The organism is Modicisalibacter sp. 'Wilcox' (assembly GCF_010993675.1).
GTDB classification, from domain to species: domain Bacteria; phylum Pseudomonadota; class Gammaproteobacteria; order Pseudomonadales; family Halomonadaceae; genus Modicisalibacter; species Modicisalibacter tunisiensis.
Map to the genome: position 1 here is coordinate 1 of NZ_WNXF01000021.1, position 43,963 is coordinate 43,963.

At 64.8% G+C, this 43,963-nt stretch carries 37 protein-coding genes and 1 tRNA gene; 26 read left to right on the forward strand and 12 right to left on the reverse strand.

Going from position 1 to position 43,963, the window contains the following annotated elements; genetic code table 11:
• Positions 1-71: 71 nt before the first annotated feature.
• From G7A98_RS15450 to ispB, 8 genes are all read right to left on the reverse strand, one after another.
• Complete coding sequence (locus G7A98_RS15450; protein ID WP_205596293.1) at positions 72-1,841, reverse strand: DNA methyltransferase; 1,770 nt, start codon at positions 1,839-1,841, stop codon at positions 72-74.
• Positions 1,842-1,937: 96 nt separating this feature from the next.
• Positions 1,938-2,336 (reverse strand): hypothetical protein, encoded by a 399-nt coding sequence (locus tag G7A98_RS15455; RefSeq protein WP_205596294.1) that lies wholly within the window; start codon positions 2,334-2,336, stop codon positions 1,938-1,940.
• A 56-nt stretch (positions 2,337-2,392) separates the two neighbouring features.
• On the reverse strand, positions 2,393-3,706 hold the full coding sequence (locus tag G7A98_RS15460) for an AAA family ATPase (RefSeq protein ID WP_163650580.1): 1,314 nt from the start codon (positions 3,704-3,706) through the stop codon (positions 2,393-2,395).
• Positions 3,707-3,720: 14 nt separating this feature from the next.
• On the reverse strand, positions 3,721-7,155 hold the full coding sequence (brxC, locus tag G7A98_RS15465; protein WP_163650581.1) for a BREX system P-loop protein BrxC: 3,435 nt from the start codon (positions 7,153-7,155) through the stop codon (positions 3,721-3,723).
• A gap of 51 nt (positions 7,156-7,206) precedes the next feature.
• Positions 7,207-7,758, reverse strand: a complete 552-nt coding sequence (locus G7A98_RS15470) for a BREX protein BrxB domain-containing protein (protein ID WP_163650582.1) — start codon at positions 7,756-7,758, stop codon at positions 7,207-7,209.
• Positions 7,745-8,569, reverse strand: a complete 825-nt coding sequence (locus G7A98_RS15475; protein WP_205596295.1) for a hypothetical protein — start codon at positions 8,567-8,569, stop codon at positions 7,745-7,747. Before G7A98_RS15475 ends, G7A98_RS15470 begins: the two co-directional genes overlap by 14 nt.
• A 692-nt stretch (positions 8,570-9,261) precedes the next feature.
• Positions 9,262-9,338: transfer RNA gene (locus G7A98_RS15480), tRNA-Pro, on the reverse strand.
• 68 nt (positions 9,339-9,406) lie between these two features.
• A complete protein-coding gene (gene ispB / locus G7A98_RS15485; protein WP_163650583.1) occupies positions 9,407-10,381 on the reverse strand; it encodes an octaprenyl diphosphate synthase in 975 nt (324 codons plus the stop codon).
• Positions 10,382-10,721: 340 nt separating this feature from the next.
• On the opposite strand from ispB, the gene rplU reads away from it, so the two are divergent.
• The 17 genes from rplU (at position 10,722) to G7A98_RS16765 (ending at position 28,629) form a co-directional block, all read left to right on the forward strand.
• Positions 10,722-11,033 carry a 50S ribosomal protein L21 gene (gene rplU, locus G7A98_RS15490; RefSeq protein ID WP_163650584.1) on the forward strand — a complete coding sequence of 104 codons (312 nt, stop codon included), beginning with the start codon at positions 10,722-10,724 and terminating at the stop codon, positions 11,031-11,033.
• Positions 11,034-11,069: 36 nt separating this feature from the next.
• The gene (gene rpmA, locus G7A98_RS15495) at positions 11,070-11,327 is read left to right on the forward strand and encodes a 50S ribosomal protein L27 (RefSeq protein ID WP_163650585.1); all 258 of its coding nucleotides are present in this window, start codon (positions 11,070-11,072) and stop codon (positions 11,325-11,327) included.
• A gap of 98 nt (positions 11,328-11,425) precedes the next feature.
• The gene (gene cgtA, locus G7A98_RS15500; RefSeq protein ID WP_163650586.1) at positions 11,426-12,622 is read left to right on the forward strand and encodes an Obg family GTPase CgtA; all 1,197 of its coding nucleotides are present in this window, start codon (positions 11,426-11,428) and stop codon (positions 12,620-12,622) included.
• 57 nt (positions 12,623-12,679) lie between these two features.
• The gene (gene proB / locus G7A98_RS15505; protein WP_163650587.1) at positions 12,680-13,822 is read left to right on the forward strand and encodes a glutamate 5-kinase; all 1,143 of its coding nucleotides are present in this window, start codon (positions 12,680-12,682) and stop codon (positions 13,820-13,822) included.
• A gap of 397 nt (positions 13,823-14,219) precedes the next feature.
• Complete coding sequence (rpsT, locus tag G7A98_RS15510) at positions 14,220-14,486, forward strand: 30S ribosomal protein S20 (RefSeq protein WP_163650588.1); 267 nt, start codon at positions 14,220-14,222, stop codon at positions 14,484-14,486.
• A 151-nt stretch (positions 14,487-14,637) separates the two neighbouring features.
• Positions 14,638-16,290: a murein biosynthesis integral membrane protein MurJ gene (gene murJ, locus G7A98_RS15515; protein ID WP_163650589.1), complete on the forward strand. Its 1,653-nt coding sequence runs from the start codon at positions 14,638-14,640 to the stop codon at positions 16,288-16,290.
• Between the two features lie 63 nt (positions 16,291-16,353).
• A complete protein-coding gene (gene ribF / locus G7A98_RS15520) occupies positions 16,354-17,403 on the forward strand; it encodes a bifunctional riboflavin kinase/FAD synthetase (protein ID WP_163650590.1) in 1,050 nt (349 codons plus the stop codon).
• Between the two features lie 9 nt (positions 17,404-17,412).
• Positions 17,413-20,247, forward strand: coding sequence for an isoleucine--tRNA ligase (ileS, locus tag G7A98_RS15525; RefSeq protein WP_163650591.1), 2,835 nt, complete (start codon positions 17,413-17,415; stop codon positions 20,245-20,247).
• 51 nt (positions 20,248-20,298) lie between these two features.
• Positions 20,299-20,808: a signal peptidase II gene (gene lspA, locus G7A98_RS15530; protein ID WP_163650592.1), complete on the forward strand. Its 510-nt coding sequence runs from the start codon at positions 20,299-20,301 to the stop codon at positions 20,806-20,808.
• Between the two features lie 25 nt (positions 20,809-20,833).
• Entirely contained in the window at positions 20,834-21,283 is a 450-nt protein-coding gene (gene fkpB, locus G7A98_RS15535) for an FKBP-type peptidyl-prolyl cis-trans isomerase (RefSeq protein ID WP_163650593.1), read from the forward strand.
• Positions 21,284-21,338: 55 nt separating this feature from the next.
• Positions 21,339-22,292 (forward strand): 4-hydroxy-3-methylbut-2-enyl diphosphate reductase, encoded by a 954-nt coding sequence (gene ispH / locus G7A98_RS15540; RefSeq protein ID WP_163650594.1) that lies wholly within the window; start codon positions 21,339-21,341, stop codon positions 22,290-22,292.
• A gap of 98 nt (positions 22,293-22,390) precedes the next feature.
• Positions 22,391-22,885: a GspH/FimT family pseudopilin gene (locus G7A98_RS15545; RefSeq protein WP_129140913.1), complete on the forward strand. Its 495-nt coding sequence runs from the start codon at positions 22,391-22,393 to the stop codon at positions 22,883-22,885.
• Positions 22,882-23,298, forward strand: a complete 417-nt coding sequence (pilV, locus tag G7A98_RS15550; protein WP_129140914.1) for a type IV pilus modification protein PilV — start codon at positions 22,882-22,884, stop codon at positions 23,296-23,298. The genes G7A98_RS15545 and pilV overlap by 4 nt, the downstream gene beginning before the upstream one ends.
• Positions 23,295-24,287, forward strand: a complete 993-nt coding sequence (locus tag G7A98_RS15555; RefSeq protein WP_163650608.1) for a PilW family protein — start codon at positions 23,295-23,297, stop codon at positions 24,285-24,287. Before pilV ends, G7A98_RS15555 begins: the two co-directional genes overlap by 4 nt.
• Positions 24,287-24,751, forward strand: a complete 465-nt coding sequence (locus tag G7A98_RS15560) for a pilus assembly protein (RefSeq protein WP_129140915.1) — start codon at positions 24,287-24,289, stop codon at positions 24,749-24,751. Before G7A98_RS15555 ends, G7A98_RS15560 begins: the two co-directional genes overlap by 1 nt.
• Before the next feature lie 31 nt (positions 24,752-24,782).
• A complete protein-coding gene (locus G7A98_RS15565) occupies positions 24,783-28,169 on the forward strand; it encodes a PilC/PilY family type IV pilus protein (RefSeq protein WP_163650595.1) in 3,387 nt (1,128 codons plus the stop codon).
• A gap of 22 nt (positions 28,170-28,191) precedes the next feature.
• On the forward strand, positions 28,192-28,629 hold the full coding sequence (locus G7A98_RS16765; RefSeq protein ID WP_163650609.1) for a type IV pilin protein: 438 nt from the start codon (positions 28,192-28,194) through the stop codon (positions 28,627-28,629).
• On the opposite strand, the gene G7A98_RS15575 is transcribed toward G7A98_RS16765, so the two are convergent.
• Positions 28,626-29,135, reverse strand: a complete 510-nt coding sequence (locus G7A98_RS15575; protein ID WP_129140917.1) for a GspH/FimT family pseudopilin — start codon at positions 29,133-29,135, stop codon at positions 28,626-28,628. The two genes, G7A98_RS16765 and G7A98_RS15575, sit on opposite strands and share 4 nt — an antisense overlap.
• Before the next feature lie 90 nt (positions 29,136-29,225).
• Between G7A98_RS15575 and thiO the strand changes: the two genes are divergently transcribed.
• Complete coding sequence (gene thiO, locus G7A98_RS15580) at positions 29,226-30,308, forward strand: glycine oxidase ThiO (protein ID WP_163650596.1); 1,083 nt, start codon at positions 29,226-29,228, stop codon at positions 30,306-30,308.
• Between the two features lie 12 nt (positions 30,309-30,320).
• Here the strand turns inward: thiO and G7A98_RS15585 are convergent, their stop codons facing one another.
• Positions 30,321-30,581, reverse strand: coding sequence for a PP0621 family protein (locus G7A98_RS15585; protein WP_163650597.1), 261 nt, complete (start codon positions 30,579-30,581; stop codon positions 30,321-30,323).
• Positions 30,582-30,737: 156 nt separating this feature from the next.
• Here G7A98_RS15585 and G7A98_RS15590 point away from each other — a divergent pair, with 156 nt between their 5' ends.
• Positions 30,738-32,369, forward strand: a complete 1,632-nt coding sequence (locus G7A98_RS15590) for an NAD+ synthase (protein ID WP_163650598.1) — start codon at positions 30,738-30,740, stop codon at positions 32,367-32,369.
• 142 nt (positions 32,370-32,511) lie between these two features.
• Here G7A98_RS15590 and G7A98_RS15595 read toward each other — a convergent pair whose 3' ends face one another.
• Positions 32,512-33,303, reverse strand: coding sequence for an outer membrane protein assembly factor BamD (locus G7A98_RS15595; protein WP_163650599.1), 792 nt, complete (start codon positions 33,301-33,303; stop codon positions 32,512-32,514).
• A gap of 158 nt (positions 33,304-33,461) precedes the next feature.
• Here G7A98_RS15595 and rluD point away from each other — a divergent pair, with 158 nt between their 5' ends.
• From rluD to ilvN, 5 genes are all read left to right on the forward strand, one after another.
• A complete protein-coding gene (gene rluD, locus G7A98_RS15600) occupies positions 33,462-34,421 on the forward strand; it encodes a 23S rRNA pseudouridine(1911/1915/1917) synthase RluD (RefSeq protein WP_163650600.1) in 960 nt (319 codons plus the stop codon).
• A complete protein-coding gene (gene pgeF, locus G7A98_RS15605) occupies positions 34,418-35,173 on the forward strand; it encodes a peptidoglycan editing factor PgeF (RefSeq protein WP_163650601.1) in 756 nt (251 codons plus the stop codon). The genes rluD and pgeF overlap by 4 nt, the downstream gene beginning before the upstream one ends.
• A gap of 153 nt (positions 35,174-35,326) precedes the next feature.
• A complete protein-coding gene (clpB, locus tag G7A98_RS15610) occupies positions 35,327-37,912 on the forward strand; it encodes an ATP-dependent chaperone ClpB (RefSeq protein ID WP_163650602.1) in 2,586 nt (861 codons plus the stop codon).
• 439 nt (positions 37,913-38,351) lie between these two features.
• Positions 38,352-40,076: an acetolactate synthase 3 large subunit gene (locus G7A98_RS15615; protein WP_163650603.1), complete on the forward strand. Its 1,725-nt coding sequence runs from the start codon at positions 38,352-38,354 to the stop codon at positions 40,074-40,076.
• Entirely contained in the window at positions 40,076-40,567 is a 492-nt protein-coding gene (gene ilvN, locus G7A98_RS15620; RefSeq protein ID WP_163650604.1) for an acetolactate synthase small subunit, read from the forward strand. The genes G7A98_RS15615 and ilvN overlap by 1 nt, the downstream gene beginning before the upstream one ends.
• Here the strand turns inward: ilvN and ilvY are convergent.
• Complete coding sequence (gene ilvY / locus G7A98_RS15625; RefSeq protein ID WP_163650605.1) at positions 40,557-41,507, reverse strand: HTH-type transcriptional activator IlvY; 951 nt, start codon at positions 41,505-41,507, stop codon at positions 40,557-40,559. The two genes, ilvN and ilvY, sit on opposite strands and share 11 nt — an antisense overlap.
• Before the next feature lie 192 nt (positions 41,508-41,699).
• Here ilvY and ilvC point away from each other — a divergent pair, with 192 nt between their 5' ends.
• Entirely contained in the window at positions 41,700-42,716 is a 1,017-nt protein-coding gene (ilvC, locus tag G7A98_RS15630; RefSeq protein WP_163650606.1) for a ketol-acid reductoisomerase, read from the forward strand.
• 156 nt (positions 42,717-42,872) lie between these two features.
• On the forward strand, positions 42,873-43,736 hold the full coding sequence (pssA, locus tag G7A98_RS15635; protein WP_163650607.1) for a CDP-diacylglycerol--serine O-phosphatidyltransferase: 864 nt from the start codon (positions 42,873-42,875) through the stop codon (positions 43,734-43,736).
• Positions 43,737-43,963: the final 227 nt, after the last annotated feature.

The window sequence follows — 43,963 nt, forward strand, 5'->3', positions numbered from 1 at the left end:
GAGACGGAATCGGAGGTCAAAAAATGCTCGCTGACGGCGATAGGGAAAGTGTCGACGCCGGCATCACGGATTCAGGTATTTGTAAAAGTGTAGAGTGCTACGAATGCTCCTGCAGCAGATGCGCTATCAAAACCTCCCTCTCCAAGTCGTGCAGTGAGGTTCCATTTCCATTTTCTCAATAAGCCAATTCTATGGTTTTGATAACGCTTTAGATAAAGCCAGTTTTGAGGCATTACTACTTGAGCAACACCGTTGTCTCTTAAAAGATCATGCATCCGCTCAAGGAAAACATTTGCCAAGTCGTGGCGAGCGTCGTAGAAGCTGTTTTTGCAGAAACTGGATAATATAGGCGATTGTTTTCCTTGCGACAAATAAGGGACGTTGGTTGGTAAGAAATGGTATTGATTGAATAAGATGGAAGCAGCTTTAGCAATACCTTTTGCAATAACCCTTACTTCTGTGGTCTCGGTTTCTTCTTCTGCGAGAGCTCTTGATAAGAGCGGTTCAATATCTTTCCATTTTATTTCAAACAACGATTCACTACTCAAGCTTTTTTCAGGCTGGATCAGACTACCTAGAACAGGAGCCTCTTTAAATTGTGAATAGAGATCGTCTAGTGCTATACGTAAATTAGTATTATCCTCAGCTAGTGCTAGCCATTCGCTTTTTTTCGCATTTATTGGAAGGCCGGAGCAAGCTAGGTGCAGCTCCGGCAACTTGCGATAGCCACCAGTGCCGGGGTACCGCCAAGCGGTGAGGGCCAGGGCGAAAGCAGCCAGCTCCACGCAGCGCTGGTCGATCTCCAGGCCGTGCAGATTGTCGCGCAGCACCGCATCCACGGCGTCGCTGGCGTTCAAGCCCTCCAGCTCCATGCGCATAGGCACCAGCATCAGCAGGGCGGCGACCAGGAAGTGGCCGCTGCCGCAGCAGGGGTCCAGGGTCTTGAGTTCGGCAAGGCTTTCCGGCCAGGCATCGAAGGTGCCGGCGGCAGGCGTCCATTGGCCGGTCTCCTCGTCCTTGACGAAGCGCAGGTACTCCAGCGGCACGCCGGGCAGGCTGGCCTTGTCACGCAGCGCCTGCTCGCTCTCGGCGCTGGCCAGATCGGCTTCCGACAGGCGACGAGCGGCCCACCAGGCGCCCAGGCTGTTATCCAGTAGGAAGCTGACCATGTAGGGCTCGGTGAACAGCTGGGTGACGGCGGGCAGCTCGTCGGCGCCGATTTTCACCTCGGAGCGGTTGATGCGCTCCTTGTTGTCGGTCTGCCAGAACTGGTACACCCAGCCCAGGCTGTCGCTGGCGTGGAAGACCTGCACCGGCAGGCCGGCCAGCAGTTCTTCCAGTTCGCGCTGATACTCGGCGGCCAGGGTGAGCTCGAACACCGGGCTGTCGACGCGGAACACCTGGGGCAGCATGGTGCTGGCCAGCCGAGCGGCCAGGGCCCAGCCGCTGGTGCGCTCGCCTTGTTCAGCTTCCTCTTCCGCCAGCTCCTCGCACTCCTCCAGAGTGACGGCTACGCCGTCGTACATCAACAGCTCGTTCTCGGCCAGGAAGCGGGCGAACAGCATGCGGTGCCAGTGCTCGTAGGCGATCTCGCCGATCAGCCGGGTGACCGCCTGGGCGCCCTCCTTGAGGGGGTCGCCCAGGCTGCGGGCATGGGCGCGAAGCCGGCGGCGCAGGGCGCGCTGGTTGTCACTCAGGTAGCTGGGCGGGGTCTCCTCGCCGACGCCGAGCTGCTCCAGGGCAGCCTCGGCGGCCTGTTCGGCGACAGGTCGCGCCTTGCGCACGGTGCGGTCGAGTTGGTTGCGGAGTGTCTTGTCGAGTGGCTGCATGCTGCTATCCATGTTGCTTCCTTCCACGGTATCCCTGCGAATGCGTGTTCTATTGCATGTGAGCATTGCTGTGCGCATTGATCGGCGGTTAATGCTCAGCCGTGTGCATTACGGCGCCGGTCGGTCGTAGCCGGCAAGATGCTGATCCAACGACCAGATCGTGACGCGGCGCTGCGGGTTCTGCTCACAGAGCCGTTGCCAGTCGTGGATGATGGAGAGATCACCCAGTCCACTGCCCCGGCCGGCGTGGTCGGGAAACTCCGCCAGCCAGGCCTGCAGCTGCTCGGCTTCCAGGAAGTTGATGGGCTTGAAGGGGCTCTCTCCTTTCAATGCCACTCCGACCTGCTGCACGAAGCGTTGGGCACAGGCCCGGCGCTCACGGCCGTCGCCGTGCTGGCCGATATGGTTGCCGGTTTCCAGTATCGTCGCCATGGGCAGAAACAGGGACTCCTGGCGGGTGAGCCGGTCTTCCAGCTCCGCGACGACCTCAACGTATTGACTGTCCATCCCGGGGACCCTGAGGATCTCCACGAATACTGAGGTATCAACGAGACAGATGGCGCTCATCCCTGAGACTCCGTGTCCTGCTTGAGCTCCTCCAGCCAGGCCAGGGCCGCGTCGCGGCGCTGTTCCGGCGAGGTGTCGTCCTTGAGGAAGCGCTCCAGCACCTTGCGAGTCATCAGCTGGCCCAGCGGCCCCTGGGCCACCAGCTCGCTATAGCGCTCCATGTCGCCCAGCCTTACCAGTCGGCTGTCGCCCTGATGCGGGTCTCGGTAGCAGCACAGCACATGAGCCAGGGCCGCATCGGGCAAGGCATCCAGCAGGGCCGGGTTGTGGGAGGTCATCAGCACGCGCAGCTGCCGTTGGCTGGCCACATCGCGAATCTGCTTGACCAGCACATCGGCCCGGCTGGGATGCACGCCGTTGTCGACCTCCTCGATGATCAGCAGCGCACCCTCGGGCGCCGAGAGCAGTGCCGCGCCCACGGCCAGCACCCGCAGGGTCCCGTCGGAGAGGAGCGGAGCATCCATGAAGCGCTGCTGTTCGCCGAAGGTCTCTTCCAGGCTGACCATGACGTCCTGGCGGGGCGTCTCGATAAACTGGATATCGGTGATGTCCTGTTCCGGAAGCGAGCGGATAAAATCGAGCAGTGCCTGCTTACTGCTCGGGATCTGACAAAGTTGGTAGAGCACCGCGGAGAGATTGCTGCCATCCTCCTTGAGGTGCTTGTCGCCGGCGTACTCGTAGTCGCGCATCTGCGCCGGGCGCGGGTCGAGGAAGACGATATTCCGCAGCGTCTCGCGCAGCGCGCGGGTCACCTCGGGAATCAGCTCCTGGGCCTCGGTGTGGGATTGCTGAAAGCGGCCGGGCGTCTCCAGCTGATAGAACACTGCCTGACGGTTGGAACAGGGTATATGCGGCTTGGTGCGCCCACGCCGAAAGTTGTTATAGGCGATGCTGATCTCATCGCTGTGCTCGTTGGGCTCGCTGTCCACCCGGTAGAGGGGCACCTTCTGGTCAGGATGGGTGATCTGCTCGCCCGCCACCACCAGCTGGTCGCTGAGCTGGTCGATGGTGATGGAGAAGTCGCCCCAACCCTCGGGTGCATCGGCCAGGTGCGCCTCCAGCGTGAAGGGCTCGCCGTCCATTCGGAACAGATCACGGGCCTGACCACGCACCACGGTATCGCCGCCCTGGATATCGCGCTCGATATCGTCCAGGCGTTTCCCCTTGGCCAGCCAGTTGAGCAATCGAATGCCCTCCAGGGCGTTGCTCTTGCCCGAGGCGTTGGGGCCGATCAGGAAGGTCAGCGGTGCCAGGTCCAGCCTGGCCTGCCGGTAGCTCTTGAAATTGGTCAGCTGAATGGAGGTCAGCATGGCATGGCCCTCGGTTACTGGGTGATCACCGGCCCGTCCTGCAGGGCCTCGAGCAGCTCACGACGAACGTCCTCCAGCCAGGCATCGATATCGGCCTCACTCTTGAGGGTGCGGCGCGGCAGGTTGACGAACTGCACCTCGGGCTCCATCTCCTCGGCTGCCTTGACCAGCACCTCATCAAAGCGACTGGATAGCGCGGCGATGCGGTCGGCCAGGGCGTCGGGACGCACATGGTTCAGGGTTTCCAGGACCTGGTCGGTGCCGCCGAGGGTGATCTCGGGGGCGTCGTGAGCCGTCAGGCGCTTGGCGGCGAGCAGGTCGTGGCGTTGGTCCGGCGAGAGCTGCTGCCAGTTGTCATCCGCCTCCAGGCGCTGCATTCCGGCGGCATGCTCGTCCGCATAGCGCTGCTGCAGGTCGTTGAAGGTGTCACGGAACTGCTGGGTGAGGTTGGCCAGCAGGGGCTGGACGGGATCCGGGTCGTCCAGCAGCGAGCGGTGCTCGCGGATCTGGCTGACCTGGGCCAGCAACGGCTCGGCGTCGGGCAGGCTCCTGGCGTGGTCGGCCAGGCGCTTGAGTGTGCCCCAGGCGGGTCGGCGCTGCTGGATCTTCTCGGCGGTGGCCTTCCACTCATCGATGGCGGTAAGCAGCTCGCCCTGGTTGCTGACGATGGCCTTGAGCTGGTCGTTACCGCTGCTGGTACGCACGGCTTCCAGGGCATCCAGACGGGGAGCCTCCGGAGCCGGCGGTTCGCCACCTGCCTGTTCGGCCAGGGTTCGGAGCTTGTCGGCGAAATCCGGCGCCTTGGCGGACTCCTCGCCAGACTTGGCCTGCACGCCGAGCTTCTGCATCACCTTGCGGATCTTGATGCGCTCCCCCGCGGAGATGGTCGTGGCCTCCACGCGGAACTCGGTCTTGCCGATGGCGCGACGGTCCAACTCCTGGGGAGAGGTGCCATCGGTGGTGCGGATCTGTCCGGCGACCAGTAGCACCTGCACGGCGCCATCGATGGCGTCCTGGGACCAGCCGTAATCACCGTGCTCGAAATGGTCGCGTATCTCGCTACCCTTCTTGCCGCCGCCGAGGAAACTCAGAACAGCCTTGCATACCGGATGACTCTGGGGCTCGCCATCGTAGCCCACGGCCTTGAGGGCATCGGGAGCGCCCTGCTTGGCCTTGGAATAGACCTTCTCCCAACCGGCGTGGTCGGCCTGATGGAACTTGGGATGCAGGCGGGCCAGGGCGTTCTCGGCGCCTTCCTGAATGGCCTCACGCAGGGTGGCACCGACGATCTCGTTACCGCCGCCTTGGAATACCTGGGCGCCGTTGAAGGCCTCGTCGAGCAGTTCGCGAATGCGCCGCTGGGCGGCATCGCGGGTAGTCTGCATGGCGGCTCGCGCCTCTTCCCCTTCAGGGGTGCCGGGCGTACCGCGGGTCTCCAGGGTCGCGCTGGCGGCCTTGAACTCGATCAGCTGGTTGCGTAGCTCGTCAGCGGAGCGCTTGGGGATGAACACGAACAGGGTGGGGGATTCCGACCCCGCCTGGCGGGCATCGGCACGCACCTGGCTGATGTCATCCGACCAGCCGTTGCGCACCCAGACATAGAGCCTCTCGGCGGCATCCTTGGGCAGCGTCATGTCGAAGACCGGCGAGAGCGGGCGCGGCACCTTGGACTCGCCGTGGTTCACCGTGAGGTTACCGACCTGCTTGGCGAAGTGCTGGCGGATCAGGTCGTCGCGCTCGGTCTCGATCTGGTGGGTGGCGTTGCCCAGGGTGCTCTTGTGGGCGAGGAAGGCGTCGTTCCAGGCGGCGCTCTCCTCGGTCTGGATCCGATACTCGTCGCCCACCTTGATGATGAACTCGCACTCATCGAGAAGATCCGGCAGGCGACTGCGCAGCGAGCTGCTGCCGGCCTTGAGGTCATCGACCAGCAGGTCGGCGATGTTGGCCAGGGTAGGATGCAGGCCGAGCTCGGTGTTGGTGCTGGCGACCTTGTTGATCAGGAACACCACGGCACAGGCTCGCGCCATCAGCTGCTCGTCTTCACTGCCGTTACGCCACTGCTGGGTGGCGTCGTGGAGCTTGCGCGGCAGTGCACGGAACTGCAACAGCTTGTCGGTGGCGTCAAAGTAGAGGTAGTCGCCGGGGATGATGTTGCCCAGCGGGGCGTCCAGGTTGGTCTGGATCGCCTTGTGGATCATGCTGAGCTGGTTGCGCAGCTGGCTGTCGGTACCGGTCTGGTCGAGCACACGCAGGGCGGCGTCCCAGAAGCGACGACGCACCGGCAGGATGGGGTAGTCCTGAGCGAAGTGGCGGGTATCCTCCTGGCGGTGAGCAATGGAAGTCTCGGCCAGGTGGCGGGAGATCTCGCCGAGATTGCCCTCCATCACCTCGGCGACCGGCGCCTTGGCCTCGGGCTTCTTGGCCAGCACCACCTGGCGGAGCACGGCGTCGACGTCGGCATCGGAGAGTTCGATGCGGGTGGTGAAGCGCCCCTGCAGGCGCGCCAGGTTGCTGGTGCCGGTGATGGCGGTCTGGCCGGTGCCGATGAACATCAACCGGCTGCCAATCTCCTTGCAGCAGGCTTCCACCGCTTCCTGAACGTCGATGGAGCGCTGCCCGTCGGTGCCGATGTACTGCTGCACCTCGTCCAGCACCACCAGGGTGAGTGGCATCTTGCCGTCCTGGCTCAGCGCCTGGCGGATGGCCTTGAGCATCTCGTCGCTGCTGATGTCGTTGACGTGGGGGTAGAGGTGGCTAAGGGTCTCGGCGCAGGACTCGACGCTGCTGAAGATCCTCGGCTTGGCGTTGACCAGGGCCTCGTGCAGCGACTCGGCGACGTAGAAGTTGTCGAGCTCTTCCTGCCAGTCGTCGCCGCGGCCGACGACGTCGTCGTGCACCTGGTCGAGAATGCCCTCGTCGCGCAGCCACATCACGAAACGGGCGACCGGATACTGCTGGGGCAGGCCGGCGGCGCGGAAGATGACCGAGAGCAGCGCCAAGCGCACGCTCTTGTCGCGGGAGCTGGCGCCGAGGGTGCCGGAGGCAGCGAACAGACCGCCGTGTCGCTTGCCCTGGGTGGAGAGCTCCTTGAACAGGTCCTGGATCTCCTGGGGCAGGTGGACGAGCCCGCGGGCGGTGGCGCCGTCGTCGAGGGTGACGTCTTCCCACAGGTTGCGCAGCATCTTGGCCATGTGCGATTTGCCCGAGCCGAAGAAGCCGCTGATCCATACGCCGGGCTGCTGGGAGGCCCCCCCGCTCAGGTTGCGCAGGTAGGTGTCGAGGATATCCTGCATGCCCCTGGCGTACTGGCCGTCGCAGACGAAGGTCTCCAGCTCATAGCGCAGCACCGTCTGGGCGCGATCGCTTCTGTCGTCGTTGACGTAGGCGACGCCCTCGTTGACCAGGCGCTGCTGGGATGGGTCCTTTGCGTAGATATCGCGGTTGCGCATGCGTTCTTTTCCCCTGCGAAAGCAAAATTCGAATTCGTGCGTTACGGCGGCTCAGCGGGCGCCGTCGGCGGTGATGGGCGTGGCCAGGTAGTTCCAACCGTCGTAGCCGTCCAGCAGCCGATAGTTGTTGTTCTCGAAGCTGCCCGGGAACAGCACGGCCAGGCGTCCACCGACGTGCGGAGCCAGGCGGTCGACTACCTCCTTGACCTTCAGCAGGCCGAACAGGCTGCCCACCCCGTAGAGCGTTACGGCGTGGTTGTTGCCAACGCCCTGGGCAGACAGCTCGGCGATAAAGCGCGCTTCCAGCCAGTCCAAGTAGCGATGGATCACCGTAGCCAGCTTGGCCGGCGATCTGAAGTACCCTTTGGCATATTTCTGCTCGGCCATCCACAGGGCGAAGGTGTCGGTGAGATCGAAGGCCATCCATTCATGGCCGTTCTGGCGCGTCACCAGCTCGAACTCCCCCAGGTTGGCGCGCAGGCGCAGTTCCTCGGTTTCCGGATAGACGCAGAAGACCACCCGCTGGGCTGCCGCAGCATCGTCGCGCCAGGGCAGGGCGATGAAGCGGCCGTAGGAGTCGATCAGGCGCTTAACCTTGCTCATGGAGGTTCTCCTGCTGAGAGGCAGCCGTGGGTTCGGTGGGCGTCAGGGCCTGGGTGACCACCGGAGCCAGGGCAGGGAAGTCGATATCGATCACGTTGTCGACCCGGCGCATCACTATCCAGCCCTTGGCCGAGGCCTGTGCCGCCAGCTCCAGCAGGCGGTCTTGGCTGGCGTCGAGCAGCTTGCACCAGGGGCTCTGCAGCAGCAGCTCGCCTCGGCCGCCCTGCAACCACGCAAGGTAAAGGGCATAGGCGACAGTGCCTGTCGCAGGCTCCAGATGGGCGCGTACCTTCTTTATACGGCCAAGCAGGTAGCCGACCTGCACCAGGCTGCTGTTGATGTTCTGGGCGACGGACTTCCGTGTCGCCGGACTGAAGCGGCCCGGCCAACGCTGCTCGATGGCCTCCTCGACCGATTCGCGGGTGATCGAGGTGCCGAGCGGCTTGGCGAGAATGGCGGGGGCAAGCTCTCGAAGCAGGGAGTCGCGTGAAGCTGCCGCCAGTAGCGCGAGCTGAGCGCGTGCGGCCTCATCCCGTGACCAGAAGTAGCGCAGGCCGGCGTGAATCGGGTTGGCAGGGTCGAGGCCATAGAGATCGGCCAGATGGCTGGCCGTCAGCTGACGGGTGCGGCCGGAGCGCTTGGAGAGGCAGTTGGCATCGCGGATGGCGGCCAGGTACTCCTCCTTGCCGGCCTCTTCGGCGACATGGTCGAACAGGGTGCTGAGCTCGCTGAGCATGAGGGTGCGAGCCGTGTGAGTGCTGCCCTGCCGGGTCATGAATCCCAGGCGCTTGAGTGTCGCTTGATCACGCATCGGACTTGCTGCCCTCGCTGGTATTGCCGTTGCGGGCCCTGGGGCTCACCTTGCGGCTATTTCTGCCGAAGGAGGTACCGACTTCGTGGGCATGAAGCCACTTCTCCTTCATATGCAGTGCTCCGATGAGTCAGGTGAGGGATGATTGGAACCTTGCTCGTGCGATTGTAACGGAATAAAGCTGGCTGTAGATGTGCTGGCAGAGCCTGAGGTCTTACGAAAAGCTGCCCCAGCAACAAGGGGAAAGGATTCCTCCGTGATCTTCGGGAGGAGACGGTCAGGCTGCCGCCCGGCCACAAGGTGTCCAGTTTATCAGGGGCTTAGATGAGCTGGCGGCGGCCAAAGGGCGTGGTCAACCTGCTGCCCCACGCGGGCATGCAGCTGGAGCACCAAGTGGAGGCGTGCCTTTAACCGCCATAGCACCCCTTGGCGTGTAGGCTGGGACGATGGTGAACGGTGGGTCCATCACGCCGCCAAGGAAAGAGGGTGCGTCATTCCGAGCAGACGGACGACGCCCCGGTGCAGTGCCTGCTGCTTGAGCACTGGTAGTGAGGCTGCAGAATCGTGCGGTATGGGTTGGTCTGGTCAGAAGGCAGACTTCGCTGCTTGCTACCTATTTGCTACCCAAACGCGCAGCAACGAAAAACGGCCACCGCTCCAATGAGCTAAGTGGCCGTTTTTACTGATGTTCCTGGTCGGAGTAGCAGGATTCGAACCTACGACCTCTGCCTCCCGAAGGCAGCGCTCTACCAAGCTGAGCTATACTCCGTGTCGCTGGGCGTGTGCCTCAACGGGGCTGCATTATACGCATCGCGGCGCACTTGGCAACCCCCTGATTCAGGCTTTGCGTTCGACGGCCAGGTGCGCCAGGGTCGCGAGGGTGTCGCGATAGCGGCTGGCGGGCAGTGCCTCGAGCTGGGCCAGCGCCCTGGCGGCCATGTCCTCGGCGCGCTGGCGGGTGTAGTCCAGCGCGCCGGTCTCGTCGATGATCGCCAGCACCTCGTCGAGCGAATCGAGCCCGCCCTTGCGGATCGCCTTGCGGATCAGCGCGGCCTGTTCGGCGTTGCCCTCGCGCATGGCGTGGATCAGCGGCAGGGTCGGCTTGCCCTCGGCGAGATCGTCGCCGACGTTCTTGCCCATGGTGCCGGCGTCGCCCTGGTAGTCGAGCAGGTCGTCGATGAGCTGGAAGGCCAGGCCCAGATGGCGGCCGTAGAGGCGCAGGGCCTCCTCCTGCTCCGGCGTGGCGCCGGCGAGCACGGCGCCGCTGTGGGAGGCGGCCTCGAAGAGCATCGCCGTCTTGCCGGTGATGGTCTCGAAGTAGGCGGCCTCGTCGACGTCGGGATTGCCGACGTTGGTCAGCTGCAGGACTTCGCCTTCGGCGATGGTACAGGTGGCCGCGGAGAGGATCTGCATGACCCGCATCGAGCCGATCTCGACCATCATCTGGAACGAGCGCGAGTAGAGGAAGTCGCCGACCAGCACCGAGGGGGCGTTGCCCCAGTTCTCGTTGGCGGTGGTGCGGCCGCGTCGCAGGCTCGACTCGTCGACCACGTCGTCGTGGAGCAGCGTCGAGGTGTGCATGAACTCGATCAGCGTGGCCAGGCGGATGTGGGCGTCGCCGGCGTAGTCCAGCGCGCGTGCGGACAGGAGTACCAGCAGCGGGCGCAGGCGCTTGCCGCCGCTGTCGATGATGTACTGGCCGATGGTCTCGACGAGCGGTACCCGCGAGTGCAGCTGGTCGAGGACCGTGCGATCGACGGCGGCGAAATCCTCGGCCACCGCGGCATGAATGGGCGATGCGTTGGGTTGCATGTCGTGGGCTGTGGTCCTGGAGTTGGGGCCCGGCAAGCGCCGGGCGCTGGCCGAGGGCGTCGTCGTGAAACGGACGAGGCTCTGAGCGCCCGGCAAGCGTGCGGCAGTCGAACCCGGGGCCGGCCTAGGCTTGTCGCTATGCTATGAGGGGGGGTGGGGGGCGTCAAGGCGAGGCGCCGTGCGGCGTGGCGCCCGATCGAGCCTCTTGCCGCCGTGGTCGGCGACGGTTATAATCCGCGACCCTACTCATCATGCTCCCTGTCAGATGGCTGCCGGAAGGGGCGCCACTCGCCGCAGGTCGATGAAGAGCCCATCCCCCGATGAGTGTCTGGAGAGCAACATGTACGCTGTTATCAAGAGTGGCGGTAAGCAGTACCGCGTCCAGGAAGGCCAGACCCTGAAGCTCGAGAAGCTTGAAGTGGCCACCGGCGACAGCCTCGATTTCGACCAGGTGCTGCTGGTCGCCGACGGCGACGACGTCAAGGTCGGCGCGCCGCTGGTCGACGGTGCCAAGGTGACCGCCGAAGTCGTGTCCCACGGTCGTGGCGAGAAGGTCAACATCCTCAAGTTCCGTCGTCGCAAGCACTCCATGCGTCGTCAGGGCCACCGTCAGTGGTTCACGGAAGTCAAGATCACCGGGATCTCCGCGTAAGCGGCAGTACTCCCCCGAACGAGCGAGGTATTTGCAATGGCTCACAAGAAGGCAGCCGGTAGTACGCGCAACGGCCGCGACTCCGAATCCAAGCGTCTGGGTGTCAAGCTGTTCGGTGGCCAGGCCGTCGCGCCGGGCAACATCATCGTGCGTCAGCGCGGCACCCGGTTCCACGCCGGTACCGGCGTCGGCATCGGCAAGGACCACACCTTGTTCGCCCTGGACGAAGGCGTGGTCAAGTTCGAGACCAAGGGTCCGAAGAACCGCAAGTTCGTGAGCGTCGTCTCCGCCTGAGACCGTCGCGAATCGACGCAGGAAGGCCTCGCCATCCGGCCCCGCCATGGCGGGGCCTTCTTGTATCATGACGGCCTGTGCCGTCGGGAGAGTGTCCAATGCAATTCGTCGACGAAGCATCGATCATCGTGGAGGCCGGCAACGGCGGCAAGGGCTGCCTGAGCTTCCGCCGCGAGAAGTTCGTGCCCAAGGGCGGGCCGGACGGCGGCGACGGCGGCCACGGCGGCAGTGTCTACCTGATCGGCGACGACGCGCTGAACACCCTGATCGATTTCAAGTATCAGCGCTTCTACAAGGCCCCCAACGGTCAGCCGGGGCAGGGCCGCCAGATGAGCGGCAAGGCCGGCGACGACCTGCACGTCAAGGTGCCGGTGGGCACCACGGTGATCGACGAGGATACCCTCGAGGTGATCGCCGATGTCACCGAGTCCGGTCAGGTTGTGCTGGTCGCCCAGGGCGGGCGTCGCGGGCTGGGCAATATCCACTTCAAGTCCTCGACCAATCGCGCGCCGCGCAAGACCACGCCGGGCACGCCGGGCGAGCGGCGCAACCTGCGTCTGGAAATGAAGGTGATGGCCGATGTCGGCCTGCTGGGCATGCCCAATGCCGGCAAGTCGACGCTGATCCGCGCCGTGTCGGCCGCCAAGCCCAAGGTCGCCAACTACCCGTTCACCACGCTGGTGCCCAACCTCGGGGTGGTCAAGCTGGGCACCCATGAGCACTTCGTGATGGCCGACGTGCCGGGGCTGATCGAGGGTGCCTCCGACGGCGCCGGGCTGGGGCTGCGCTTTCTCAAGCACCTGACCCGCACGCGGCTGCTGCTGCACGTGGTCGATGTGGCGCCGTTCGACGAGTCCGACCCGGTCGAGTCGGCCCGGGCCATCGCTCGCGAGCTCGAGCAGTTCTCGCCGGCCCTGGCCGAGCGGCCGCGCTGGCTGGTGCTCAACAAGCTCGACCTGCTGCCCGAGGACGAGCGCGAGGCACGCGCCGAGGCGATCGTCGCGGCGCTGGCCTGGGAAGGACCGGTGTTCCGCATCTCGGCGATCGCCGCCGAGGGGACGCGGCCGCTGGTGGAGGCGGTGCACCGCTGGCTGACCGACCAGCGCATCCTCGAGACCGAGGACGAGGTGGTCGCTGAGCGCGAGCGCGAGATGCGCGCACGCATGGAGGCCGAGGCGGTGGCGCGCGCCGAGTCGCGGTTGAGCCGCAAGCGCAAGCCGGCCCGCGAGGACGTGGACGACGATGACGACTTCGACGACGACGATTACGATGTCGAGGTCGAGTACGCCCCCTGAGGCGACGGGTGCCTGTCGGGCGCCCCGGGCCGGGACAGCAGTGGAGTCGAGGAGAGGATGCAGAGCAACGACGAGCGGGCGCCGGGACGCGAGGCGCTGACCGGCGCGCGGCGCGTGGTGGTGAAGATCGGCAGCGCGCTGCTGACCGATGACGGTCGCGGCCTCGACGAGCCGGCCATCGGCGGCTGGGTCGACCAGATCGCCGCGCTGCATGCACGCGGCATCGAGGTGGTGCTGGTCTCCTCCGGCGCGGTGGCGGCGGGCATGGCGCAGCTCGGCTGGAGCGTGCGTCCCTCGGCGGTCCACGAGCTGCAGGCCGCCGCGGCGGTGGGCCAGACCGGCCTGGCGCAGTGCTATCAGGGCCACTTCGCCCGTCACGAGCTGCGCAGCGCCCAGGTGCTGCTGACCCACGACGACCTGTCCAACCGCAAGCGCTACCTCAACGCGCGCTCCGCGCTGCGCACCCTGGTCGACCTGCGGGTGATCCCGGTGGTCAACGAGAACGACACCGTGGTCACCGACGAGATCCGCTTCGGCGACAACGACACCCTGGGCGCACTGGTGGCCAACCTGCTCGAGGCCGATGCCCTGGTCATCCTCACCGACCAGGAAGGGCTCTACGACGCCGACCCGCGCCACAACCCGCAGGCCGCGCTGATTCCCGAGGGGCGCGCCGACGACCCGCGGCTGGCGGCGATGGCCGGCGGCGGCGGCGTGCTGGGGCGTGGCGGCATGACCACCAAGATCCGCGCGGCCCGGCTGGCGGCGCGCTCCGGGGCGGTGACGGCGATCGCCGGCGGCCGCCAGGCGGACGTGCTGACCCGGCTGATCGACGGCGAGCGGCTGGGCACGCTGCTGCGGCCCGAGCACGCGCCGCTGGCCGCGCGCAAGCGCTGGCTCGCCGGGCAGTTGAAGGTGCGCGGCACCCTGACTCTGGATGCCGGTGCGGTGAGCGTGCTGCGCGATCGCGGCTCGAGCCTGCTGCCGGTGGGCGTGCGGGCTGTCGAGGGGCATTTCGTGCGCGGCGACATGGTGGTCTGTGTCGACGAGCAGGGCGAGCGGGTGGCCAAGGGGCTGGTCAACTACGGCAGCGATGCGGCGGCGCGCCTGCTCGGCCAGCCGAGCCACCAGATCGAGGCGATCCTCGGCTACATGGAAGCCCCGGAGCTGATCCATCGCGACAACCTGGTGGTGCTGTAGCGGTATACCCCCCCCCATCAGGTGTTCACGGGCGCTCCCTCCGGCCAGTCGGAGCAAGCCAGGCTGGCCGGCCTGCCGGAGTAGTCTGTGGGAGGGGATTCATCCCCGACAACGGCGGCCCGGTGGCGGCTTCATCGCGACTGAAGTCGCTCCCACGGCCTGGCTGGCCCTCGCCCGCCGACTTTTCGGATAGCCCCGCCGGCCGGAAGTGTGCCGCGGGACTCGACTCAGGCACCGCGCGGGCTGTGGCAAGCCCCGGGGCGCCGTGCTAGAATGCCGCATCCTCTCAGACATGGCCCGTGGTTGTTGAGCGGCCAAACCGCTTCGGCGGATCCGAAGAGTCGAAGCCGGTCAAAGACTTATCTACCGAATTTAGCGATTCTCCAAGGAGATTACGGTGGCGAATACCAAGCAAGCCCAGAAGCGCGCGCGCCAGGCGGAACAGCGTCGCAAGCACAACGCCAGCCAGCGCAGCATGGTGCGGACCTACGTCAAGCGTGTGATCAAGGCGATCCAGACCGGCGATCACGCCCAGGCCATGGACGCGTTCAAGGCGGCGCAGCCGGTCATCGACCGCATCGCCGACAAGGACGCGCTGTCCAAGAAGAAGGCGGCCCGCATCAAGAGCCGTCTCAACAAGCGGATCAAGGCGCTGGCGGCCTGAGCCGGTGTCGCTGAGCCGATGACCGTCGGCGCGCCCGACGGTCACGGGTTCTCGAAAAACCGGCTACGGCCGGTTTTTTTGTGCGTGCCACCCGTGTGCGTGCCACCCGCGTGCGTGCCGCCGGTGGCGTGAGGGTCAGCAAGGAGGCGTGATGGCCGAGCAGCAAGCCCAGTCCGGTCGCCGCGTGACCGCCGATGACGTCACCGGCGTCTCGCCCGCCGCGGGTGACGGCGGCCCCGAGTCGGCCCCGGGCAGGGCGGCATCGCGTCGCGGGGGGCTGCTGCGCTCGGGGCTGGTGGTCAGCGTGATGACCATGATCTCGCGGGTGATGGGGCTGGTGCGCGACGTGACCATCGCCGCGCTGTTCGGGGCCGGCAGCGGCGCCGATGCCTTCTTCGTGGCGTTCAAGATCCCCAACTTCATGCGCCGGCTGTTCGCCGAGGGGGCCTTCAACCAGGCCTTCGTGCCGGTGCTCTCCGAGTACGCCACGCAGCGTACCCGCGAGGAGGTGCGCGAACTGCTCGATGCGGTCTCGGGGAGCCTGACGCTGGTCCTGGCCCTGCTCACCGCCCTGGCGATGCTGGCCGCGCCCTGGCTGGCCTGGCTGTTCGCGCCGGGCTTCGGCCGCGATCCCGAGAAGCTGGCGCTGACCGCCGACATGCTGCGGCTGACGTTTCCCTACCTGCTGCTGATCTCGCTGACGGCGTTTTCCGGCAGCGTGCTCAATACCTGGAATCGCTTCGCCGTACCGGCCTTCACCCCGGTGCTGCTCAACCTGGTGCTGATCGGCGCCGCGGTGTGGCTGACCCCGTGGATGGCGGTGCCGTCGATGGCCCTGGCCTGGGGGGTGCTGATCGCCGGGGCGGCCCAGCTGGCCTTTCAGGTGCCGTTCCTGGCGCGTCAGGGGCTGCTGCCGCGGCCCTGGCCGCGCTTTCGCCATCCCGGCGTGCGGCGCGTCCTGTGGCTGATGGCGCCGGCCCTGTTCGGGGTCTCGGTGTCGCAGGTCAATCTGCTGCTGGATACCGTGCTGGCCTCGCTGCTCGCCTCGGGGAGCGTGTCGTGGCTCTACTATTCGGATCGCCTGGTGGAGCTGCCGCTGGGGGTGTTCGGTGTGGCGATCGGCACGGTGATCCTGCCGGCGCTGTCCAAGCGCCATGCCGAGCAGTCCCGCGAGCATTTCGCGAAGATGCTCGACTGGTCGCTGCGCGCCGTGCTGCTGCTGGGCCTGCCGGCGGCGCTGGCGCTGGTGGTGCTCGCCGAGCCGCTGCTGGTCAGCCTGTTCCACTACGGGGCGATGACCGACCACGACATCGTCATGGCGTCGAGGAGCCTGCGCGCCTATGCGCTGGGGCTGGTGGCCTTCATGCTGATCAAGGTCCTGGCGCCGGGCTACTTCGCCCGCCAGGACACTGCCACGCCGGTGAAGATCGGCATCGTCGCCATGGTCGCCAACATGGCCTTCAACCTGGCGCTGATCCTGCCGCTGGCGCATGCCGGGCTGGCGCTGGCCACCTCGGCGTCGGCCTTCGTCAATGCCGGGTTGCTGGCCCGGGGGTTGCGCCGGCGCGGCGTGCTGGTCTTCCAGCCCGGCTGGGGGCGCTATGCCTTGCAGCTGACGGGCGGTTGCGCCCTGATGGTGGGCGGGCTGTGGTGGCTGTCGCCGGACTGGCATGTGTGGCTCGACTGGAGTGTCTGGCGCCGCGCGGCCTGGCTCGCGGCCCTGGTGGTCGGCGGGGCCGCGACCTACTTTGCCTGGCTGTGGGCGACCGGGGTGCGCCTGCGTGACTTTCGCCTGCAGGGGTGATGGCGGCTGTCAAGCCCCATCCCCTTCGTTATAATCGACGATTTGATGATGCCCGAGCGACGTATGCAACTGATCCGCGGTCTGCACAATCTGAAAGCGCATCACCGGGGATGCGTGGCGACCATCGGCAACTTCGATGGCGTGCATCGCGGTCATCAGGCGATCCTCGACCAGCTGCGCGACCGGGCGCGGGCGCTGGCGCTGCCGGTGACCGTGGTGATCTTCGAGCCGCAGCCACGCGAGTACTTCGCCGGCGACCAGGCGCCGCCGCGGCTGACCCGGCTGCGCGACAAGGTGCGCCTGCTCGCCGAGCACGGCGCCGAGCGCATCGTCTGCCTGCCCTTCAACGAGGCGCTGCGCAGCCTGACCGCCCGGGCCTTTGTCGATCGCGTGCTGCTCGAGGGGCTGGGCGTGCGCCATCTGGTGGTGGGCGACGACTTCCGCTTCGGCTGCGATCGGCGCGGGGACTTCGCCCTGCTGCGCGAGATCGGCGAGCAGGAAGGCTTCGGGGTCGAGCACACCCGGACCTTCCTGCTCGACGACGAGCGGGTCTCCAGCACCCGCATCCGCACGCTGCTGGCCAGCGGCAACTTCTACCAGGCCGCACGGCTGCTGGGGCGGCCCTATCGCTTCATCGGCCGGGTCGTCGCCGATCGCCAGCTGGGGCGCACCATCGGCGTGCCCACCGCCAACGTGCCGCTGCTGCCCGGGCCGCTGGCCCTGCGCGGGGTCTATGCGGTGCTGACCCGGCTCGCCGACGGGCGCTGCCTGCCGGGGGTGGCGAACGTCGGCTGGCGGCCCACGGTCGGGGCCTCGCGCCCGGTGCTGGAGGTGCATCTGTTCGATGTCGACGAGGACCTCTACGGCCAGGTGATCGAGGTGCTGCCCTGCGCCCGGCTGCGCGGCGAGCTGACCTTCGACGGCCTCGAGGCGCTCAAGCACCAGATCACCCTCGACCAGGCGCGCGCGCGGGCCTACTTTCGTCAACACGCCGTCGCCTCGGGGCATGACGGCGGGGCGTGTCTCTCCGAGCTGGCCTCGGCGCCGCTGGCGCCGGGTTCCACGACTTCCGATTTCCCGGCGGATGCGTCCGCCGACAACGATGACGGCTGACCCAAGGCTATGAGCGACTACAAGCACACTCTCAACCTGCCAGAAACCGACTTCCCGATGCGCGGCAATCTGCCCAAGCGGGAACCGGCGCGCCTCCAGCGCTGGCAGGAGCTCGATCTCTACCAGCGCCTGCGCGAGGCGGGGCGGGATCGCCAGTCCTTCGTGCTGCACGATGGCCCTCCGTATGCCAACGGCAGCATTCACATCGGGCATGCCGTCAACAAGATCCTCAAGGACATCATCATCAAGGCCAAGGGGCTGGCCGGTTTCGACGCGCCCTACGTGCCGGGCTGGGACTGCCACGGGCTGCCCATCGAGCACAAGATCGAGACGCTGCACGGCAAGCACCTGCCGCCGGACGAGGCGCGTGCGCTGTGCCGCGAGTACGCCGCCGAGCAGATCGACGGCCAGCGCAAGGACTTCGTGCGCCTGGGCGTGGTGGGCGACTGGGCGCATCCGTACCGCACCATGGATTTCGCCAACGAGGCGGGCGAGGTACGCGCGCTGGCCGAGATGGTCCGCCACGGCTACGTGTTCAAGGGCCTGAAACCGGTCAACTGGTGTTTCGACTGCGGCTCGGCGCTGGCCGAGGCCGAGGTCGAGTACGCCGACAAGAAGTCCGACGCCATCGACGTGGCCTTCGCCGCCGATGACCCCGCGGCGCTGGCCGAGGCCTTCGGTCTCGACGCCCTGAGCAAGCCGGCGGCGGTGGTGATCTGGACCACCACGCCCTGGACCATCCCCGCCAACCAGGCACTCAACGTGCACCCCGAGGTGAACTACGCGCTGGTCGATACCGGCGAGCGGCTGCTGGTGCTCGCCGAGGACCTGGTCGACAGCAGCCTCGAGCGCTTCGGGCTGAGCGGCGAGACGCTGGCCACCACCACCGGGGCGCGCCTCGAGAACCTGCGCTTCCGCCATCCGTTCTACGATCGCCTGTCGCCGGTGTACCTGGGCGATTACGTGGCCACCGACGCGGGGACCGGCATCGTCCACTCGGCGCCGGCCTACGGCGAGGACGACTTCGTCACCTGCCGTGCCTACGGCATGGACTTCGACGAGATCCGCAACCCGGTGCAGAGTGACGGCGTCTACGCCGACGATCTGCCGTTCTTCGGCGGCCAGTTGATCTGGAAGGCCAACCCGCAGATCGTCGCCAAGCTGGAGGAAGTCGGGGCGCTGCTCGCCCACGAGAAGATCACCCACAGCTACATGCACTGCTGGCGCCACAAGACGCCGGTGATCTACCGCGCCACCGCGCAGTGGTTCGTGGGCATGGACATTCGCGGCGAGGACGGCAAGACCCTGCGCGAGCGAGCCCTGGAAGGCATCGAGGCCACCCAGTTCATTCCGGCCTGGGGCAAGGCACGGCTGCACAGCATGATCGCCAACCGGCCCGACTGGTGCATCTCGCGCCAGCGCAACTGGGGCGTGCCGATCCCGTTCTTCCTGCACAAGGCCACCGGCGAGCTGCATCCGCGCACGCTGGAGCTGATGGAAGCCGTGGCGCAGCGCATCGAGGCCGAGGGCATCGACGCCTGGTTCCGGCTCGACGCCGCCGAGCTGCTCGGCGACGAGGCCGCCGACTACGAGAAGACCACCGACACCCTCGACGTGTGGTTCGACTCCGGCACCACCCACTGGCACGTGCTGCGCGGCTCCCACGCCCTCGGCCATGCCCGGGGGCCGCGGGCCGACCTGTATCTGGAAGGTTCCGACCAGCATCGCGGCTGGTTCCACTCCTCGCTGCTCACCGGCTGCGCGATCGACGGCCATCCGCCCTACAAGGGGCTGCTGACCCACGGCTTCACCGTCGACGCCCACGGCCGCAAGATGTCCAAGTCGGTGGGCAACGTGATCGCCCCGCAGGAGGTGATGGACAAGCTGGGCGCCGACATCCTGCGCCTGTGGGTAGCCTCCACCGACTACTCGGGCGAGATGGCGGTCTCCGACGAGATCCTCAAGCGCACCGCCGATGCCTACCGGCGCATCCGCAACACCGCGCGCTTCCTGCTCGCCAACCTCAACGGCTTCGACCCCGCGCGTGACGCCGTGGCCTTCGATGATCTGCTGGCGCTGGACCAGTGGGTAGTCGACCGCGCCGCGCAGCTGCAGTCACGCATCGAGACGGCCTACGCCGAGTACCGCTTCCTCGAGGTCTACCAGCAGGTGCATACCTTCTGCTCGCGGGAGCTGGGCGGCTTCTATCTGGACGTGATCAAGGACCGCCAGTACACCACCCAGGCCGACTCGCTGGCACGGCGCAGCTGCCAGACCGCGCTGTATCACGTGGTCGAGGCGCTGTCGCGCTGGGTGGCGCCGATCCTCAGCTTCACCGGCGAGGAGATCTACGAGCACATCCCCGGCGAGCGTCGCGAGAGCGTGCTGCTCGAGACCTTCTACGCCGGCCTGGCGACCCTCGACGACGGCGCCGCGTTCGGCCGCGAGTTCTGGGAGCGGGTGCTGCAGGTCAAGCAGGCGGTCAACAAGTGCCTGGAGGACGCCCGCAACGCCAAGCGCATCAAGAGCGGGCTGTCCGCCGAGGTCACCCTCTACGCCGCCGACGACCTGCGCGAGACGCTGGGTCGGCTGGGCGACGAGCTGCGCTTCGTGCTGCTGACCAGCGAGGTGCATCTGGCCTCGCGGGACGCCGCCGGCGACGACGCCGAGGCCACCGAGCTGGAGGGGCTGGCCGTGGCGGTGGCCGCCAGCGCGCATGCCAAGTGCGAGCGCTGCTGGCACCATCGCCCGGACGTCGGCACGCATGCCGAGCATCCGGACCTGTGCGGGCGCTGCATCAGCAACCTGCCGGACGGCCCCGGCGAGGTTCGCCGCTATGCCTGAGGCGGGCGCGGCAATCGAGTCCAGGGGGATTTCCTCGTGAAGGAGCAGGCGATGACGCGTCGCGAAGGCGAGGCCGTGCCCATGCGGCAACCGTTGCGCTGGCTGCTGCTGTCGGCGCTGGTGATCATCCTCGACCTGGGCAGCAAGCTGCTGGCCAGTGCGCTGCTGACCTACGCCCGGCCGGTCGAGGTGCTGCCGGTGTTCAACCTGACCCTGCTGCACAATCCCGGCGCGGCGTTCAGCTTCCTGGCCGGCCACGACGGCTGGCAGCGCTGGCTGTTCGCGCTGATCGCGGTCGGGGCCAGCGCGGGCCTGACCGTGTGGCTGACCCGCCTGAAGCGCGGCGAGACCTGGCTGGCCGCCGCGCTGGCGCTGATCATCGGCGGCGCCCTGGGCAATCTCTACGACCGGCTGGTGCACGGCTACGTGGTGGACTTCCTGTCCTTCCACTGGGGAAGCCACTACTTCCCCGCCTTCAACCTGGCCGATACCGCGATCACCCTGGGGGCGCTGGGGCTGATCGTCGAATCCCTGCGTGACGCCCGGCGCGCCCGGGCGTGACATTCTGCATAGCGAGTCTGCGAGCATGAGCGACTATCGGATCGGTGACGGCATGGAAGTCACCCTGCACTTCACCCTCGAACTCGAGGACGGCACGGTGGTCGATTCCACCCGAGACAAGCAGCCGGCCACCTTCCAGGTGGGCGACGGCAACCTGCCGCCGGGCTTCGAGCAGCCCATCCAGGGGATGGCCGCCGGCGAGTCGGGGCGCTTCACCATCACCCCCGAGCACGGTTTCGGCCAGCACAACCCGCAGAACGTGCAGTCGATCCCTCGCGACAGCTTCGAGGACACCGACGAGCTGGAGGAAGGGCTGGTGATGTCCTTCGCCGACCCGGCCGGCGGCGAGCTGCCGGGGGTGATCGCCGAGATCGGCGAGAAGCGCGTCGAGGTCGACTTCAACCATCCGCTGGCGGGGCGTACCCTGACCTTCGCGGTGGAGGTGATCGACGTGCGTCCCGCCACGACTCATTGACCATCCCCGCTGTCCCATTTCTTCACGATACGCGGCGTATCAAGCGAGGCCCTTCATGCAGATCAAGCTGGCCAACCCCCGCGGCTTCTGTGCCGGCGTCGATCGCGCCATCGACATCGTCGACCGGGCGCTCGACGTGCTCGGCCCGCCCATCTACGTGCGCCACGAGGTGGTGCACAACCGCTACGTGGTGGAAAGCCTGCGCGAGCGGGGCGCCATCTTCGTCGACGAGCTCGACGAGGTGCCCGACGACGTCACCGTGATCTTCTCCGCCCACGGTGTCTCGCGCGCCGTGCAACAGGAGGCCGAGCGCCGCGGGCTCAAGGTCTTCGACGCCACCTGCCCGCTGGTCACCAAGGTGCACATGGAAGTGCTGCGTTATGCCAAGCGTGGCCAGGAGTGCATCCTGATCGGCCACGCCGGCCATCCCGAGGTGGAAGGCACCATGGGGCGTTACGACACCTCCCACGGCGGTGCCATCTATCTGGTCGAGGACGCCGACGACGTGGCCTCGCTGGAGGTCAAGGATCCCGAACTACTGGCCTTCGTCACCCAGACCACGCTGTCGATGGACGATACGGCACGGGTGATCGATGCCCTGCGCGCCAAGTTTCCCGCCATCGACGGGCCGCGCAAGGACGACATCTGCTACGCCACCCAGAACCGTCAGGACGCCGTGCGCGAACTGGCCGCCGCGTCCGATCTGGTGCTGGTGGTGGGCAGCGTCAACAGCTCCAACTCCAACCGCCTGCGCGAACTCGCCGAGCGCATGGGTACCCCGGCGCGGCTGATCGACGATGCCGGCCTGATCGACGAGGCCTGGCTCGACGGCATCGGGACCGTGGGTATCACCGCCGGCGCCAGCGCCCCCGAGGTACTGGTGGAAGGCGTGATCGCCCGGTTGCGCGAGCTGGGCGCCGAGGCGCCCGAGGAACTCGTCGGTCAGGAAGAGACGATCACCTTTTCCATGCCGCGGGAGCTGAGAGAACAGGTCATCGTCAGCGGGTAGGTTTCAACGCGGGATCGTTCTAGAGTCGGGCTTCGGCCCGACTTTTTTGTGAGACTTTCTCGCCATTCTGTATCATAGTGTTTCAGGGGGACTGTTCCATGGTCGTGCCTATGCGCCGCTTCAAGCCCCGCCCTCTGAATATCGAGGGAGGCTTCACACTGATCGAGCTGCTCGTGACGATAGCTCTGATCGCTATCGTATCTGGCATCGCCGTGCCGAGTTTTTCGGGCTTGATACGTGAGAACCGCCTGTCGACCTCGACTGTCAATCTCAATACAGCCCTGCGCTTGGCCCGTAGCGAAGCGATCAAGAGAAACCAGCAGATAGTGCTGTGCGGAATCGATAAATGTGATGGTGATTTCAGTGCTGGCTGGCAGCTCACCACGGCAATCGCTAACGGCTCTACCCTGCATCAGTACCGTTTCGGCAGTGGCTCCGTCAGTGCCACGGGCGATGGCCCTATCATGTTCAATCCTCTTGGAGAGCTAGCATCCGGTAGTGCGCAATGCATTGCAGTCAGTGGTAGTGGAATCAGTCAAGCGATTCAGGCCTTGCCCAGTGGCGGTATCCGATCAATAGGGGCCTGCCCATGAATGCTTCTCGCCAAGCGGGCGTATCGCTACTTGAGGTGCTGGTAGCGCTCCTTGTGTTGTCAATCGGTGTCCTGGGTGTCGTAGCCCTACAGACCAAGTCCATGGCCCTGGTACAAGAGGCATATTGGCGAGGGCAGGCTGTTGCCCTCGCCTACGACCTAGGGGACCGGCTACGTGCCAATCCGGATCAGATCGCAAGTTATGCGATCGGCATGGATGCAGGTGCTCCAGAAGGTGGAAGCTTGGCCAAGAGAGATCTTGCAGGTTGGCTTGATGACTTGGATACAGCGCTACCCAATGGGGATGGTAGTGTAGTCATTAAAAACGAGCAGGTGACAATTACGGTTCAATGGAACACTTCGCCACGGCTTAATGGCAATTTACAGTCTTTTGTGACGGAGGTGTATCCATGAGTTCGCTTCCATCAGCACCGCCAGAACGGCAACGGGGAGTGACCCTCGTCGAGCTGATGATTGCCTTGGTTTTGGGGCTTTTGATTACTGCGGGCATATATCAGTTGTTCAGTGCTTCACAAAGAACGCACCGTCTTGAGCAAGCAGTAGCCAGTGTGCAGGAAAATGGACGCTTTCTACTGAATGTGTTTCAGCGTGAACTTCGCCATGCCGGTTTTCCTCCTGCCTGCCAGGGCGAGGCTGGGGCAGAGGGGTCGTTGATTATCAATATGAGCTCTAGCCTAAAGAAAGATCTCTTCCCCAACGATCGCTTTGATTCCGTAATGGGCTGGCAAGACCGCTCTTCAAGCGATGGTTATACTCAGCGTATCAGCCCCGGGGATTATCAGGCGGGAAATATCTTGTTGATCCACCATGCTGCGGATCCAGCCAATATCGCCTTGAGTGCTTCCATTGTGGCGGGGAAGCGTGATGTCGCGGTTGCGGGTGGAGAAAACTTAAGTAGTGGGGATCTTTTGGCTTTCGTCTTTCAAAATCGCTGCGAGGTGGCGGAAACGACGGAAGACGGCCGTTTCCGTGCGCCGCAAGGTTTTTCGTTTAGTTTTCCGCAGGATGCAACGTGGATCGGTGAACCAGTCGGCGACCTCTACTATGTTGGTTGGGATTCTCCCCGGCAGGAGCCTGCGTTACGCCGGTTGGATTTAGTCTCGGGAAAAAGCGAAACGCTGGTCAGTCCAGTCGTCGATATGCAGCTGCGCTATCTTGTGGATGGTCAGTATCAATCGACGCCCGGTGCGAGCCGCTGGGATGATGTCGCGGCGGTCAGGATCAGTCTGCTTGTGCGGTCGTCCGCTGGTCGTGTATTGGAAAGCCCGGCCCACGTCCAGGTAGGCGACATCGACTTTACGGCTCCACCTGGCGACCTGAGGCTTTATCGGGGTTTCACCTCGACGGTGGCTTTGCGCAACCGGTTGGTGGGGGAGCGATAATGCCAGTGCGTGTAATGGTGTTTTCAGCGAAGCGGTCTCAGCAAGGTATTGTGCTCATCGTCTCGCTAATTTTCTTGTTGATTTTGAGCCTTTTGGGGCTGTCGTCTATACAAAGTGCAACGTTGCAAGAAAATATGGTCGGCAACCAGCGTGATCACGACATGGCCTTCCAGGCGGCAGAAGCGACCTTGCGTTGGGCTGAAGGGCAGGCAAAAAAAGGTAACGGCATTCACGATGAAGCGTGGGCTCCAGGTAGCAAGGTCAATACCTATGCTTTAGGCGATAGCCGGTTGAGTAGCAATCCTCAGTACCATATTTGGCATCCGAGTGGCCTCGAAGGGCAAGCAGGGGAAGGCGATGATGATACTAATCCAAAGCCTATTTATCAGATTACTGCGATAGGCTATGGTGGCTCACCTAACAGTCAGGTTATTTTGCAAAGTTGGTATGTTCCTGATGAGTGAGATGTCGTTCATGAGTAAGGGGTAGCTAGTCATGCGCTTTCTGATAAGATTTTTTTGGTTATTGGGTTTTTCTTTAAATGCTGGCGCTACTGATTTGGCTACGACCCCTCTGTCTGTAGGCGTTCGTGTCGATCCTAACTTGATGTTCGTTATCGATGATTCAGGCTCAATGCGGTTTGAGGTGATGCCAGAGTCACATATAGTCGGTGATGCACGATTTATCTATCCGCGGTCGAGGGGTGTCTATGAATCAGGTCTTGGCGCGGGAGAATACTCGAATAACGTTCCCACCTTTGATGTGGACAATGTTTATAATTCATACAGTCGTTCTCCTCAGGCAAATGCCCTGTACTATAATCCGTCCGTTACTTACTTGCCCTGGGTCAAGGCAGATGGCAGCAGAATGGCGCCTGCGAATCCCAACAATGCCCCTCATAACCCTAGACGGGTCACTTTGGGGGGGCGAGACTTGACTGCGTGGACAACGCAGACGGCAGACCGTTGGCTAGCGTGCGACTCGGCAACCGCTGATGGCCCTTCTCAATGCTACTATCAGGTAGAGTGTGCTTTCTTGTTTTGTTCATATAGAACACATGAGTCCTTCTTTCCAGCGGTATACTATACTTACCTAGGGGGAGGGTACGGTGATACAAGAAATTATCGGCGCGTAGAAATTCGCCCGGCCAATGCACCTTTTAAAGGAGAGGGTCGTGCGAATCGTAGTGACTGTAGCAATGCTGGTGCCACTGAGCCAAGTTGCAGTTATTCAGAAGAGATCCAAAACTTTGCCAATTGGTATACGTACTACCGGTCACGGACATTAGCTGCTCGTGCAGGAATCGGTGAAGCCTTTTCGCAACTGGGTGAGTCAGTTCGAGTAGGTTTCGATACTCTCAATAGCAACGAGGATGTAAGCGAAGGAGAGGTGGTAGCCGGGGTCAGGGCGTTCAGTGGTGAAGGGCGGGAAAAATTCTTTGAACGACTCTATACACATGATGTGCCTGCGGATGGCACCCCTCTGCGCTTAGGCTTGCAGCGTAGTGGGAATTACTTTGCAAAGCAGAGTGAACCCTGGCGTGATGACCCCAGCTCCAAGCAGTCTACTGATTTCCAGTCATGTCGCGCCAATTATGCGCTACTAATGACCGATGGTTATTGGAGTGGTGGCAATCCTGACGAGATCGATAACTCAGATGGAGAGTCCGGCCCTGCAATAGAAGGACCCGGCGGGCAAGGCTATCGCTATCCAGCCAATGCACCCTATAGCGATGATGTCAGTGCTACCCTGGCTGATGTTGCCATGTATTATTGGAAACACGATCTACGGGAAAAGCTGGCCAACAACGTGCCTGTCAATGGCCAGGATCCGGCCTTTTGGCAGCACATGAGTACATTCGGCATCGGCTTCGGCGTGGAGGGCAATATCAACCCCGACAGCGCTTGGCAGGCGGTGGCCTCGGGGCAGGAAGTCAATTGGCCCAGCGCAGCCGATTTTAATAGTGGTGATACGAAAAGAGCTGATCGGGCACGCTTGGATGACCTCTTGCATGCCTCGGTTAACGGTCATGGTGGCTTTTTTAATGCTGGAGATCCCCAGTCCTTTGTTAAAGGACTGGATGATGTGCTCGGCACTATCGTTGCGCAAGATGAAGCTTCGGTGGTACCGGTTGCGGTCAATGGAGACTCCATTGATGAAAATAGTCGAATGTTTACTGCTGGGTTTCGTAGTACTGATTGGTCAGGGCGGTTTCAAGGATATCAATTACTCCCCGGTGGTAAAAAAAAGCTATTATGGGATGCTGAGGCAATGTTGCGTAAGCAGTCGCCAAAAGAACGATTGCTGCTTACCTCGCAAGCGGGAGCGGGGGCGGAGTTGACTACCCAGAGTAGCGATTTGGATATCAATCAGATACGTTGGTTGAAGGGTGTGGACGTAGAGGGTCTGCGTGACCGAACCCCCGAGGGTCAAAAAGTTCCTAATCTACTCGGGGATATCGTTAATAGTGCTCCCTTCTTGCTTTCTTCGCGCCAAAATGATAGCCGGCCCGGCATGGTGTTTGTAGGCGCTAATGACGGGATGCTACATGGCTTTTCTGCGGATACTGGTAAAGAGCTATTCGCCTATCTTCCGAGTGAACTTGTGACCGCTCCTTCCGGTCAAGCTCCACCCATCGCATCGTTGATGCGACCCAGTTATGTTCATCGATACTTCGTCGATGGGTCGGCTGTGGCACGTAACGTGAAGATAGGTGGTGGGCCACAGGCCGTGGTGGTCGGGACCATGGGAGGCGGGGGGCGAAGTGTTTTTGCGATCGATGTCAGTAATCCGGGTGATATTGGGCCCGAGGCTGTGCTTTGGGAGTTCTCTAACCCTCATCTAGGCGAGGGCGTCACTCGCCCTGCCATCTCCCGGATCACTTATCAGGGGGAGCCGCGCTGGGTTGCATTGTTTGGGAATGGCTACAATAGCGTTTCCGGGCGGGCAAGCCTTTTCGTGGTAGACCTGCTAAGCGGAGATCTCATCAAACGCTTCGATACCAAAGCCGACAGGCCTAAGGACCCTAATGGTTTGGCACCACCTAGCGCGACTCGCTGGCCTGATTACAAGGAAGTCAGCACCTTTGCCTATGCCGGAGACCAACAGGGGAACGTGTGGCGCTTTGATCTGAATGATTTGCACAGTAAGCCTGTAAAATTGCTCCAAGGAAATCCCTCTCAGCCTATTACCGCGCCTCCCCAGCTGGAATTCAAGCCCGGCAACCCCAGTATTCTCATGGTGCTTTTTGGAACCGGGAGTTTTCAGTTTGTCGGCGACCGTAGTGATCGGAATATACAGCGTCTTTACGGATTAGAAGATCGAGTAAGTGCGGACTCGGAGCCAGTGGATGCTGCCAGCCCTAATCTGGTCAAGCAGTCCGTTACGATTAATAGCACCTTGAATGGTCAAACGGTCCGTGGCGTTTCCAATTACCCTGTGGCTGCCACTCAACGGGGCTGGTATCTGGAATTGCCGGAGGGAGAGCGCATGGTCTCTATGCCGTCACTGCCTACGGGTATTTACCATCAACGTGCTTTGTTTTCGACATTGGTGCCACTCTTTGGGCAATGTTCTGCGGGTGTCAATGGCTATGTCTACAGCCTGCGTATTGATACCGGTGGCAGTGGGACACGAGCCTTTTTCGATGTTAATGGCGATGAAGAGATTGATGCTGGTGACAATATCACGGATCAGGCCGGTAATGTTCAGGTTGTTGCGGGGTTGCAGCTCGGCAGCGGAGAGTCGCAGGTGACGGTTAATGATCCACAAAACGGTGAGGACGTGTTGGCTGGTACTGTTGGTGGTAATGGTGGCGGTACGCATACCAAGGCTTCGCCGGGTGCAACCGGGCGCCAGTCTTGGCGACAGGTATTCAACTAATAGAAGAGGCCGCGTGAACAGGATGAGCCAGTCTTACAGTGCTAGGCAACAAGGTTTTTCTTTAATAGAGTTGATGATCGTGGTTGCAATAATCGCGATTCTGGCGGCGATCGCTTATCCTAGCTATCAAAGGTACGTCACAGATACGTGGCGGGGGCGTGCCGTGGCCTGCCTGGCGGAATTGGCCCAGGGGATGGAGCGTCGTTATACCTCGAACATGTCTTATTTGGTGTCAGGTAACAAGCAGCCTCTGCCGTCCAATCAGTGTGTTTCCGAGCTGTCCAATGAAAACCGCTATGATGTGAAGTTTGCTGATAAGCAGCCGAAGTCTCAGACGTTTATTATTGAAGCAATACCCAAGGGGGCTCAGGCACCAGATAAGGAGTGTGGCAAGTTGTCGATCGACCAAACTGGGCAGCGGTACATCGCGGGTACCGGCAATGTCGATGACTGTTTCTAGTTGTCACATTGCGCGCTGCCGCCCAAGCGAAGCCTACCGGTGTTGCTCATGACCAAGGCGGCTGATTCGCCGCTTTTATCGCAAAGATTGAATGTGCCATTGTATCCTCTTGGCCACCCCGAGGCGGCTATGCGGAGCCAGCGGTAATTGTTTCTGAATTTCACATTCGATACGGCTCCTTCCGGCATGACCTTTAAAATCTTGGTGCTTGCGGAAATATGGTCGCCATCGAACGGGCCTTGTATGACGAGTAACGGAGCAGACCAGTTCCCGGTGCATCTCTTCTGGTCTGGACTTGGGCACAAGGAAATGGTGGTTTCTCGGGTGACGGCTGTATTCCGGGCCAAGGCCACTGCTGTTCTGAGCCGGGCAATATCCGAGGCAATCGCATTTCGGGCAACTAGCCTTTCAAAGGCAGGAACTGCCCAGCTCAGTGTTATAAGCAATACCGCCAATGTAACAATGAGTTCTATCAGTGTGAAGCCAGGTTGTTGGTTGACTCTCATGTCGCCCTGCCTTCGTGTGCGTTGGGGCTAAGTCAACTATGACAATATCTATTGTTTTCTAAATTTCTGTAAGAAAAAGCGGATATTCACGTGAGAGATTTCCTCATCATCGGCGGCGGCGTCATCGGCATGATGACGGCGCTGCAACTGGCCGATGCCGGCCATGACGTGACCGTGCTCGAACGTGGCCAGTGCGGCGGCGAGGCTTCCTGGGCCGGCGGCGGTATCGTCTCGCCGCTCTACCCGTGGCGCTACAGCCGGCCGATCTCGGCGCTGTCGCGCTACTCGGAGGGCTTCTATCCCGAACTGGCCCTGCGCCTGCTGGAGGAGACCGGCATCGATCCCGAGTATCGCCAGAAGGGGCTGCTGTACCTGGGCGTCGAAGACGAGGCGCGGGCGATGGACTGGGCGCGCGAGGTGGGCAAGCCGCTGGAGCGGGTTGACGCCGACTTCCTGTATCGCAAGGAGCCGCAGGCGGCGCCGGGCTTTGGCGATGCGCTGTGGATGCCGACCCTCGGCAGCATCCGCAACCCGCGGCTGGGCCAGGCGCTGCGGGCGCGGCTGGCGGCCATGCCGCGGGTGACGCTCGAGGAGGACGTGACCGTCACCGGGCTGCGCGTCGCCGACGGGCGGGTCACGGGGGTGGACAGCGAGCAGGGGCGCTGGTCGGCCGAGCGGGTCATCGTCTGCGGCGGGGCGTGGAGCGCCGGCCTGCTGGCGAGTGCGGGCGTCGAGCTGCCGGTGCGGCCGGTGAAGGGGCAGATGATCCTGTTCAGGGCGCCGCCGGGGTTGGTGGAGCGGGTGGTGCTGCTCGACGGGCGCTACGTGATCCCGCGGGGCGACGGGCGGGTGCTGGCCGGCTCGACCCTCGAGGAAGCCGGTTTCGATACCTCGACCAGCGAGTCGGCGCGCGCCTCGCTGCGGGACAGCGCGATCCGCATCATTCCGGCGCTGGCCGACTGCGAGGTCGAGCACCACTGGGCGGGGCTGCGTCCCGGCTCGCCGGACGGGGTGCCGATGATCGGTGCGGTGCCGGGGCTCGCCAACCTCTACGTCAACGCCGGCCATTTCCGCAACGGTCTGGTGCTGGCGCCGGCGTCGACCCACCTGCTGGTGGACGAGCTGCTGGGGCGGGAGCCGATCGTCGACCCCGCTCCTTACCGGCTGGGCTGAGCCGCTTGGCGCTCAACCCTTGGGCTGCTGCTCCTCGAGGAAGCGCGCGTGGTGGGACTCGTTGCAGAACCACAGGGCGTCGCGGCGGATGGCGTCGGACTCGGGCAGGTGCACCCGGCAGTAGGCGCAGCGCACCATGCGGCCGTCGTCGATGGTGCGCGGCCGGCTGGCGTCGTCCTGGTCGAGCCGCCACTGGCGGTACAGGCGATAGAGCTTGAGGCCGGCCCAGAACAGGACCGCGAAGATGATCAGGCGTATGATCAAGAGGTTCATCCCGTGGCTCCCCCGCCGGATGGGCCGGTGCTTTGCAGGCGGCGATCCATGCGGGACAATGGCGTCAATGGGGTAGTGTAAGGGAAGCGACTGCGCCTGCCTATCGGGCAGCCTGCCCCGTCCGTCCATGACCGTGATTCGAGGAATGACCCAGCCATGCAAGACTTGACCCTGGTAATGGCCCAGCTGGACCCGTTGGTGGGCGATATACCCGGTAACGCCGATCGGGCCATCGAGGCGGTGCGCGAGGCCCGCATCGAGCACAAGGCGGATGTGGTGGTCTTTCCTGAGCTGTTCCTGACCGGCTACCCGCCCGAGGATCTGCTGCTGCGCCCCTCGATGGAGACGCGGCTGGCGGCGGCCCGGGAGCGCATGGCCGAGAAGGTCGCCCGCGACGTGATGGTGATCATCGGCTATCCCGGCCGACGCGAGGATGGCTACTTCAATCTGGCCGGCGTGCTCTACAACGGCGAGTGGCTGGGCGAGTACGCCAAGCAGTCGCTGCCCAACTACCTGGTGTTCGACGAGCACCGCTACTTCACGCCCGGCGATGCGCCGCTGGTGATCGAGCATGGCAGGGCTCGCCTGGGGATCCTGATCTGCGAGGACCTGTGGGACGGCGCGCCGGTCCGGCGTGCCCGGGATGCCGGCGCCGACATCCTGGTGACCCTGAACGCCTCGCCCTATCACCGCGACAAGCCGGCCGAGCGGCTGTCGCTGTTCGCCGACCGGGCCCGCGAGGTGCAGCGCCCGGTGGTGTACGCCAACCAGGTCGGCGGTCAGGACGAGCTGGTCTTCGATGGCGGCTCGCTGGTGGTCGATGCCGCCGGCGAGCTGCAGGTGCGTGCCCCGCACTGGCAGGCCGGCCTGATGCCGGTGCGCTTTCTCGGCGAGGCACAGGGCTGGCGGCCGGAGGCGGGCGAGATCGAGCCGCTGCTCGATGCCGAGGAGAGCCTCTACTGCGCGCTGGTCACCGGGGTGCGCGACTACGTCAACAAGAGCGGCTTCAAGGGTGTGGTACTGGGCCTGTCGGGCGGCATCGACTCGGCGCTGTCGCTGGCCATCGCGGTGGATGCGCTGGGCCCGGACCGGGTCCAGGCGGTGATGATGCCCTATCACTACACCGCCGACATCTCCCGCGAGGACGCCGCCGAGCAGGCCCGGCGGCTGGGCGTGCACTACGAGGTGCTGCCGATCGTGTCGATGGTCGAGGCGGCCGACGAGACGCTCGCGCAGAGCTTCGCCGGCGCCCCGCAGGACACCACCGAGGAGAATCTGCAGTCACGCTGTCGCGGCGTGCTGCTGATGGCGATCTCCAACAAGAAGGGCCTGATGGTGCTGACCACCGGCAACAAGAGCGAGATGGCGGTGGGCTACGCCACGCTCTACGGCGACATGGTCGGCGGCTACAACGCGCTCAAGGATGTCTACAAGACCTGGGTCTATCGCCTCGCGACGTGGCGCAACGCGCAGGAGCCGGTGATCCCCGAGCGGGTCATCACCCGCCCGCCCTCCGCCGAGCTGGCGCCGGACCAGCAGGACAGCGACTCGCTGCCCGGCTACGACGTGCTGGATGCGATTCTCGAGCGCTACATCGAGGGCGACATGAGTGCCGAGGCGATCATCGACGCCGGCTTCGACCGCGAGGCCGTCTACAAGGTAGTCAAGCTGGTCGATCGCAACGAGTACAAGCGCCGTCAGGCGCCGGTCGGTGTGCGGGTGACGTCACGCGGGTTCGGCCGCGACCGGCGCTACCCGATCGTCAATCGCTGGCAGCCCGGCGAATAAGCAGACCGGCGAATAGAGAGTCCGGCCTCGGGCCGCGGGCGACGAAACGCAGAACACCTCCACTGGCATGGTCCAGGGAGGTGTTCTGGGTTTTGGAGCTTAGTCTTGCAGCCCGAAGCCCGAAGCCCGAAGCCCGAAGCCCTTACAGCGTCAGCGGCTTGGCGTCGACGTACTTCGGTTCGAAGGTGGTGCCGTCGAGCCGGTCGTTGTTCGGGTCGTTGTCGATCAGCGTCTTGAGGACCTCGCGGGCGCGGTCGCGCATGTCGAGCCCCAGATAGCCCTCCACCATGGTGGCCAGGGCGTCGCGGGTGGCCGGGGTGCGCGGGTAGTGCTCCAGCACCCACTTGCCGCGCTCCACGGCGGCCACGTAGGCGCCCTTGCGCAGGTAGAAGTCGGCGATCTGCAGCTCGTGGCGCGCCAGCACGTTGCGCAGATAGATCACCCGCTGACGGGCGTCGGCGGCGTAGGGGCTGTCGGGAAAGCGACGCGCCAGTTCGCTGAAGTCGACGTAGGCATCGCGCGTGGCGCCGAGGTCACGCTTGGAGATGTCGATCATCTCCAGGCTCTCGAGACTGAAGCGCCCGGCCTCGTAGGCGGCCAGGCCGCGCAGGTAGTAGGCGTAGTCGACCTGGGGATGATCCGGATGCAGGCGGATGAATCGGCTGGCGGCGGCCCGGGCAGCTTCCCAGTTGGTGACCTTGTAGTAGGCGTAGATCAGCTCGAGCTGGGCCTGCTCGGCGTAGCGGCCGAACGGATAGCGGGTGTCCAGCGCCTCGAGCTGCTTGACGGCGTCGTTGTAATGATGGGTGTCGAGCGATGACTGGGCCTTCTGGTAAAGCTCCTTTTCCTGCAGCTCGGGGGATACCTCGGTACTGGCACAGCCGGCCAGCAGGGTGGCAGTCAGGGCCAGGGCGGCCAGGGAAGCAACACGCATCGTCATCCTCGTCTCGGGCAATCGTCTGGGGCCGTGGTAGAATCGGTCGAATTCGGTCACCAGTCAAAGCACCACACTATAAAGCACACGCCACCGGCGGGGACAGGCCTTGCCGGGAAAACCCCACGTCCACTCCCGCTACAGGCATTCGGCAAGCTATGTCAGAGACTCTGCACCGCGACGCGCGTATCCCCGAGACGATGGTCGGCCTGCGTCTGGACCAGGCCGCCGCCGAGCTGCTGCCCGACTTTTCCCGCGAGCGGCTCAAGAGCTGGATCAAGCGCGGCGAACTGACCGTCGACGGCGCCCGGGCCCGGCCCAAGGACAAGGTGGTCGGCGGCGAGCGGCTGGTGCTGGAGACGGTGCTCGAGGACGAGGTGCGCTGGACGCCCCAGGCCATCGCGCTGGACATCGTCCACGAGGATGAATCGGTGCTGGTGGTCAACAAGCCCGCGGGCCTGGTGGTGCACCCGGCCGCCGGCAATCCCGATGGCACGCTGCTCAACGCCCTGCTGCACCATCGCCCGGCGCTGGCCGCCGTTCCCCGGGCTGGCATCGTGCATCGTCTGGACAAGGACACCACCGGGCTGATGGTGGTGGCCAAGACCCTGGCCGCCCAGACCGCGCTGGTCGAGCAGCTCCAGGCGCGCACGGTCTCGCGGGAGTACGACGCGGTGGTGACCGGGGTGATGACCGCCGGGGGCACGGTCGATGCGCCCATCGGCCGCCACCCGCGGGACCGCAAGCGCCAGGCGGTCCACGTCTCCGGCAAGCCGGCGGTGACGCACTACCGGGTGGTGGAGCGCTTCCGCGGCCACACGCATGTGCGCTGCCGGCTGGAGACCGGGCGCACCCACCAGATTCGCGTGCACCTGGCCCACCAGCGCTTTCCGCTGGTGGGGGATGCGCTTTATGGGGGGCGGCTCAAGCTGCCCGCGGGCGCCGGCGAGTCGCTCAAGGAGCTGCTGCGCCACTTCCCGCGCCAGGCCCTGCATGCCCGCAAGCTGGCTTTCATCCATCCCGACAGCGGCGAGACGCTGACCCTGCGCGCCGAGCTGCCGGATGACCTGTGGCTGTTGCTGGATGGCCTGCGGGCCGACCAGGAGGAGAGTTCATGAGCGAGCGTCCGACCCTGCTGTTGCCGGACTGGCCGGCCCCGGCCACCGTCGGCGCCTTCGTCACCACCCGCGAGACCGGGCCCAGCCGCGGGCCGTTCGCGGCCTTCAATCCGGCCCTGCACGTCGGCGACGACCCGCGGGACGTGCAGCGCTGCCGCGACCTGCTGGCCGAGGAGATCGGCGACCCGCGGGCGCTGCTGTGGCTCGAGCAGGTGCACGGCGCCAATGTCGTCCAGGATTACCGGCCCGCGTATGCCGAGCGAGCGCCGCGCGCCGATGCGGCGGTCGCCGGCGACGCGAGCCATGCCTGCGTGGTGCTGACCGCCGACTGCCTGCCGGTGTTCTTCTGCGATCGGCGCGGTACCCGCGTCGGCGTGGCGCACGCCGGGTGGCGCGGGCTGGCCGGCGGCGTGCTGGAAGCCAGCGTGGCCGCGCTGGGCATTGCGCCCACGGAGCTGATGGCCTGGCTGGGGCCGGCCATCTCCAATGCCCAGTTCGAGGTGGGCCACGAGGTCCGGGACGCCTTCGTGGCGTTCCAGGCCGAGGCCGAGGAGGCCTTCGAGCCCAGCCCCTATCGGCTCGGCCACTACATGGCGGACCTCTACAAACTCGCCCGGCTGCGCCTCGAGCGCTTGGGGCTCGCGCAGGTCAGCGGCGGCCACTTCTGCACCGCCTGCGAATCGCGCTTCTACTCCCACCGCCGCGATGACGGCGTCACCGGTCGCATGGCCAGCGTGATCTGGCTGCGCTGAATCCCGTCCGGGCTTGATCCGCATCAAGCCCGCCGTGCATCGCCATGCCGGTGACTTGAAACTCGCCCAGCATACCTCCATTGATAGTGTCAACACGGACAAGGGCCGCGTGGCGCGTCCGACCGCGCCATTGCCCCCAATGGAGGATTTTCGATGCGAATCGACCGCATGACCAGCAAGCTGCAGAACGCCCTGGCCGAGGCCCAGTCCCTGGCGGTGGGACGCAGCCACAACCAGCTCGACCCCGGGCATGTGCTGGCCGCGCTGCTCGACGCCGGCGACAGCGGCATCAAGGGCCTGGTGCAGAAGGCCGGTGGCGATGTCGCCAAGCTGCGCGACGGCCTGGCCGAATACCTCGACAACCTGCCCAGCGTCGGCCAGTTCGACGGCAACGTGACCATGAGCCAGGATCTGGCGCGGCTGTTCAACCTCGCCGACCGCGAGGCCCAGGCGCGCGGCGATCAGTACATCGCCAGCGAACTGGTGCTGCTCGCGGCGCTGGAGATGAATCAGCGCATCACCAAGGTGCTGACCCAGGCTGGCCTGAACAAGAAGGCACTGGTGGCGGCCATCGACAGCCTGCGCGGCGGCCAGGCGGTGGACGACGCCGGTGCCGAGGAGAACCGCGAGGCGCTCGACAAGTACACGCTCGACCTCACCGCGCGTGCCGGCGAGGGCAAGCTCGACCCGGTGATCGGCCGCGACGACGAGATCCGCCGCACCATCCAGGTGCTGCAGCGGCGCACCAAGAACAACCCGGTGCTGATCGGCGAGCCCGGGGTGGGCAAGACCGCCATCGTCGAGGGCCTGGCCCAGCGCATCGTCAATGGCGAGGTGCCCGAGGGGCTCAAGGACAAGCGCGTGCTGTCGCTGGACATGGGCGCGCTGCTGGCCGGTGCCAAGTTCCGCGGCGATTTCGAGGAGCGCCTCAAGGCGGTGCTCAGCGAGCTCGCCAAGGAAGAGGGCCGGGTGATCCTGTTCATCGACGAGCTGCATACCATGGTCGGCGCCGGCAAGGCCGAGGGCTCGATGGACGCCGGCAACATGCTCAAGCCCGCCCTGGCGCGCGGCGAGCTGCACTGCGTAGGCGCCACCACGCTCGACGAGTATCGCCAGTACATCGAGAAGGATGCCGCCCTGGAGCGCCGCTTCCAGAAGGTGCTGGTCGACGAGCCCAGCGAGGAGGACACCGTCGCCATCCTGCGCGGCCTCAAGGAGCGCTACGAGGTCCACCACGGGGTGGACATCACCGACGGCGCGATCATCGCCGCGGCCAAGCTCTCGCAGCGCTACATCACCGATCGCCAGCTGCCCGACAAGGCGATCGACCTGATCGACGAGGCGGCCTCGCGGATCCGCATGGAGCTCGACTCCAAGCCCGAGGAGATGGACCGTCTCGACCGCCGGCTGATCCAGCTCAAGATGGAGCGCGAGGCGCTCAAGAAGGAGACCGACGAGGCCTCCCGCAAGCGGCTCGAGAACCTCGAGGCCCAGATCGACGAGCTGGAGCGCGAGTACGCCGACCTCGACGAGGTGTGGAAGGCCGAGAAGGCCAGCATCCAGGGCGCGGCGCAGTTCAAGGCCGAGTTGGAGCAGGCGCGCATCGATCTCGAGGCGGCGCGCCGCCAGGGTGACCTGGGCCGCATGTCCGAGCTGCAGTACGGGGTGATTCCGTCGCTGGAGAAGAAGATCGCCGAGTCCAGCGAGGCCGAGGGCGATACCTCGAGCCACCAGCTGCTGCGCTCCAACGTCACCGAGGAGGAGATCGCCGAGGTGGTGTCGCGCTGGACCGGCATCCCGGTGGCCAAGATGCTCGAGGGCGAGCGCGACAAGCTGCTGCGCATGGAGGACGCGCTGCACGAGCGGGTGATCGGCCAGGACGAGGCGGTCAAGGCGGTCGCCGACGCCGTGCGCCGCTCGCGCGCCGGGCTCGCCGACCCGCACCGGCCCAACGGTTCCTTCCTGTTCCTCGGCCCCACTGGGGTGGGCAAGACCGAGCTGTGCAAGTCGCTGGCCAGCTTCCTCTTCGACACCGAGGAGGCGATGGTGCGCATCGACATGTCCGAGTTCATGGAGAAGCACTCCGTGGCGCGGCTGATCGGTGCCCCTCCCGGCTATGTCGGCTACGAGGAGGGTGGCTACCTGACCGAGGCGGTGCGCCGCAAGCCCTATTCGGTGCTGCTGCTCGACGAGGTCGAGAAGGCCCACCCGGATGTCTTCAACATCCTCCTGCAGGTGCTCGAGGATGGCCGGCTGACCGATGGCCAGGGGCGTACCGTGGACTTCCGCAACACGGTGATCGTGATGACATCCAACATGGGCTCCGACCTGATCCAGCGCCTGGCCGGCGAGGGCGAGGACGCCTACACGCGGATGAAGGACGCCGTGATGGAGGTGGTCGGGCAGCAGTTCCGGCCCGAGCTGATCAACCGCATCGACGAGGTGGTGGTGTTCCACCCGCTGGGGCAGGAGCAGATCCAGCAGATCGCGGCGATCCAGCTGCAGCGGCTGCGTGACCGGCTCGCCGAACGCGACATCGGGCTGGAAGTCTCCGACGACGCCATGGCCCAGCTGGCGGTGGTCGGCTTCGACCCGGTGTTCGGGGCGCGGCCGCTCAAGCGGGCGATCCAGAGCCGGCTGGAGAACCCGCTGGCCCAGGAGCTGCTGGCCGGGCATTTCGTCCCGGGCGATACCGTTCGTGTCACCACCGAGGATGGTCACCTGGCCTTCGCCAAGTAAGCATTCATTCGGCGCGTCGCACCGAGGCCCCGTCTTCCCCCGGGAAGGCGGGGCCTTTTCATGTTCCGGGCCGGGCAATCCGCCACCGCAAAGGCCGCCGTGGTTGACATGGTTATCCGGCTATTGGAATCTTGACGGTTCCTGAGCAAGGGACGTGGCTTCAGCGGGCGATCCCCCAACGCCGCGTGACGGGTAGGCGTTTCGGCCTCTACTCGCCCTGTAAGGACTTCCGGGCACGGGTTAACCGCCTTGCCTGGCCCAACCCCCGACGCGGCGATCCGTCGCGGTGCAGAGTGCAGGCCCCATCCGGGCCGAAGAACGCCAGGGTTTGGCATCAGGTGCCGGCCGCGGGCCGGCAGCGGCATACCGCCGCACTCGACTTTCGCGACCCTTGCCGGGGTGGCGACAAGGCACTCGAGACCTCCAGGGGAGACACACTGTGGAATTGCTTTCCGGCGCCGACATGATCGCCCGCTTCCTTAAGGATGAGGGCGTTGAATACATCTATGGCTATCCGGGAGGGGCAGCGCTGCACATCTACGATGCGCTGTTCCGTCAGGATGCCGTCAAGCACATCCTCGTGCGCCACGAACAGGCCGCGACCCACGCCGCCGACGGCTATGCGCGGGCATCCGGCAAGCCCGGCACCGTACTGGTGACCTCCGGCCCCGGCGCGACCAACACCGTCACCGGCATCGCCACCGCCTACATGGACTCGATTCCCATGGTGGTGCTGTGCGGGCAGGTCGCCAGCCACCTGATCGGCGAGGATGCCTTCCAGGAAACCGACATCGTCGGCGTGACCCGGCCGATCGTGAAGCACAGCTTCATCATCAAGCACCCGACCGAGATCCCGACGGTCCTCAAGAAGGCCTACTATCTGGCGGCCTCCGGGCGGCCGGGCCCGGTGGTGGTGGACATTCCCAAGGACATGACCGCCCCCACCGAGCGCTACGAGTACGTCTATCCGAAGAAGGTCAAGCTGCGCTCCTACAACCCGGTCACCCGCGGGCACACCGGCCAGATCAAGAAGGCCGTGGAGCTGATGCTCAAGGCCCGGCGCCCGGTGTTCTACACCGGCGGCGGCGTGGTCACCGGCGACGCCAGCGAGGCGCTGACCGATCTGGTGCAGCGGCTGGGCTATCCGATCACCACCACGCTGATGGGCATCGGTGCCTATCCGCAGCGCGACCGCCAGTCGCTGGGCTGGCTGGGCATGCACGGCTCCTACGAAGCCAACATGGCCATGCACCATGCCGACCTGATCGTCGCCATCGGCGCGCGCTTCGATGACCGGGTGACCAACAATACCTCCAAGTTCTGCCCCACGGCCAAGATCGTCCACGTCGACATCGATCCCAGCTCGATCTCCAAGACCGTGCGCGCCGACGTGCCGATCGTCGGCCCGGCGGGGAGCGTCATCAGCGAGATGATCAGCCTGGTCCAGGGGCGCGAGCCGGCCAATCCCGAGGCGCTGACCGAGTGGTGGGAACGCATCGACGGCTGGCGCGACGAGCGCCGTGGCAAGCTCTACGAGCCGGCCGCACCGGGCGAGCCGCTCAAGCCGCAGCAGGTGATCGAGGCGATCTGCGAGGTCACCCGCGGCGAGGCGTTCGTCACCACCGATGTCGGCCAGCACCAGATGTTCGCCGCGCAGTACTACAAGTTCGACAAGCCCAACCGTTTCATCACCTCGGGCGGGCTGGGCACCATGGGCTTCGGCTTCCCCGCGGCGATGGGCATCAAGCAGAACTACCCGGACGATGACGTGGTCTGCATCACCGGCGAGGGCAGCTTCCAGATGATGATGCAGGAGCTGTCGACCTGTAAGCAGTACGGGGTCGGCGTCAAGATCGTCAACCTCAACAACCAGTCGCTGGGCATGGTCCGCCAGTGGCAGGATCTGAACTACAAGTCGCGCCATGCGCACTCCTACATGGAGTCGCTGCCCGACTTCGGGAAGCTGATCGAGGCCTATGGCTTCACCGCGATTCGCGTGGAGCGCGAGGAGGATCTCCTGCCGGCGCTGGAGCGGGCGTTCGCCGACAAGGACGAACTGGTGTTCCTCGATGTCTATGTCGACCCGCGCGAGCACGTCTACCCGATGCAGGTGCCCCTGGGCTCCATGCGTGACATGCTGCTTTCGAAGACGGAGCGGACCTGATGCGCCATATCATCTCGATCCTGATGGAAAACGAACCCGGCGCCCTGTCCCGCGTGGTGGGGCTGTTCTCCCAGCGCAACTTCAACATCGAGTCGCTGAACGTGGCGCCGACCGACGATGCCACCCTGTCGCGCCTGACGGTGACCACCGTGGGCGACGATCGGGTGATCGAGCAGATCACCAAGCATCTCAACAAGCTGATCGACGTGGTCAAGCTGGTCGACCTGACCGAGGGCAATCACGTCGAGCGCGAGCTGATGCTGGTCAAGGTCAAGGCGCTGGGCGCGCAGCGTGACGAGGTCAAGCGTACCGTGGACATCTTCCGCGCGCAGATCGTCGACGTCACGCCGAGCGTCTACACCGTGCAGATCACCGGTGATGCCGCCAAGCTGGACGCCTTCCTGCAGGCCATGAGCCCGATCGGTGTGCTGGAAGTGGCCCGCACCGGCGTCTCGGGAATCTCCCGGGGCGACAAGGTGCTCAGCCTCTAGGTGCATCGCCCGCGCCGAGGTTCGTCGAGCCGTCCCTCCGGGGGCGGCTTTTTGTTGCCGGGGTGTCGGGGATCTGCTGCCAGAGCGCGTGAATCAGCGGGTGGCGCAGCTTGCGCTCGAGCACGCACAGGCCGACGTCATAGGGCGCCAGGCGCGGCGTGACCTCGAGGATCCGCACGCGATCGGCCAGCGGGCTGTTGTCGAGCACGATCCGCGGCACCACGCCGACGCCGAAGCCCAGCCCGACCATGCTGACGATCGCCTCGTTGCCGGCGACCTGGGCGTAGATGCGCGGCTTGATGCCGAAGCGGCGAAACCAGGCATCGGTGCGATCGCGGGCCAGCCCCGACTCGGAGAGGATCATCGGCGTCGTCGCCCACTGCGCCGGCGGGCTGTCGGGCGAGGGCACCCAGTCGGCGGGCTCGCTGGGGGCGATGAACACCAGCGGCGAGGTGGCGATGGGCTTGAAGGCCAGCGACCCGGGCAGCGCCTCGGGACGGGCGGTGATCGACATGTCCTCGTCGCCGCCGATGACCCGGCCGATGGCGTCGGCCGGGTCGCCGGTGTGCAGCTTGAGCTCGATGCGCGGGTGGCGCAGGCGGAACTCGCTGAGCAGCTCGTAGAGGAAGCTGTAGCTGGCGGTGACCGAGCAGTAGATGCTGATCTCGCCGGTCAGTTCGCCGCTCTGCTCCATCAGTGTCTGGCGCAGCAGGGCCCACTGTTCCAGGGTGTCACGGGCGTACTGCTGGAAGAGGCGGCCCTCGCGGGTCAGTGCCACGCGACGGTTGTCGCGCTCGAACAGCGACACGCCGAGGCTGGCCTCGAGCTGGGCGATGGTGCGGCTGAGCGTCGAGGGGCTGACGTGGCAGGCGTCGCTGGCGCGGCCGAAGTGCAGGGTCTCGGCCAGGGCGAGGAAGTGCCTGAGGGGGCGCAGGTCCATGGCGTATTGCACCTGGTGAATTGAAATGTTGCAAATATAGCGTTTTACGCAACGCAGTGCCTGCCGTATCGTGTCTCCAGACACAAGGAGCGGCGCCCGCACTGCGGTCGACCGGTCCACCACGCCGCGCTAGACGGCGGGCCATCAACGCTGACGCAATCCTTTACTCGCTCGATATCACGGAGTTTCCCCATGCGCGTTTACTACGACAAAGATTGCGACCTGTCGCTCGTTCAGGCCAAGAAGGTGGCCATCGTCGGTTACGGCTCCCAGGGCCATGCCCACGCCAACAACCTGAAGGAGTCCGGCGTCGACGTGACCGTCGCCCTGCGCAAGGGCTCCTCCTCCGCGGCCAAGGCCGAGGGTGCCGGCCTCAAGGTGGCCAGCGTGGCCGACGCCAGCCGCGAGGCCGACATCGTCATGGTGCTGGCGCCGGACGAGAACCAGAAGGCCATCTACGAGAACGAGATCGAGCCCAACCTCAAGCAGGGCGCGACGCTGGCCTTCGCCCACGGCTTCAACATCCATTACAACCAGATCGTGCCGCGCAGCGACCTGGACGTGATCATGATCGCGCCCAAGGCGCCGGGTCACACCGTGCGCTCCGAGTTCACCCGTGGCGGCGGCATCCCCGACCTGATCGCCGTCGAGCAGAATGCCTCTGGCCAGGCCAAGGAAATCGCCCTGTCCTACGCCGCGGCGATCGGCGGTGGTCGTACCGGCATCATCGAGACCACCTTCCGCGACGAGACCGAGACCGACCTGTTCGGTGAGCAGACCGTGCTCTGCGGCGGCGCCGTCGAGCTGGTCAAGGCCGGGTTCGAGACCCTGACCGAAGCCGGCTATGCCCCGGAAATGGCCTACTTCGAGTGCCTGCACGAGCTCAAGCTGATCGTCGACCTGATGTACGAAGGCGGCATCGCCAACATGAACTACTCGATCTCCAACAACGCCGAGTACGGCGAGTACGTCACCGGCCCGGAGGTCATCAACGACGAGTCGCGTGCGGCGATGCGCAATGCACTCAAGCGCATCCAGAGCGGCGAGTACGCCAAGATGTTCATCCAGGAAGGCAATACCAACTACCCGTCGATGCATGCCCGCCGTCGTCTCAACGCCGAGCATCCGATCGAGCAGGTCGGCGAGAAGCTGCGTGCGATGATGCCGTGGATCGCCGCCAACCAGCTGGTCGACAAGAGCAAGAACTGAGCGTTTCCGAACGACAGGCAGCATCTCCAGAGGCGCGGATTTCCGCGCCTCTGGCGTTTCCCGGGTGGCGATGGGCGGGCGAGTGAGCCTATCGTTAGGGGCGGCAGGGTGTAGAATGCGCGCTCATGCCGGATGCTGGCAACGGAACGAGACTTTATGACCCAAGAGCCTCAACAGGATACGCACGCTTCAACGCCCCCGACCTCGGCCGAGTCCGAGTTTTCCGAGTTCGCCCGGGAGACCGATGTCGTCGAGGAAACCGTCGAGAATGGCAAGAAGGTCAGGCGCCGCGGGATCTACCTGCTGCCCAACCTGTTCACGACCTCGGCGCTGTTCTCGGGATTCTTCGCCGTGGTGGCGGCCATCAACGGCGACTTCGCCGCGGCGGCCATCGCCATCTTCGTGTCGATGGTGCTCGACGGTCTGGATGGCCGTGTGGCACGGCTCACCAACACCCAGAGCGCCTTCGGGGCGGAATACGACAGCCTGGCCGACATGCTCTCCTTCGGCGTGGCGCCGGCGGTGGTGGCCTTCTCGTGGATTCTGCAGGATGTCGGCAAGATCGGCTGGATCGCCGCCTTCGTGTACGTGGCCGGTGCGGCCCTGCGGCTGGCGCGCTTCAACGTCCAGCTCGGTTCCACCGACAAGAAGTGGTTCATCGGCCTGCCGAGCCCGTCGGCGGCGGCCCTGGTGGCCGGTTGCGTGTGGGTCTTCCACAGCTTCGAGATCGAGGCCTACGCCTTCAAGTTGCTGATGACCTTCATCGTGGTGGCCGCCGGCGTGCTGATGGTCAGCAATATCCGCTACTACAGCTTCAAGGAAATTGACCTCAAGGGCCCGGTGCCCTTCGTGGCGCTGCTGGCGATCGTGCTGATCTTCGTGGTGATCTCGCTGGAGCCGTCGGTGATGCTGCTGGCATTGTTCGGCTGCTACGTGGCTTCAGGGCCGCTGATGGCCGCCAAGCGCAAGCTCAAGGGGCAGCCGGCTCCCGACAGGGTAAATACCGACGTCGAGCATTGAGTGCGGCTCTTCGCCGGAAATGTCCCCCGACGCCCGCCTTCTGGCGGGCGTTCTGGTTTATCCACACCCGGTTTGTCGGCGTCTCGCGAGAGCGAGAGTGGCCAGGTGAAACGGGGCGTTTGGGAGGATCTCGAAAATTTTTTCGGCCGAGGGCTTGTCAGGGCCGAAGGTGGGGCGTAAAGTACGCATCCGCTGCCGACGACGGGACACGTCACCGGCGGTGGAGA

Bases quoted from the DNA above. Each gene is read 5' to 3' on its own strand.
- G7A98_RS15450 (WP_205596293.1), bottom strand. From the start codon at position 1,841: ATGGATAGCAGCATGCAGCCACTCGACAAGACACTCCGCAACCAACTC.
- G7A98_RS15455 (WP_205596294.1), bottom strand. From the start codon at position 2,336: ATGGACAGTCAATACGTTGAGGTCGTCGCGGAGCTGGAAGACCGGCTC.
- G7A98_RS15460 (WP_163650580.1), bottom strand. From the start codon at position 3,706: ATGCTGACCTCCATTCAGCTGACCAATTTCAAGAGCTACCGGCAGGCC.
- brxC (WP_163650581.1), bottom strand. From the start codon at position 7,155: ATGCGCAACCGCGATATCTACGCAAAGGACCCATCCCAGCAGCGCCTG.
- G7A98_RS15470 (WP_163650582.1), bottom strand. From the start codon at position 7,758: ATGAGCAAGGTTAAGCGCCTGATCGACTCCTACGGCCGCTTCATCGCC.
- G7A98_RS15475 (WP_205596295.1), bottom strand. From the start codon at position 8,569: ATGCGTGATCAAGCGACACTCAAGCGCCTGGGATTCATGACCCGGCAG.
- ispB (WP_163650583.1), bottom strand. From the start codon at position 10,381: ATGCAACCCAACGCATCGCCCATTCATGCCGCGGTGGCCGAGGATTTC.
- rplU (WP_163650584.1), top strand. From the start codon at position 10,722: ATGTACGCTGTTATCAAGAGTGGCGGTAAGCAGTACCGCGTCCAGGAA.
- rpmA (WP_163650585.1), top strand. From the start codon at position 11,070: ATGGCTCACAAGAAGGCAGCCGGTAGTACGCGCAACGGCCGCGACTCC.
- cgtA (WP_163650586.1), top strand. From the start codon at position 11,426: ATGCAATTCGTCGACGAAGCATCGATCATCGTGGAGGCCGGCAACGGC.
- proB (WP_163650587.1), top strand. From the start codon at position 12,680: ATGCAGAGCAACGACGAGCGGGCGCCGGGACGCGAGGCGCTGACCGGC.
- murJ (WP_163650589.1), top strand. From the start codon at position 14,638: ATGGCCGAGCAGCAAGCCCAGTCCGGTCGCCGCGTGACCGCCGATGAC.
- ribF (WP_163650590.1), top strand. From the start codon at position 16,354: ATGCAACTGATCCGCGGTCTGCACAATCTGAAAGCGCATCACCGGGGA.
- ileS (WP_163650591.1), top strand. From the start codon at position 17,413: ATGAGCGACTACAAGCACACTCTCAACCTGCCAGAAACCGACTTCCCG.
- lspA (WP_163650592.1), top strand. From the start codon at position 20,299: ATGACGCGTCGCGAAGGCGAGGCCGTGCCCATGCGGCAACCGTTGCGC.
- fkpB (WP_163650593.1), top strand. From the start codon at position 20,834: ATGAGCGACTATCGGATCGGTGACGGCATGGAAGTCACCCTGCACTTC.
- ispH (WP_163650594.1), top strand. From the start codon at position 21,339: ATGCAGATCAAGCTGGCCAACCCCCGCGGCTTCTGTGCCGGCGTCGAT.
- G7A98_RS15545 (WP_129140913.1), top strand. From the start codon at position 22,391: ATGGTCGTGCCTATGCGCCGCTTCAAGCCCCGCCCTCTGAATATCGAG.
- pilV (WP_129140914.1), top strand. From the start codon at position 22,882: ATGAATGCTTCTCGCCAAGCGGGCGTATCGCTACTTGAGGTGCTGGTA.
- G7A98_RS15555 (WP_163650608.1), top strand. From the start codon at position 23,295: ATGAGTTCGCTTCCATCAGCACCGCCAGAACGGCAACGGGGAGTGACC.
- G7A98_RS15560 (WP_129140915.1), top strand. From the start codon at position 24,287: ATGCCAGTGCGTGTAATGGTGTTTTCAGCGAAGCGGTCTCAGCAAGGT.
- G7A98_RS15565 (WP_163650595.1), top strand. From the start codon at position 24,783: ATGCGCTTTCTGATAAGATTTTTTTGGTTATTGGGTTTTTCTTTAAAT.
- G7A98_RS16765 (WP_163650609.1), top strand. From the start codon at position 28,192: ATGAGCCAGTCTTACAGTGCTAGGCAACAAGGTTTTTCTTTAATAGAG.
- G7A98_RS15575 (WP_129140917.1), bottom strand. From the start codon at position 29,135: ATGAGAGTCAACCAACAACCTGGCTTCACACTGATAGAACTCATTGTT.
- G7A98_RS15585 (WP_163650597.1), bottom strand. From the start codon at position 30,581: ATGAACCTCTTGATCATACGCCTGATCATCTTCGCGGTCCTGTTCTGG.
- G7A98_RS15590 (WP_163650598.1), top strand. From the start codon at position 30,738: ATGCAAGACTTGACCCTGGTAATGGCCCAGCTGGACCCGTTGGTGGGC.
- G7A98_RS15595 (WP_163650599.1), bottom strand. From the start codon at position 33,303: ATGCGTGTTGCTTCCCTGGCCGCCCTGGCCCTGACTGCCACCCTGCTG.
- rluD (WP_163650600.1), top strand. From the start codon at position 33,462: ATGTCAGAGACTCTGCACCGCGACGCGCGTATCCCCGAGACGATGGTC.
- pgeF (WP_163650601.1), top strand. From the start codon at position 34,418: ATGAGCGAGCGTCCGACCCTGCTGTTGCCGGACTGGCCGGCCCCGGCC.
- clpB (WP_163650602.1), top strand. From the start codon at position 35,327: ATGCGAATCGACCGCATGACCAGCAAGCTGCAGAACGCCCTGGCCGAG.
- ilvN (WP_163650604.1), top strand. From the start codon at position 40,076: ATGCGCCATATCATCTCGATCCTGATGGAAAACGAACCCGGCGCCCTG.
- ilvY (WP_163650605.1), bottom strand. From the start codon at position 41,507: ATGGACCTGCGCCCCCTCAGGCACTTCCTCGCCCTGGCCGAGACCCTG.
- ilvC (WP_163650606.1), top strand. From the start codon at position 41,700: ATGCGCGTTTACTACGACAAAGATTGCGACCTGTCGCTCGTTCAGGCC.
- pssA (WP_163650607.1), top strand. From the start codon at position 42,873: ATGACCCAAGAGCCTCAACAGGATACGCACGCTTCAACGCCCCCGACC.